The organism is Gimesia algae, from assembly GCF_007746795.1.
Classification (GTDB): domain Bacteria; phylum Planctomycetota; class Planctomycetia; order Planctomycetales; family Planctomycetaceae; genus Gimesia; species Gimesia algae.
In genome coordinates, this window is record NZ_CP036343.1 from 7,735,310 (window position 1) to 7,792,980 (window position 57,671).

A 57,671-nucleotide genomic window follows, 5' to 3' on the forward strand; every position below is an offset into this window, starting at 1 on the left:
ACCGTAAGCATCCTTCACCCCGAAACTGAAGGTCAAAAGCCTCCAGTATCAGGAACTTGCTACGATGGGTCCATTTTACGCGCCAATAACTCCCCCAAAGTGGGTCCGCTTTGCACGCCAATCTCCAATGTGATACGCTCCAGGTATTCTGCTTACAACCAAACCCTAAAAAGGAACTGATATGGCCAAAAACCACTCACCTCGTTTTCTGGAAATCGTGAATTCTGCTAAGTCACGAGTGCCTGAATGCACAGTACAGGATGTAAAATCACGCCGTGATAAAGGAGAAGAATTCATTCTGATTGATGTCCGGGAAGATAAGGAATTTAATAAGGGAAGAATCCCCGGAGCGATTCATTTGGGTAAGGGAATTATCGAACGAGATGTAGAGCAGCTGGTTCCTGATACATCCACACTCTTGATCCTCTACTGCGGCGGTGGTTTTCGCTCAGCATTAGCAGCTGATAATTTACAAACCATGGGTTACACCAATGTGATCTCAATGGATGGCGGATTCAGTGGCTGGAAATCTGCCGACTATGAAATTGAAACGGAATAACTCAGATTCATCAGGTCCCCATAAAAAGACCAAAAAAGAGCACTGTATCTGTCTCAGACACAGTGCTCTTTTTGATTTCGTAAAGGGGTAAGGTCAACCACCCAGTTCCCAGTTGTAAGTCTGAAGCTCCAGTACGAGAAAGATAATTCCTGCAAGTAATGCAGAAAGCGAGACAACTAACAGGCCTACGTAGATATTGGGACCGGCTGCTTCACCGGCACCGGCTTTTCCTTTGGATTTAGAGTTTCGAGTTGACATGGTCACCTTTCTCAATCACACCATTTTTAGCGGCGTCTATCACAGTCCCGACAGCTGTATCAGGATCGACATATACTAGTTCAATCTTACCCAGATACTTGGGCCGATTCCCGTTCGCTTCAGTTCCGAAACGATATACAAAGAGCTGATGTCCTTTGCTGAGTCCATCATCACTACCCAGCGAAACTTCGACAAACCGGGTACCATTTCGTCTATCTTTCTTAGTGTTGATGATCAGTCCTTCAACTGCCGGAGGCGGAGACTGCATCCCGGCGATGGCGGGATCTTTCGGATCTACCCCCAGGTTGGCTACTATCTTGTTTAAGTAGTTAAGTTCATCAACAACTCTTGTGTGTTTAGCAACCAGGTTTTTTTCACGAATTGATTGTGTAAAAATAGTATCCTCAAGACTTTTGATTTTTCCACGCAATTCATTCACGGTATCGTGGAGTGTTTTATTCACGACCCGCTGGCGATCTGATTCCTGACGCCGAAACTTTGCTTCTTCACCTGTTGTTTCTGCTTGAGCAACCGAAGTGTCGCGTTCTGTTGAAACAGTAACAAGCTCATTTACTTTTGTCTGAAGCTGTGCCACTAATCCTTCATTAGCAGCTTTCGCTGTCTCTGCTTCGCTCTTCGCTTTATTCAGCTCTTTAGTCTTCTCAGTCAGCTCATTGTTATGCTCTGATTCTAATTCGTTCATGCTTTTCTGCAGGCTGGCTACATTGTCTTTGAGTTTAAGACTCTCATTGCGCCAGTTGCTTTGAGCAGTAAAAACAGCACCTGCAAATCCCATGAAACAGATACTGAGTACAACTTGAACGACGACCAGTACTTTGCCGACAAACGACATCTAATCGCTCCTGATATTTATTTAAAGACGAGTTTATATTTTAAATTCTGAGACCAGAAACTGAGTATTTTACTTTTGAGAAAGTTCTTTTGTTTCTTCGACATTAATTCCAGGAGCCCGCACAACTTTCTCCAATGACTCTTTCTGTCTCTGCAGTCGCTGCACTTTTCCCTGAATGCGATCAATATAATCACGAAGAGTTTTCTGCTGTTGGTCCGCTAGAAATCTTTCATTACGAATTTCATCAATCTGATCTCGCAACCGAAATACATCCGCTCTGCGTTCAGAAGCTTCCTGATTCACTTCCAGAGTCTGCTGACCTATTTTAATACCTTCATTAGCAAGCTGGTTAATCTGCTGATCGACTTGAACAATCTTCTGTTGCAACTCTGTTGCTTTTTCTTCCATCGCGGCTACATCGACTTTATTGATCAATTCCCAGTTTTTGATCGTTTTCTCGAGGGGCTCGATTGTTTTCGTGACCTGGTCCAGCTTTTCATTCTGTTGTTGAAGCTTGTGTTTCTGTGCGGCTACTATGACTTTTGCCAAAACAGGAGAAGTCGAAAGCTGCTCCCCTCCCCTTCTGGTCTTCACAGACCAGGTCGGATTCTCACCAGTCTGGTGTTCAAATATATAATCAGTCAAGGCATCCTTTTCTTTGGACCAGTTGGGGCCTCCAACAGCACTGACTGCGGCAAATCCCATAAATGCGATACTGGCAAAAAGTACCAATACTAACAGGATTTTACTTAAAAGGGTCATTGATACTTTCCTGTGTCATACGAGAGACGCTGAACTACACTTACTTTCTCTGTATTTATTATGCGTTATCTTTTAAGCTTAAGCTATTCACTTTATTCCTATCGCAGAATAAGACTGGAAACAAGTGAGTCATTTCAGGGTATATTCAGTGCAGTATGCCTGATTTTTGCGAGTAAAAAATCAGAAAAGGGATACGCTCTGAAGAAATAGTTTTGACGAAATGGTTGATTAAATACTACAGGTAATCTGTGTGCAAACACAACCTATTTTGTGAAATCGGTTATTTCCTAATTATAAATACGCTCAAAAAGCATAGTCAAACGGAATTTAAGCTAACTGTCTGGTATTTAACTGTTTGACCTTTCTAACATGGCCTGCAGACACAATCCCTACGTTCAGAAAACTTGACATAACAGCAACTTCTCATGAACTATTCAGCTATAGTCACTGGAAGGATCTTAATTCGCGATCGCGATGCGGGTAGGAAGGCTAACAGTCCCAACAAAAATGGACGAACGATCACATTTCGGGCTGGTAACTATAAAGATGATTATTTGATTCTATTAACAAGTGATGAAGCGAACTCGTTTCTGTTATAATACTTAGTAAATCCTGCACTTTGGTCCAAATTTCGATAGGTAAATTCTGGCTGCATTGGTATTTTGCATTAGATGCAGTGATTATTGCCTCCTTCATCGAGTACGGCCAAACCAGTACTCGCTGATAAGACTTTAATCTAATGCTGGGCCCTCAGATACATCATGTATCGAGAATACTTGGAGATTGGTTTATATGGCTACCCGGGAAGTCCCCTATCATATCACAAACGTTAACGAGCACCTCAAGGTCCAGTTACTGCCTGAATTAAATGAGTCAGCCTGGAACGAGTTGGAATCACTGGGCGATTCTCTTTTGCTGGTATTGAAAGAGGAGAAAAGTCCCACAGTAATTATTGACTTATCAAAATTGAGCTACATCAGCAGTTCTCTGGTGGCTGTCGTCATTCAAGTCTGGAAGCTGGTTGATGAGCAGGGTGGCAAAACCGCCATTCTCAATCAAAATGAAATGGTGGAAGAAGTACTCAATATCTCAGGTTTGAAAAAAGTTTGGTGTATTGTCCCAACTGAAGAGGAAGCCATTAAACACTTAAGTCAAGCCATGAAACAGGAACGAATCGACCGCAGGCGGACATTTTCCATGCCCATTCTTCTAGGCATAGTGGCAGTCCTTTCTGCAGTTACCTGTTTTACATTATATGTGAGCGACTTACTCAATCTTGATCCAAAGGTGGCGTTAGCGGCTACCATTGCTTTTTCAATCGCAGGTGTCCTTCTGGGAGCCACTGCGATCAGAGATCGCAGAAAAAATTTACGGATATGGGGTGTAGTCGTTCTTATCTGCAGTCTGGTAGTAGGTGGACTTGGATTATTCAAATTAATTTGAATCCGGAATTTTCGCATTAGAGACTCATCAGACATCATATTGAATATCATGTGTCAGGACAGAAAGAGTTGAGCCATGTCAGATTCATCAGCAAAACCCGAAAATAAAAATGAAGGACGCCAGCAGGCACTTCAGGCAGAACTGAGAGAACTGGTTGATGTTGTAGGCCCGGGTCCCCTTGTTGATTTATTGATGGAAAGAGCATTCCAGTTACAGGCAACGGACATCCACCTGGATCCTCTGGACGATGGGTTGCGTCTCCGGCTGCGTGTCGATGGAATGCTTCATGACATCATTCAGCTACCTAAAGAGGCAGCAGCTTCAGTGATTTCCCGGCTAAAATTAGCCGCAAATATGGATATCACCGAGCGGCGACTGGCACAAGATGGTCATATCAATAACCAGACACTACAGAATCGTCGTGATATTCGTGTGGGATCTGGTCCTACAATTCATGGCGAACGACTTGTGCTGAGACTTATGCCTGATCATAAACGCTTTACCCATTTCAGTGAACTGGGCCTCAGCGAAAGACAGATAAACGAGATCACAAATTATTGCCAGGCTCCGTATGGGATGATTCTGAGTGTAGGCCCGGTTGGTTCGGGTAAAAGTACCACTATTTATAGTTGCCTGGACCATCTCAATCAGCCCGAGATGAGTCTGGCAACCATTGAAGATCCTGTGGAACGTCGGATTGAAGGCGTGAACCAGATTCAGATTGACCCGAAAATCGGTTTCAGTTTCGCTGAAGCATTACGAGGCGTGCTCCGCCAGGACCCTAATGTGATCATGGTCGGCGAAATTCGTGACTCTGAAACTGCGCATATCGCTGTGAGAGCAGGTCTGACCGGTATTCGTGTACTTTCCACTTTGCATTCTAATGATGCGGTCGCCGCCATAGATGTATTCCGAGAGTTTGGAATTCCTTCCATGTTTATCACTGATAGTCTGCAAGGGATTATTTCACAACGACTGGTGAGATGCATTTGTGAAAAATGTCGAACTCCCTATGAGCCTGATTCCGGTGCCTGTGAATACCTGGGAATTAATCCTGATCAAATGTCTGATTCAAAAATAGCCAAGGGTTCTGGTTGTGAACATTGTTTCCAAACAGGTTACCTTGGCCGAACTGGGATATTTGAAACACTGGGGATCCGGGGAGAGTTAAGAGACGCAATTCTCCGCGGAATGACACAATCGGAGATCCTGAAACTGGCTTCTGAACGTGGCATGACCACCATGGAAGGATCCGGGAAAGCCAAAGTGCTCGATGGAATTACCACCGTTCAGGAATTACACCGTGTTCTTGTTTGAACAAACACATTAATTCGAACTACTTTCACATCCAGAATGCAGGCCGCAGACCATCTTTGTACACTACCTCTCACAGAATTGATAAAAGTCATTCCTCATATGAGAACCTGGTGTTCTCAGGAAAAAAGCATTCAATTCTGGTAGATCTGTTATATAATTATCCGTAATTGACAGTAATGGGTTATCATCCTGTATAACCTTTTGGGCCGTCCTTATCCAATTAATATTATGAGGAAGGATTGCCACATGAATTTGAACCAAAGAGAGCCGACTGGTATCAACGGCACAGGTGATGCCACGCTCGGCTGTTCCCAATCAGCGACGATTCCCATGTCGAACCAATCGAGGTCCGCTACGCGTTTTAGTTCGGACTCATCAGCAATTCAGGCCCCTGATTTCAAGGAACGTCCGGTCTCCAGCCAGTCTGAACAACATCCTGACGATGATGATGAAACGAATCTCTCGCTGAAGCAGAAAGCTCTGATCTGGTTTGCCAGCTTTACGGCAACGGGTTACCTGATTTCCTTACTTTTTCATTCGACCGTTTTGACCCTGATGGCCATTGCCATTGTAGGGGGAATGAAGGGAGATGATGATATCTCAACACTTGCCAGCCTTGAGGATGAGCAAAACTATTCACTAAATGACCCTCTGGATACCCGAATCAAAGATGCTGGTGGCAAAACTACAGAATTTAATATCATGCAACCGGTCAAAACGATGACTGGTGAGAATGAAAATACCGTAGAAGAAATTCAGGATGATTTTTCTGCTCATATTGGTAAAGGAACAGGTGATTCTGAAGGTGATGGCTCCGGTGAGGGAGGGGGAGAATTTAAATTAAAGCCGATGGGAAATGCAGTGACTGTTGGCAGCTTTACCGCCTGGACTGTTCCCAAAGATCCGGATTTAAATGAAGACTACCTGATTATCATCCAGGTCAAACTTCCTTCCAGCTATAAATCAACGCGTTATCGTGCCTCAGACCTCTCAGGACTCGTGCTGGGAACTGATGACCACCGCCAGGCGATCCCCTGGGACTCCAGATGGGTAAACTCTACTTTTACTCCTAATACTGCAGGTGAAATTCGGCCAGTTGACAAAGGGGATTATTTACCGCTTAAAAATCGCGTCGCACAATTAATTGTGAAAGTTCCAGGATCAAAAATTCCAGCGACACGCGATACTATCAAAATCAAATCCCGAGTCCTGAAAGAAAATCAGACTCTGGAAATTGTATTCTGAACTCCGAGCGCTACTCTCAGTCAATCCGTAGTTTGCCCTTTTACGATTGAGACCCAACCTCTTTGATAGATTTCTCCAAATCTGGCCCAATGAGCGGGAGGAACCGTTAAATTTCCTGAACAACAAGGGCAGGGCAGGTGGGGTTGCTCGGGGAAAGAAGGTTTCTGTGTGAGATCTGTTGATTTCCAGACTGCATCACACTCATCACAGAGAATCAGGGCGTGATTTTCACTGCTGCAGATACGAATTCCGAGTGCGCCCTGTTCGCAGAAAGTGCAAATCCCTACGTAGTACATGAACCGGACTCCGTTTTAAATTTACAAGGGAAATGCTGTAATTAAATTGGTTCCATCCAAAACGATCCGTATCTTGTAGGCTTTTGGCTTTCCTTGTTGATTACCGACACGACCTCCCACATAACCCACCGGACGTCCCATATCGACAGTGTAAACGACTCGTGTCCCCTCGCTTTTTTTGACTATACTTTTGCCTCCTGCGAGTGCTTTGAGATATGCCTCATCGATCAAGGCCAGTACATTTTTTCTCACACCTTCACCAGCAAATACACCATGCTTCCCCGGACGATCTGGCTGATCTTCTGCATGCTTCATCACATGCAATAAACGATGTTTTTCCTGACTCCCAGGGCCATACTTGAGTCCTGCAGCAGACTCCCAGACCTTACCACCTAAATCCCGAAGCTGCCCCAGTTCTGGCAGAGATTTCGAATTCTTTTCTTTCCCAATGGGTGGCGGTCGACTGGATTTGGCGGGTGTCTGTTTTGAGCTCGGTCCAGGTCGTTCAGGCTCATTGGATTTACTTTTCGCATTCGAAGATTGAGCCTGTTGCTCCATGAGCAAACTGTCAGATGTTTTGTCTAGGGTCTGATCCTTTTCCTGTGCTGGCCCCGGCTTCAGGACGGAAGAAGCTTTTAATCCTGTTGTTTTTTCGAAATCCTGGTTGATCCGCTGTTTCTGCGCCTCTACAGACTCCGTGTTGATTCTTTCGGGAGACGTCTGCTGATTTTGCCTCACGGAATATATCACCAGAGCAAAGACGATGATCAACACGATACGTATCGCCCTTGATTTCAAACCCCGTTGTTTATTTTCTGAGAGGCTCATATTGCAACCATTTCCTGTAAATGTCAGCCTTATTCAGACAGTGATTTCTGGTATTGATTATAAATCTTCCTGAGGTGATCTACCTTTTCTGGATATCGGGTAGCAAGATTATTTTTTTCACCTATATCTTTAGAAAGATCAACCAGAAATATCTGATCGTCTTTCCCCAATGGTGTCTGGTTACTAGTGTCACGTGGGTTCCCCAGTAACTTCCAGTGACCTTCACGTATTGCCCAGCTTTTGCCAATCTGCCAGTAAAAATTATCATGTGGGCTCACTGCCTCAGCAGACTCAATCACTGCCTTCAGGTTTTTTCCATCCAGTTGATGCGCGGGCAATGGTGCACCTGTTAAAGCAGAAATGGTAGGCAACCAGTCACATCCGGTTGCCAGTTGATCTCGCACCTCTCCCTCTGCAATCGTACCCGGCCACGAGATCATGGCTGGCACGCGAATTCCTCCTTCAAACAGGCTGAATTTTGCTCCACGATAAGGGCCTGCACTGCCACCGCCTCCAAACGTTCGTTCTTCCTGGGAGTGCCCATGGTCGGACTGAAAGATAATAATTGTCTTTTCTCGAAGCTGGCATTCGTCGAGCGTTGCTAATACTTTACCAATACAGTCATCCATGGTTGAAACAAATGCCGCATATTTATCACGAGGTGAAGGCAGGTGTGCATAGGCTTTTCTCCATTTTTCCTTTCCCTGTAGTGGGTAGTGAGGAACATTGATGGCCCAATACAAAAAAAAAGGTTTGTCACTCACCTGTCGGAGATAATTCTGACACTGTTCTACCATCAGATCAGGAAAAAATGCACCATCATGCCAGACTTCCTTACCGTTTTTCCACAAGTCGTGACGGTTTGAACCGTTCCAGTAGAAGAAGTGCGAGTAGTTGTCGATGCAGCCACCCATATGCCCGAATGAAGTCTCGAACCCTTGTCCATTGGGCATCGTTTCTGGTGTATAACCCAAATGCCATTTCCCGATATGAGCTGTTTGATACCCTGCCTGTTGCATCATCTCTGCAATCGTGACTTGTTCAGCAGGCATGCCGCTCTTACCGTGATGTGATGACACATTTCCAGGAACTCCAGCTCTTGCAGGAAACCTGCCCGTGAGCATGCCCGCTCGAGAGGGAGAACAGACCGGCGCAGAGGCATAAAACTGTGTGAAACGAATTCCACGCCGAGCAATAGAATCCATGTGAGGCGTCATCAGATCTTTCGTTCCATAACAGTTCAGGTCGACCGATCCCTGGTCATCCGTAAAAATGATAATCACGTTTGGTTTCTCAGACTTGATGGCGGCTGACACGATATGGGAGAACTGTACGAACTGGTAAATGAAGAGGAATAATCCAAGGCCCATGAAACGCATTGGAACAGCAAACCAATATTTCACCATGATCTTATTCATACTATATCCTGGGTTTCTATTAATAAGCATTCTGGTAATTCATACTCTGAAATTATGATCTTCACTATTCGTCAGAGGGCGTTGCATCCCAGGCATCCTGAAACACTTTTTCTCCATGAACAGTGTAAGGGTTCTGCATGCTCTCCTGATATACGGCAAGACCGGCAGTTACACAATGAGCACCAGCAAGTGCGACATCTGCAATCTGGCAGCTGTTCCGGATGGCGGCTGCAATGATTTGCGAATCATACTCGTGACGTTCCAGCATTTCAGCTACTTCATGAATAAAAGTCGTGGGTGAATCGCCGTATGTTTCCTTCCAACCGATGAAGGGGCTGATAAAGTAAGCGCCAGCACGCGCAGCATGCCATGCTTGAGAAACAGAGAATATCAATGTCGCGTTAGTCCTGATTCCTAATTGAGTGAGTTCTCGAATCGCTTTAAACCCATTCTCACTGGCACCGACTTTGACGACAAAATTAGGAGACATTTCAGAAAGCTTCGTACCCTGTTCTACAATCTGCTCCCAATCAGTGAGATGCGGATCGACTTCGACGCTGACCGGTTTATCTGTTCCAGCAAACAGGTCTGCAATTTCTTCAACGACTCTTAAAAATGGCTTGCCTGAATTTTTAATATGTTTGGGGTTGGTAGTCAGGCCATCCAGGTTCCAATATTCAATGCTATGTTTGATCTCATCTGTAATAGCACTATCCAGAAACAACTTCATTGTGTATTCCTTTGGTCAGGATAAAATGGCTTATTTTTAATGTAAGATAACTGAAGCAGTTCGCAAGGAAGATTCCGTGAGCCCGTGTTGGTATTATTAATTGTATTCTGTATTCTATATCTCCGTGGATGAATATGGCAGTTAATGAGCCAGTCATCATTGCTGAAAGAACCAGAATTAATACTATTCCTCTTTAACAAATCACAGAAATTATTATGACGAATCACTTCCCAGATTATCTGGAGATCAGCCGACATGAATTGGCGACGGGGACTTCTGTCAAGCTCTCTGTTGTCAAAGACATGCCGAATATTGCACAACATATGGCGAAATCCATGCTGCAAGTGATTGATTCTGCGAAAGAGAAGGGAAAGCCGGCAACACTCATAGTTCCAGTGGGACCCGTCGATCAATATCCTATCCTGGCTGATATGCTGAATCAGCAACAATATTCTATTAAAGATGTGATGTTGATTAACATGGACGAATATCTGACAGATGATGATCAATGGGTCGATCTGACTCATCCGCTCAGTTTTCGAGGGTATATGAATCGAAAGTTTTATGATCTGCTGAACCCGGACCTGGCCCCCTTACCTGAAAATCGAATCTGTCCAGATCCTGACGATGTCGGTGCCATTCCATATTTAATTGACCAGCGGGGAGGAATTGATGCCTGCTTTGGCGGAATCGGAATCAATGGGCACATTGCATTCAATGAACCTCCGGAAGCCAATCTAACAATCAGTCCTGAAGAATTTGCACAGTTGCCGACTCGGAATCTTGACTTAACCCGTGAGACACGTACCATCAATTCTGTAACTGTGGGCGGCGAAATATCGATCATCCCCTGGCGGGCTGTCACAATTGGCATGAAAGAAATTTTATCCGCAGCAGAACAGCATTTTTATTGCAATCGGATCTGGCAAAGCTCTGTTGTCCGCAGAGTCTTGCACGGCCCTGTCACCAGTGCCTGCCCCGCATCCCTTCTGCGAACTCACCCTGCTGCCTCTCTCACCGTTACCGAATATGTAGCTGATCCTCCAGATATCCGTCTTCGCTGAATCGAACTGGAAACATACCTCTAAGAGTACTGTGCTGATGAAACTGAACTTCGAACAGGAACGAATTCTTGCCGTGGTGGCTCATCCAGATGATGCCGAGCTGTTGTGTGCTGGCACACTGGCACGTGCACATCAAGAAGGTGCCATAATTGGTATCTGCGTACTCTGTCAGGGAGATAAAGGACAGCCAGATCCTCCGCTGGAAAATCTGGTAGAGATGAGACAGCAGGAAATGCGGTCTGCAGCCAAACTAATTAGCGCGGAGTTGTTTTTGGGAGAGCAACCGGATGGTGGCCTGTTTGACAGTCTTGGCATGCGCAGAAGTCTAACCGAGATCATGCGACAGTTTTCACCCACACTCGTGTTGTGTCATTCTCAAGCAGACTATCATGCAGATCATCGGGCAGCCTCGGTGATCACAGAAGCTGCTACCTGGTTTAGTGCTTCAGCAGGTAACAAAACACATGCACCTGCCCTGGCAAGACCACCTGTACTCTGGTGGATGGATACGGTCAATATGACCTCATTTGATCCGCATTTTTACATCGATGTCAGTGATTTTGTGGAAATGAAAATTTCAATGCTAAAATGTCACCAGAGCCAGTTACAACGTGGGAAGGATTCCAGCTTCTCTCCACTGCAAGAATTGATGATTCAGCAATACAGTGCACGCGGTGCTCAATCTGGAGTAATCGCTGCTGAAGCATTTCAGACACATTCAGCATGGAAACGCTGCGCAGCCTGGTGAGGCTTTCAGATCAGGCCAAATTCCCGTGCTTCTTTCTCGCGCCTGGGGCCACAATAAAGGAATCCTGCAGTTATTCTCCCAGAACTGGATGCGATGCGACGTTTTCCGTTTTTTTCCAATCCCTTCTGACGAGAGACCCCAGAGGGTTTACGCGTCATCATCCAATTTTTTGATTTTGCTCTCTGCTGAATCATAGCGGGATGGCCTGTTACACTTGTGTATTTTTTCCGGCAGGCATAAAGAGAGGCTATGTATTCGCTGAGTGCGTTTCCGATTCCTATTCCCTGAAATTCGGGAAGACATACGGTGCGATGTTCACGAAAGGAAGGGGATTGCTTGTGAGGAAAATGAATGACGGCAGTAAACGCTGCCGGCTGACCATCGACTAATGCCACAAAACAATTTGCTGATTTCTGAATTGTAGAATCTAGATAGTGATGCTTGCGGAACAATTCCCACGCTTTTCGATGCACGTTAATAATTTCGAGTGTGACAGGAGGTCGCGATTGCCTTTCAGACCTCCATCGAAATTCATTGGTCGCGGGCAAATAGATCCAGTCTGGATCTAACCATTCGATAATATCAAAATGGCAACTGACGGCAACAAACTGCTGTCCCCGCTTTCGAACAGTTTTGGCAATGGCACAACTTCCAATTCTTGCAACGGTCCGATCAATGACGGAAGAAAATTCATCCACGACAACCAACCCTGGTAGTTCAGCCATTGCTCTCGCCATAGACACTCGAAACTGCTCTCCGTTTGACAGAGCATGGAAGGGTCTTAACCAGCTGGGAGGAGAAGAAAATCCAACTGAAGAAAGCAGAGTAGCGATCTCTTTTATCCCCATCTCATCTGGAAAGGAATCAATTATACTTTTCTGCTGATACCAGTTAAATTCGCCGACTATCTCATTCTTGAAGCATTCCCTGGCGATGGATGTTTTTCCACAACCTGACGGGCCGACTATCAGACCTACATTCCACTCATCTTTTTCGATCGGCATATCGACCGTCCATTGCTGCCTGCTGTTCTTTTCAGACGCCAGACCAAACATGCCTTCCAGTTGAATGACTCGCGGACTGCGAATGATCCGTGTTTTCTTTACGAAATCCAGGCGCGGCATTTAATCCCCTCTTTTTTGAATCGCTTTAATAAGGTGACCTGCTCAGATTCGTTTTCACAGTCAATTAAAATACGGTATGAATCAACCAGTAGTTGAGTCTCGTCTTCTGCTTCACACATTTCCTGTAATTCCAGATTTTTAATTTTAATGGAATCAAATAGTTCTTGTACTGCTTCAGATTCTGTCGAAATGGTTCCGATCAGGCGCTCAAGTGCAAGCTGATCTGTTCTCGCCATAGTAGTAAGGACATCAAAGGTTGCCAGAATTTTGTCAGCTTCTTTTTTAGTGACGTTCAAAATCAGGCAAGGGACGCGTTCGTCTTCTGCTATATCAGCCCGTAAATGCCCATCAATCAGTTCATAAGTTCCATTCTTACAATCACGAACCAGACATGCGGATGCAAATCCGACTTCATTTAGAATGGCGCGTAATGCCGTTTCCTGTGATTCTGTATGCTCACGCCAGTTCCTGGCATTTCTTTTTAAAAGAGATGCTTTGATGCGTCTGAAACTGCTGATTCGATCTTTCAATTATTTCTTCCCCCCTGATTGATGAACGCTACAAACAGTCCAGACATCGATTTGTTCCATTTCTTTGCCGAATCTGATCTTTGTGAAAGTCACCTTTAAACACAGGTCCGCCACATCTGGCACATGTTGATATAGGTTCATGTTTTTCCAATACAGAACTTACAAACAGATCCGGAAATTCTGCTTCCACCATTTTTGCCGCTAGAACATGCGTCTGCGCTTCTCGATCCAACCGTTTAACAGGATGTTGTCTCTTTTCCCTGGATACATATACAATGAATTGAGGCATCTTTTTCTCCTTTTAGAATTCCGGTTGTTAGAACAATTAAATCAATTCACATTTTGTATTCTAAAAGGTAATTCCAGTTTTTCTTGGGGTGCATCCAGTTAGCTGTGATCATAGTGAACCAATCATGTGCCGCTTACGGCTCCAGTGTGACTTCATACTCAGTGTTGGTATCAGTATCCACTGCTGTCGCTGGTCGATGCGCAATCGCCTCTGCAATGAGATACCCGCCGATCGGCACCCCCACGCCCGTTGTCATCAGTCCCGCAGCAATCGCCAGCTTTGCTAGTATTCCCGCGGTACTGCCCCCGGTTTGAGGCTGCAAATACTGATGGATCTGGCTGTTGTCGTCCCCAATGTGCATGTCTTCGCCCTCTGGACGATTGTTGTCAGTGATCTCTTTTCCATACAGCTTTTCGCGGGTAGAGAGTATGTGGGAATTCACGTTGTCAAACCGTTTCATTGTCTGCCTCAGCCCCTCCGCTCTCTCCCCCACTTTCACCGCCCACAGTTTCTGCGCCAGCTTCTCCTTCCAGTTCAGATCCTCCGCCATCGTCTTTGCTCCATGATTGAACAAGCTCGCCGAACGTCCCTGATTGGAACGCCCGGTCAAGCTCGTTGTTTTCCTTGATCAGCTTGTCGTGGAATTCAACACTCTGCCTGATTAGTTCTTCCAGTGGATCACTCATTAGGTTGCCTGAGAGGGTCCACCGGGTGTGGTTTTCGCGGCGACTTCACGAATACCAACGGCTTCGTCCAGAGTCACCATGCGTTTGTTTTCCAGGTAGTCGTAATCAACCACCTTCTGAACGGTCACGAAGTTATTCTGCGCGACAGTCCCAGTCTGCATCAGTTGCGTCAGCATGTGATTGGCAACATTGTCGGATAAATCCACAGCCATCTCCTTCTCACTTTCTCCCTCAATGGGGATTTCAACATCTAAAACATCATCGCCGTCCGGCATAACGCAGCCTCACTTCTTAACGGCCTTAAAACGTAGCTTGATAGGATTACCAAGCGGGTACTTCTGCTCTGTAACTACTTTCCCGTCTGCCCCAATGATCTGCACGGGTATCTGTGTTTTCGCCAACTGGTCTATCTGTGCCCTGAGTTTGGTCACTTCACCCTGCAGGGCTGTTAGATCGCCGCTGTCTGCTGGTGGTGTCTCCGGTGTTTCCTCAACAATTAACGGCTCGCAACCACACCCGGGCAATTTCCCATAGATCTGGATCAACTGCCGCCGGATCAACACACCATCCGTATAAATCGTGTTCTGGTAGTCATGCCCGCTGATGATGCCAACCACCCGACCGTTCACCAGAATCGGCCCGCCTGAATCACCCTTAGCAACAATCTTGGAGAAATACCGACCGTTGCGAGTCACACGAATCTTGGCCCGTAACGACCGCAGGTTATAAACGCCGTTTGAATAACCATAGGCGACCGCATCAACACCATGTGCAGGGTAGGCTTCTGCCACCTTAAAGCATTTCGTGGCCTTGATACTCTGGGTTTCAATGATCGCGTAATCAACATCCGACTGATACTGCTTGTGAACGACTCTGGCACCCCACCATTGCCCGTTGTAGCCCACATGGATGGTTTTAGCGTTATTGACGTTGTGAGCTGCTGTGAGGAAGACAGAACGGCTCTCAATATCCCCCACGTAGGCACAGGCTCCGGTTCCGATCAATTGCCGGCAACCATTGGAAGTACATTCGGTTTCAGTCGTCCGAACCGCCAACGCCTGCGCCTGCACAACGGAAGCCATCATCAGCACAAATAGAATTGTGAGTGTTCTCATAACTTGATATACCGATCCCAGAACAAAAGCCAATAATGCCAGGGGTTCGTCGGAACCTTCCCCTCAGCCCAATTGAACGCCGCCACACCAAACAGCCTGACGCGCCGGTAGTAAACATTTGCCATGAACTTTCCCAGATCACAGCGCCTCAAGTTCCGATACAGTTGCCCGTCTGCCAGTTCTCGATCCTTCTTACATCCACCCCGCTGGTATGCGTAATCGTGCCAGTGGCAAGCAGATCTGATATCAACGCCTCCCCATTGGTCGGGCGCATAGCTAGTGTCTGACCCGAAAGCGTTTTGGTTCGTAAATAATAGCGTGAAATTGTGAGAACGCTCCTCGAAGATGAGGCATTGATCCGTATTACTTGTTGAAAAGACAGTTAAAACGGAATCAACACGTTCAATCTTCGAGGAGCCAATGATGCGAAAATCATACTCGAATCAGCTGCGACTGGACAGCGTTCCGATCGAACAGGTGGAGTTAAATCTGGAATCGCGGGATCGCATCGTTCCCATTCTTCGCGCTCTGCAGTTCCTGTATTCGGACCGCAGGCTTGTCGATGACATTCTGCAGTGGATCGCCGCCGACGTTAACGGTGACAGTCGCACCGACACAGGTCGAACGGGGATGGAATACTGGCATATCTGTGTGCTGGCAGCCGTGCGACTGGGTTGCAACTTCACCTACGATCAATTGCAGGACCTTGCTGAAAATCACCGCAAGCTGCGCGCCGTCATGGGAGTCGGCGACTGCGATGACAGGCCCTTCAAATGGCGAACCATCCGCAACAACATTCGACTCCTGCGACCGGAAACCATCGCACGCATCAACCAGGCCATCGTCAGTGCAGGACACTCGTTTGATCCCACTGCGATCGAAAAGGTCCGCGCCGATTCGTTCGTGATGGAAACGAACATTCATTATCCCACGGAAAGCAGTTTGCTGTACGACGGGCTGCGGAAAATCATTCCTCAGTGCGTGAGGCTGGCCGAAGCACATGGCGTGAACGGATGGCGTCAGTATGCTCACCTCTTGAAAAAAATCAAACAACTCAATCGAGACATCAATCGCATCGCGACAAAGAAAGGCCCCCGCTACAAAAAGCGGCTCCAGCCGCTTTACCGCGAACTCCTGCAGAAAGCGGACATCTTGACGCAGCGTGCGCGCGACCTCTGCCTGGTCACGGGCCAGCGATTACCGGAGATCGCCGACCTGTTCGGGCCGAACACGCTGCAGGCGTTGATCCTACGCACAGAACGCGTCGCGGACACGACCCGGCGACGTATCATCCACGGCGAAGCAGTTGCCAACAGCGACAAGCTCTTCAGTATTTTCGAGCCGCACACTCAGCTTTACAAACGTGGCAAAGCCGGTCAGCCGATGCAGTTTGGTCGACAGGTTCTGGTATTCGAAGATGCGGCTGGCTTCATTGTGCGCGCCGTTTTGATGAAACGCGATGAAGGCGACAAACAAGTGGCAGTCCGTGAAACGAAGTCTTTGCAAAATGACTTTCAAAACGGTGTGAAGCGTCTGTCGTTCGACCGTGGATTTCATTCGCCCGACAACCAGAGAGAATTGTCTGAGCTTGTCGATCATCTGTGTCTTCCCAGAACCGGCGTCAAGCAGTCGGCGGTTCAACTGGTCCAGGCCGATGACGAGTTTCGATCGGCTCAGCAGAATCATTCGGGAGTGGAATCAATGATCGGAGCGTTGCAGAGCGGGAACGCGATGAAGCGATGTCGCGACCGTTCGGAGATCGGTTTTGAACGCTACATGCAACTGGGTATTCTGGGGCGAAACCTGCACACGCTCGGTCGGATGCTCATCGCCCGGGAGAACCAAAACGCGGCCGCCGCTCACAGTCGCCGCAAAGCGGCCTGAGACAGTCGCGATCCATACGAGAGAGCAAAGCCAGGGAAGAGCGTACGCGCTGTAGTGCCAGATAAAATCGAAATCCCGGCCAAAATCACCCGAACGCAGCCAGCGGAGACCCGATATCAACAATCTCCACGATCCACTACCATCGCGTTAACACATAAAATTCAGCACGAACCCACTTTCGGGACACCCACTAGCTACAACCATTGGAAATGAAGTATTCTGGAGGCTCTGGTCCTTCCATTTGTTTTACCAGAGCTTTTGGAAGATCTGCCGTTTTGAGTTCGATCATGGCCTGTCTCCAAATACACGGTCTTCAATGCGGCTGATGCGTCTCTCATGCGAGTTCACCATTTCGATTAACAGTTCTTTATTCGCATCCAGTTTTTCATCAATTTCGATCAGTTGATGGCTGTGTTCGATTAATGTTTTTGCTGTCCAGGTGATCGCGCCTACGCCACCAGCGACGATCGGCGAAAAGATGCAGGCAATAACCCAGGCGGGAATGAAAATTCCTTTTCGATTTGACTCTGCCATGTTGATCCCACAAAAGCACACACTGTCAGTATTGTCAGAAGATGTAATTTTCATGAAAGGCGCGAGTGACACAACAGGGATGACCATAAAAAAAACACCTGTCGTTGCTCAGAACGACAGGTGTTTAAAATGCATCAGGGACTCAATTCCCTATCAATTTACATTCAAATGTCAGATAGTTTGATCAGTCCAGTGGGAATTCGCTGATGGAACGTTGACTGCTTTTGACTTCCTGTAATCTTTTCCAGCCCCTGGTAACCAGAGATTCTCGAACTTTGACTTCTTCGGGATCAAGCGATCGTTTATCAAAAGGACCTTTTACTAAAACTGCCTCGAAGTCTTTGTCGACAATGAACTGAGCCAAAACGGGATTGCAGCAAATGTGGTGCTCGGGCTGGGTCTGTAATTCCTCTGCATGGACTTCACCAATAATATAGCGTAGATACAATCCGCTAACTTCGATGTGTTCTACTTCCTCACCACATATCACACAGAGATAGCCCTGATCACATTTAGCCATAATTATTCCTGGCAGCGTTTTACTGGATATAGAAATTGAATCTGCAACTTGTGAGAACCGTTCCACAACCTGTTTATATTAAACTGGCAGCGATGCTGATGTGAGACGTGATCAGGATGTTTTCAGATATTTCTTTAAGTTGGCAATTTCTTCCAGCAAGATTTTAAGAAACTCCGAAGCCGCCTCTTTATTATCAGCTTCTACAATTTCTCTGACTGACTGCCTGACTTTTTGAGTCGGCGAATAAAGATCCAGAACCGTTTCACCTTCTGTGGAATGAATCACATTCAGTGACATGTCATTCAGTTCTTGCTTTAATTCATTCTGGTCGAGGGGCTTAAACATGATTTTAGAAAAACCGAGTTCATTCGCCAGCTTGATTCTCTGGAAATTCTTATCTTGTGGGTTTTTGACAGGTCTGACAGCTGTCATCAGAATGAATTGCGGATGTGCAACCGCACCGCTGTCTGAGTATCGCTCCAACTGCTGCGCCTGCTGAAACAAATCGACGCCATCCATACCACTCATGATCAGGTCGGTCAGTACGACATGAATTTCATTATCGGTCTGCAGTAATTTGATCGCTTCATACCCAGAAGAAGCTGTAATTGCAGCGAAACCTATTTTTTCAACGAGTCGCGCATAATAATGACAGGAATATCCTATATCGTCGACAATTAAAACTTTCATAGGCAAACCCAGGGAATTGAAGAGTTGTGTACAGTTTCATCTCTCAATTGCGTAGGCATTTTGATCAAAGGTCTGCTTTCAACATCTTTATATTATTTACTGTTTATATATAAACAGTACTTACATTCGGCAGATGAAGGTTTTTAGCTGCACATGAATTGAAGTTTTATCCCTCAATAAATTAGACATCACTTTCTATTTTCAACTTGTTTTCAAGATCTTAAAGGCATCGCTTTTTCATTGAAATCGTAAAATAATCGTTAACTGCCGTGATTATAGATTGATTCTAAATCGCACACATGGGTCTGAATGATATAAGACATTCAAGTCCACTCTCTTTTATTTTTTTACTCCCATCGCAATGAAATTCAAAAGATACGCTCGACTCAATATGTACGGATGTTTCGATTTCTTTATCGATATCACAACATAGTTAAAAGATACTGCACTAAAATTAAGTGAAAGTCACCTGCCTCGGAATGGGTCCCACGCAGACTCGTTAGTGAACAAAGCCCGTTTAGACTTCTCGATGTGATTGACCTGACCAGAAGTCTTGTGCATCCACAATGATATTGCTGCCAAATTTAAAGTAGGGGATTCTGGTCTCTTTTAAGAGTTCCTTGAAATTCTTCTCCGTCATTCCAAAAAGTTGAGCCCAGATCTTACTGCTGTATTTTCCTGTTTGAGGAAAAGCTCCTGGAGACTTGGCAAGGTTAGCCACTAGTTCAAATGCAAATCTATCCGACTCAATGTATGTGCTTGATTCCGTCATGAGATCAAAACCTACCAGTGATTTATCTCGTTTTCTACCAGCTGCAATAGCGCGTACCTCTGACGCAAATCATATGTTTCAGAAGAGTGAAGGAGCGTTTCCTGAGAGTCAGGAATGACGCTTGGATTGGGTAGAATGACGCGATAAATATTTAGTGACACCTACAGCGGTCACTCCGCGGCTGCCCCCAGGCAGAAATGGAATTGTGGCTTGAAACCACTCCCAGACAACGAAAAAGATTGTATCAGACTATCCTGAACAAATCAATATACAAGCTGTTTTTTTCTTGAGTCCCCAGAAACGAAATCACTGTGAATGATGCCTGTTTTATAGCACTATCGTAAATTTCAAATTTACAATTCTACCCGTCTTATAAAATCCTGATGAAACATTGAATTCCTCTTATATAATCGCAGTCTGTACTGACAACCACGAACATTCTGACCGGCCCAGGACTCACGATGGACTTTCTAAATCATTTAAAAACGGATTCCAATTTCACACTATCACGCCGCTCTTTCATGAGATCAGCCATTGCCGCCACTCTTGGTTTGCAGACATGTAAATTGACAGCCTCTGAATCCCAGGTTACCCCAAAAGCACAAATCGCAATTACCTTTGATCTGGAAATGAGTCGTCAGTATCCGCGACGCGAAATGATGGAATGGGATTTTCAAAAAGGGAATCTGAACCAGGAAACGAAAACCTATTCATTAAAGGCGGCTGAACTTGCATCCGGTTTAAATGGGACCATTCATTATTTTTGTGTGGGACGCGTTCTGGAACAGGAAGATGTCCAATGGTTGAAAACCATCTCTGAGCTGGGACACCCGATTGGCAATCATACTTATGATCATGTCAATGTCTGGGCAACTGATCCTGAGAAAACACAATTTCGTTTTCAGCGTTCTCCCTGGTTGTTGGGTGGAAAGACAGCTGATCAGGTCATTCGTCAAAATATTCGCCTGACGACGGAAGCGATGAAACAACGTCTGAATATTTCACCTGATGGATTCCGGACACCAGGGGGATCCAGTACGGCATTGGATGATCGCGAAGATTTACAAAAAATGCTTCTGGCGGAAGGATTCTCCTGGGTCAGTTCCAAATATCCCAGACACAAATACAGTCTTCCCAAGACGGAACCAGACAACGAAATATATCAGTCTATCCTCTCAGCACAGAATGAAGCTCAACCTTATGTTTATCCTTCTGGTCTGGTTGAAATTCCGATGGGCCCCATCAGCGATGTCGGAGCATTTCGTACGAGTCACTGGAAGTTGAAATATTTTCTGAAGTCGGTCGAACTCTGCATTCAACAGGCGATCGAGCAGGGAGGCGTTTACGATTTCTTATGCCACCCATCAATCATGTATGTCGAAGATCCTCACTTTGAGACAATCAAATTAATCTGCAAACTGGTCAACCAGTCGGGAGGTCGGGCAGAGCTGGTTGGTTTAAGCGACATTGCAAAACGTGTGCCTCGGAACCAGTCTTGATATTCCTGTGACTATTCCTTCCTTATCACTAAAAGCAACCAGTCCCAGAAAGATTCGGTTAGCCTGGAGCAACACGGTCCTGACGGTTTGAATTTTACACTCGTTTATGGCATCGATCGTTTCTCGCCTTTTCTATAGTGACGTAGAAGTTGAGTGGCGAACCTATTCCATTCTGCTTAGAATAAGGATCCTTCTGACTCCAGCTCGCCGTTCTCGAAAGACGCTCCCATGACCGACCATAGCTATCCCGATCTCGAAGAAGAACTGGTACCCGATGAGGTAATCCCACATCAATCACTACCACCACTAAAATATCGAGACCTCCCACCAGCTATCTCCTGGAGAAAAATGATCGGCCCCAGCATCATGCTGGCAGGGCTTTCACTGGGTTCGGGCGAATTCGTACTTTGGCCTTATATCACATATAAAACTGGTTTCATCTTCTTCTGGGCCTGCCTGCTGGGTGTGCTCACACAGTTTTTCATGAATATGGAAATTGAGCGCTGGACCCTGGCAACAGGGGAAAGTGCAATCACCGGTTTCTGTCGGCTGAATAAACACTGGGCCTGGATCATGCTGCTGTTAAATATCATTCCCTGGGCGTGGCCCGGCTGGGCCACCGGTGCGGGTACGATGCTCAGTTGGACTTTTTTCGGTCCTGAGACGATTGCCAGTGCTCAAATCGATCCAATTCCTTCTCAGCTTTCTCTGGATGGTCTGGCACCGGAAAAAATTGATTACTCATTCGAAACTGGCGTTTTGAAATGGCGCGGGGATATGAGTGCCGAGGAACGTGACGTTCTCAGTAATGTCTTAGTTCAAAACCAGATTCAAAATCATGCACCCGATTTATTTCAAAAGATCAACCAGGGACAAGATTTGCAGTACGAAGCAAAATACAGTACTTTTCTGGGAATCGCTGGCCTGTTACTGGTTGGCATTGTCTTAACCACTGGACCTGTCGTTTATAACACGGTTGAAAAAATTCAAATCTTTTTGGTAGGTATGATCTTTGTTATTGCTGTGGTACTGGGGATTTATCTGATCGAACCCTATGCCATCTCTTCCATGATGAAAGGTGCTGTCAATTTCGGTCAGATGCCCGATGAATCGAGCGGTCTGAAAACGATGGCCTTGCTTGGAGCGCTGGCCTTTGCAGGAGCTGGCGGCACGATGAATCTTGGACAGAGTAATTTCATCAAAGACAAAGGCTATGGAATGGGCAAATATATCGGGCGCATTACCAGTCCAATAACAGGCCAGGAAGAAGCCGTCAGTGAAGTGGGCTATCATTTCAAACATACTCCTGAAAATCAGGCGCGCTGGAAGCAGTGGTGGCGCGCTGCCAATATTGAGCACTTTTTCAGTTTCTTCCTCACCTGTCTGGCATGTCTCGTTTTATTATCTCTGATTTCGTATTCGTTGTTCTATCAAGCCGACGGACAATTAAAAGAAGGCGTATCGCAGTTTGGTACTGGTCTCAATTTCATCTGGGGTCAGGCCATTTTGCTGGAAGGCCGTCTCGGGGGTACCTTCAAGCTGATGTTCCTGCTGATGGGAGCAGCCATCTTACTGACTACCGAACTGGGTGTACTTGATGCGACTGCCCGTATTTCGGCTGATATCCTGAAAGTCAATTATCTCAGAGACAATGCACGCTGGTCACTGAGTAAGTTGTATTATTGCTTTCTCTGGGGTGAGATTCTGTTGGGTTCTGCCATCCTGCTTTACGGTTCTGTCAATCCACATTTCAAACAGCCTTTGTTTCTGATAGAAACTTCAGCCGCCATGAACGGAGGCGTGATGTTTTTATATTCGATGATTCTGCTCTATATGAATTCGAAGATTCTCAGTCGCAGCATCAGTACCAGTCCACTTCGATTTGTTGCGATGGTATGGGCTGCAGCATTTTTTGGATACTTCAGTCTGCAGGCATTTCGAATGCAGATTATCCCCTACATTTCACCTTATTTTAAACTACTCTTTTCTTTTTAAATTTGCTCCAGGCTCATCGCATGCAACCATTTTCTCTGCTTTATTATTGTAAACAGCAGACAGCTTCACGACTTATTTATTGCTGTCTGTTACTTATCTGGCTTTTAATCAATCCACAGATAATTTCATCAACTGATGCTGCAACCTGGTACGTAAACAACAAGACGGGCAGCGACAACAACAATGGGATTTCAGAAAATACCGCGGTTGCTACAATTTCCAGAGCAATCACATTAGCAGGGAGAAGTGATATCCTCGAACTCGCAAACACAGGAATCCCCTACCGGGAAACCATGCTGTTTCGTAATCTGGGAGGGCGTCCTGATCGCCCCTTTGTCGTCGAAGGAAATGGAGCCGTTTTATCAGGTTTGAAAGCCATCGATGTAGCCAAATGGGAAAAAGTCAAAGAGGGTCTGTTTGTGTTCCCGCTTGATAAAACCCCCTATGGAAATCCATTTCTGGTTTCTCGTGGTAAACGTATTCCCCAAGCGAAAAGTCTGGATCTGCTTCAGACGGGTGAGCACTACTGGGACCGCAGTGGAAATAAGATCTATTTTCTGTGTGCTGCTGGAAAACAACCGGCTGACTATGAACTGGAAGCGACTTTACGCATCAGCGGTTTCACACTCACCAGCGCCAGTTATATTGTCTGTCGCAATCTGACATCTGAATTTTTCTCCAATGATGGATTTAATATTCACGGCGACTGTCGTGGTATTCGACTTGAAAATGTAATTGCCCGACATAATGGTGACGATGGAATTTCAATTCACGAGTCCGGTGGGTTGATCGTACAAAATGCTTATGTCCATGATAACTTTTTTGGCATTCAGGACGTGAACGCTTCGCGGTCAGTATATAACGGTGTACTGGCTGAGAGAAACCAGATTGGAGTCAGTCTGGTGGGAGGCTATCATTCACTTGTCGACTGTCAGATTAGAAACAGTATCCAGAAAGAAATTGATATCGCCGGAGCAAACCCGGGACACTTAATTGGTGCGGAATATAATCCGCTTTGTAAGACAATCCTGTTTGCTCATAATGTATCTCTCTTTGGAAATGGAAATCAGACCGGGCTGAGTATTCGTAACGGCGCAACTGCTATCATAGAACGTTCGGTCATTTCCGACTCCCAGACTGGCCTGATGGTTGACAGCAATAGCGTCTGTCACATGTCGCAGACAGCGATTATTGATTGCCAAATGACCTTGAAATCAACTTCTCAAAACATCTATTTTGATTACAATTATTATACAACAGGACAGATCAGTTGGCAGAATTCCCTCTATCAGGCCGGGCAGTTCTCCGATTATGTAACGGCATCAAAAGAGGACACAAACTCTCACGTAGGTCCTCTGAAAGTGGGGGTAGATGGGATCGTTGAGTTACCACCTGGTTCTGAAATCACTAAAACGAAATGGAAACTCGGGCCATCAGCTCCTTTCACATCTACTTTTACGAGTGATAATCCATAAACATCTTCACTCGCAATAAGGTTTTAAGTCTTTTCTAGAGCCCACCACATTTAACCATAGTATATCTCAATCTATTATACCTGCTCCAAATGGCCTTGGAGACGCGACAATAAAACTGGACACAGTCTAAGCACTGAAAACTGCGAAGTTCTCTTATGCGTGAGAGCTCAATACCTCTAAAATGAGACCGCATCTGCTTTTTTGTAATGAGTTGGGCTTACATTGCTGAGTCTATCGAAAAGGGATTGCCTCAATTTCAGCGATTTTACATAATACAGGTGATCTGGCGAGGACTGCCAACTATCAGTCTCGTCACTGTTTACGTTACAGGAAATTCTACTGCGGACTCTGATCCGCTTTTGTAAATCGTCTGGAAGTACCTCTGATCGAAAGAAATAGACATGTCCGTATTCAATGATAATTCTGAAACAATCGGCGGAACACCGCTGGTTAAAATCAATCACCTGACTGAAGGACTTAAGGCGACGGTACTGGCAAAAATTGAAGGACGAAATCCGGCCTACAGTGTAAAATGTCGTATTGGTGCCAACATGATCTGGGAAGCGGAGAAAAGTGGGCAGTTAAAACCGGGTATGCAGGTCGTCGAGCCAACCAGTGGCAACACGGGAATTGCACTTGCCTTTGTTTGTGCGGCACGAGGATATCAGTTAACGCTCACCATGCCGGACTCCATGTCTGTGGAGCGTCGTCTGATGCTGAAAGGCTTTGGTGCAAATCTGGTTCTCACTCCCGGCGCAGATGGAATGAAAGGGGCCATCCAGAAAGCAGAAGAACTGGCAGCCAGCCCTGAGTTTTTCATGCCTCAGCAATTTGAAAATCCAGCCAACCCGGCAATTCACTTCAAGACAACCGGTCCCGAAATCCTGAAAGATACCGAAGGTAAGATTGATTACTTTGTTGCAGGTGTCGGCACGGGTGGAACGATTACAGGCGTCTCCCGATTTCTAAAACAGGATCAGGGCCTGAAAGTGAAATCTGTTGCTGTTGAACCTACCAGCAGTCCTGTTCTCTCGGGTGGCGAACCAGGAAAACACAAAATTCAGGGGATCGGAGCGGGTTTTATTCCAGGGAACTGCGATACATCACTGATTGATGAAGTCATTCAGGTCACTGATGATGAAGCGTTTGAGATGGCCAGTAATCTTGCCCGACGCGAAGGGATCACTTGTGGAATCAGTTGTGGCGCCGCGATGCAAGCAGCTCTGGAGATTGCTAAGCGTCCGGAAGCGGAAGGCAAAACTATCGTTGTCATTTTACCTGACTCCGGCGAACGTTATCTGTCCACTTCACTGTTTGATGATGCACGCTGAACGTTTTTGCTCCTACAATTCATGTGAAGAGAATCAGTTCCGGACAGAATACCAGTACAGATTTGCTGTACAAAGATCTTTACATGCAGTTCTCCTGCCGGAATGGTAGCCACAAACGGTCAGCGGCTGTATTCTTCTTTAAAATAGAATTTACATGGAACCCCCCAGACTTGACCGGTGTCTTTCGCAACAGCACGTCAGCCAGCAATAGTTACGGGGATTCTTTCAGATATTCACACAGATTTGGATAGTTAACCATGCGTTTTGAAACCAAGTGCGTACATACCGGAGTTGATAAGGACAGCACCTTTAACAGCTGTACAACGCCAATTTATACCTCATCGACTTTCTACTGGGATAGTCTGGAAAGCCACAAGGGATTTGATTATACCCGTAGTGGCAACCCGACCCGTAGCGCCATGGAAGAGAACATCGCTGCGTTAGAAGGCGGAGTCTCCTGCCGAGCCACAGCGACCGGGATGGCTGCCATTACTCTGGTAATGCATCTGTTTAAGCCTGGAGACCATATCATTGCCGGCGATGATATCTATGGCGGCACTTATCGACTGTTTGCGGATGTCTTCACCAGGTGGGGGATTACATTTTCGTTTGTAAAAATGAGTGACGCGGAAAATGTCCGGTCAGCCATCACGCCGGAAACCAAAGCGATCTGGATTGAGACACCCAGTAATCCTCTGTTGAATCTGGTTGACATGAAAGCAGTCACTCAGGTTGCTGCCAATGCAGATTCAGATATCCTGACCATCGCTGACAACACCTTCTGTTCTCCTTATCTGCAGCGACCTATCGAATTCGGGGTCGATCTCGTTTTGCATTCGACCACAAAATATTTAAACGGTCATTCCGATGTTGTCGGAGGCTGTGTTGTCTCCCGTACTGAAGAATTGGCCGAACGCGTTGCTTATATATCAAATGCACTGGGTCTGGGTTGTGCTCCCTTTGATGCCTGGCTGGTACTGCGAGGAATTAAAACCCTGGCACCACGCATGGAAGCACATCAGCGTGGGGCAATGGCGTTAGCGCGGATGCTGGAATCCCACCCGAAAGTAGATCGCGTTTATTATCCGGGTCTGGAGTCACATCCGCACCATGAGCTGGCAAAACGTCAACAGGATGGATTCGGTGGAATGCTGAGTTTCGATGTCCATGAGGGCCGCCCCGTTGCTGAAAAAGTCATGCTCAATTCTAAGCTGTTCCTGCTGGCTGAATCGCTGGGTGGTGTGGAATCATTAATTGAATACCCTGAAAGTATGAGCCATGCTTCCATGACGCTGGAAGCACGCCGGGCAGCTGGTATCACAGAAAAAACAGTGCGGGTTTCAGTGGGGATCGAAAGCCCTGAAGACCTCATCGCAGATCTGAAACAGGCTTTAGACAGTTGATCTGAGTGTCGCTTCTAACTTCCTGATTACAGAAAACCAGTGGTATGTTCTTAGAATTCTTTCCACTGCTGCAGGGAGTCGGGGATTTCTCATAGAAGTAAGCACTGAGCGCGTGCAATATGCGTTTCCATTGTGATATGATGTTCTATTGGATTAAAAATATTCGATTCCAATGAAACTCTACTTCGATCCTGTATGATCAGACTGTTTTCCGATCAAGATACTTTTCCCACAGTTCAACCTTCAGGAAACTAAGAAGGCCGAGGTTATGAGTATAGATTCCTACGACCCCTGTCCGTGTAACAGTGGCAAAAAATATAAATTCTGCTGTCATTCTGTCGGTGATGAAATCAGCAAGATTTCTCATCTGCATGAAACTCATCAGACAGCAACGGCGTTACAACTGCTGGATCGACTCAAAAAGAATCATCCCGATCAGCCTTTAAGCTTCATCACTGAAGCTCAGATCCTGATGGCAGAACGACGGTTTGAAGACGCAATTGCCCCGTTGATTCAATGCCTTGAACACGACCCGGATCACCCGGCTGCCCATTCTTTACTGGCAACGTCTTCTTTTCTGGCCCACGGTTATAAGCATTCACAAAAAACGATTTATACGGCGTTCCAGAAATGTGCAACTGTAGATGTCAGCCTCGCAACTCCGCTGGCCATCAGTATTGCCATTGCACTGCAGATGCGAGGATACTACCTGGCGGCCCGCGAACATTTTGCCCTGGCAATGCGGGTTGCCTCTCAGGAATACCAACAGAACCTGTTTATGAATCTACTGGAATTTGACGGAGATGATCAAATTCCCTATCAGTTTCGGGGTGTCCATATTCTGGAGCGATGCACTCTGGAAGACTCAGAACAGCAAGCCACATTTGAAAAAGCCCAACGCCTGGCAAATCTGGGCTGTTATCGATCTGCAGCAGGACTTTTTAAACAACTGGCAGAAACTGCTGGACAGGTCACGCTCTGGAAAAATGCAGCCTTCTGTTATGCCTGGGCAACAGATGAAGTCAAAGCCGCTGAACTGTTTCATCAGGCAGCTAGCCTCGAAACAGATTTTGCTGAAGCCGTGGAACTGGAATCACTGGCGCAGTTACTCGACCTCAATAATACAGCGGACGTGGTCAATTCCATTGAAAAAATATTTGAAGTGGAATCCATTTCACGCTTTCTGACTCTGCTGGAACAGCATCCACAGATATTACGCGGAAACGTACCTCCTCCGCAGGAACAGAATCCGGAAGAAAACAGCCCTATTGCTTACTTCCAGATCACCAATACGCCCGTCGATGCAGAATCGAAGGGGGAAAACATTACACTCGAAAATGTCCCGACGGTCATTGGCGATATCGATGTTTTCGATGCAGATCGACAAATCGGGCAACCAGCGCTGATTCATCTGTATGCGTATGAAGGAGATCAACGGACGCTCGCCGAGAATATTTTTGACGAAGCACTAGGTGACCAAGGCAAATCAGACTGTGGTTTAAAAGTCGTAGAACGTGACAGCGAAGAAACCGGTAATCCGCTTTCTCCCGTTCCGATAGAACAATGGCCGCTTTTTTTCCGCTGGAGCTTCCCACAAAAAATGCCGATTCTGAAACGGCGGGAACTGGAAGCCCTGCAGTGGAAAAAGCTCCTCTCTGAAACCTGGCCAAACACAAAACTGGCCGGCCTGAACGGGAAAACTCCTAAAGAAGCTGCCGCCGATGAAGAATCTAAAATTGCATTGACAGCGGCTGCATATGTTCTTGATGCACAGACCCTGTCACTGGGGCATTTCCTGGACTTTTCAGAACTCGATCCAGAACTTGGCCTGACCGAGCTTCCCAACCTGGAAGTAAATGAGTCTTCACATTTCAATACGTGTTCTTCAATGACTCAGAACCGGATTCCGGTAAAAGTACTCAACGATTCACAGTTGATGTATATCTTCAATCGTGCCCTGCTCATTCGCCATCCCCGATTTCTGTATGATGTTCTGATCGAAGTACTCAATCGTGATGATTGCAAAAAAGAAGTGGATCTGGATCGAGTCTACACAACACTGACAGAGATCTGCCATAAAAAGAATCAACGAGAGGAAATGCTGACCTGGATCCAAAAAGGACAGGAAAATTCGCAGGCACAACCCAATAAAACGTTTGAAAACGAAATGCAGTGGAAAATGCGCGAACTTTCCTTCCGCCTCGAAGACACCTCTGATCCTGAGCTTTCTGATTTTATGAAAGAAATCTGGGATAAATATGGCAAAAAGACACCTCAAATCAAAGAGTACCTCATGGCCTTTGCTCAAGCCTTTGAGCTGGATGTTCCATGGATGAAAGGGGCTTCACTGTTGGATACAGGCGAGCTCAGCGGGAATGCCTCTGGTGAGGGGATCTGGGCACCCGGGGATGCCGCTCCCGACTCTGATGCTGGACAGAAACTTTGGATCCCGGGACAATCCTGACCAGTATCGAACCAAATCCGATTTGAGTTGAGCAATTCGAATACTTAAACTACCGAATCGGCCCCTGCAGGAAAGTGTATCAGACTGTGGATCCTACCAGAGTGTTTTCCAGTCCAGAAGAAGTCATGCAACGCGCGCTTGAGTTGGCTCGACATGGCACAGGTTCTGTCGAGCCCAACCCGGCTGTTGGATCAGTAATTGTGGACGATCACCTCCAGCTGATTGGTGAAGGCTACCATCAGCAATGTGGAGGCCCCCATGCAGAAATTCATGCACTTCAGATGGCCGGCGATCAGTCTCAGGGGAAAACCATATATGTCACACTCGAACCCTGTTGTCATCAGGGCAAAACCGGCCCCTGTTCTCAAGCCTTGATCCGGGCTGGAATTAAAAAAGCTGTGATCGCTATGCGCGATCCGGCTCCTCACGTTGACGGTGGTGGTATTGAAGAACTGAAACACGCGGGAATCCAAGTCGACGTTGGCCTGCTGGAATCTGAAGCACAGGCTCTAGTCCGCCCATTCGTCAAACGAGTCACAGAAGGTTTACCCTGGATCCATGCTAAATGGGCGATGACACTGGATGGGAAAATTGCCACCCGGACCGGCCATTCGCAGTGGATTTCAAATCCACGCTCACGGGAACGGGTGCATGAATTGCGAGGCCGCATGGATGGAATTATGGTCGGTCAAAAGACAGCAACCGCCGATGATCCACTGCTGACGGCCCGCCCGCCCGGGAAACGAATACCGGCCCGCATCGTCATCGATTCACAGGCCAGACTTTCTATTCAATCTCAACTGGTTCAGACCATCGCTGAGGCGCCTGTAATTGTTGTCGCACATACTTCAGCTTCTCAAGAAAAGATCATCCAACTCGAACAGGCAGGAGTTGAAGTATTGCAGATCCCCAACACTGCCGGCGAAATTGAGAGCCAACCAGACCTGCGGTTATGCATGCAGGAGCTGGCTCGACGGGAGATGACAAATATTCTGATAGAAGGAGGGGGTAGTTTACTGGGCTCCTGTTTTGATCAAAGGCTCATTGATGAAGTGCACGTCTTCATCGCACCGAAGATTATTGGTGGAGCAGAAGCGGTAACACCCATTGCCGGTAGAGGTCTGGATATGATTCCCGAACTACATAACTTGCGGGAGTATCAGGTCCAACAATTGGATTCAGACCTGTATGTGTGTGGGCGGCTTGAATATCCCGCATGAGCGGGTCCAGCTGGTTCAATGCAGTGAACGTGAGAGTGTATCAAGCAGGGTACGCAACTCAGGTCGTTGCCTGATGACTCCCACTAATGCGTATTTGCTCAGATTGCTGCCATACATCTGGCGGTTCAGAGTAGGCCTGACTTCATGTTTGAAGTAGCGATCCTGGCGTAACCGAATGGCAGCGTAACTGGCGGCCATCGCCACCAGCCCCAACCCCAGATCGATATACCAGCCACCCCAGCCCCAGTTCAATCTCTCATGGAAGATGACACAAATCCAGAACCAAGCCAGTATTGAGATCCACACGGGGCGGGCAACCAGTGCATTCAGGCGCTCATTCGCATGTACAAGATGGCCATAAAACTCGGGACTCGCCATTTCGTCAAGAGGACGCTCCTTCTGAAAATTCTCGCAGATCAGCTCACCATGATTGCGTGAAACAATCACAGACTCTCCTTCTTCAGGGAGAAAATCAGCCAGGTATTCCAGTTCCTCAAAGGGTGAACTCATCCCGTGCCCCTTACACTCTTTTCCACTAACAGTGGAATTACCAATAATATTTATCTCCACCCGATACACAGTCCACTGTGTCAGGAAAAAGAATCGAAATGCAACTTTTCAGTATTATAATAGTCACCTCAAAACGAGCGAATGACTTCTATTATTTTATCTAAATCATTCTCAACGACAATAGGTCCGTTGGAAAAAGGAGCTGTATTCACTCCGTGGCTCGACAGTTTTTCATCCATATGTTCATCAGTTGCTGAATGATAGGCAACAGTGGCATTTGGGTCTTTCAGCTGATGTCCTGTTAAAATACAGACGACGCGATCACCGGCAGCAATGACCCCTTCACTCTTCAGTAGTTTCGCTCCGGCAACGCTGGCTGCACTTGCCGGTTCACAGCCGAGTCCACCTGCACCGACTTGCGCTTTCGCATCCAGAATCTGCTGATCATCCACTTCACGAACAACCCCATCACAGACATCCAGCGCTCGTAATGCCTTCGAAAAATTCACAGGCCGGTTAATTTCAATCGCACTGGCCAATGTTGAAGCACGGCGGTTCTCTTTATCCATTTGTGTAAAAAAGTCCGTTGATTGATCAAGATCATAATTTCCTCCGTTCCAGCGCATGCCATGTTGTTCATAGAGTTGATACAGGGTGTTGGCTCCCTGGGCATTAATGATCGCCAGTCGAGGGATGCGATCGATCAACCCGAGTTGTTTCAGTTCCATAAATGCTTTACCGAAGGCACTGGAATTGCCGAGATTTCCACCAGGTACCACTATCCAGTCTGGTACTTCCCAGTTCAGACTTTCTAGTACACGAAACATGATCGACTTCTGACCTTCCAGTCTAAATGGATTCACGCTGTTACAAAGGTAAATCCCTTCCTGGGTACAGACCTCACGCACTCGGGCCAGCGCATCATCGAAGTCTCCCTGAATTTGTAAAGTCTTGGCACCATAGTCGAGCGCCTGTGATAATTTCCCAAACGCGATTTTGCCACTGCCGACAAATACGACGACTTTGAACTTCTGAGCGACACTGGAATAGATCGCCAGTGAAGCACTGGTATTCCCAGTCGAAGCACAAGCGGCCACTTTTGCCCCTACCATTACCGCGTGTGTTGAAGCGGCGGTCATCCCGTTATCTTTAAAGCTGCCTGAGGGATTTAGACCTTCGTACTGCAGGAATAAGCCATCTTCATTCAGCCCCGCGTATCGCGCGACTGAAGCCGATGCTTTCAGCATGGTCTGACCTTCGCCAATCGTGATAATCTGATCGTCATGTGCAAATGGCAATAATTCCCGAAATCTCCAGACGCCACTGAAATCAATGGGATTGTTTCGCGTGCTCCAGCGTTTCTCAAACTCGCGCAGTGACTGAGGCACCGGAACCTGATCCCAGTGATAAGTCACATCCAGCAATTCGCCACACTTGGGGCAGCTGGTCAAGACTTCGTCCAGGGAATAAGTCGCCTCGCAGGCAGGCGAAATACATTTCTGGTAAGCAAGCTCAGTCGATACAGTGGAAATCGTCTTCTCTCCTCAGTTTCAAGACAGGTTCGATAATTGATATTGAAAAACAGACTTTGGTCTGCTGGCGATATTGTCCTGACCGCAACTGCGATTGGCAACAGAAAGCGTCTCGAATCAAGCCGTTTTTCCGGGAAGTCCGCCTGATTATAAAGAATGTCCCGTATCTCCCATCTTGAAATAAAACATCTAACGTCTTACATTGATTTGATTAACAACCTTTTCTATTGATCCGTTCATTAAAACCTCAAAAAGCAGGCAGTACTATCATGTTCGAACTTTCTAAGGTACAAGCCGCGTTGGAACAATTTTCTCTGGATGGCTGGCTGCTATATGATTTTCGCGGAAATAATATTCTGGCCCGCAGAATTCTTGATATCCCCAATGAAGCAATGGGTTCACGCCGCTTTTTTTACTTTATTCCCCGTTCTGGCGAGCCAGTCAAACTGGTTCATCGTATCGAATCAGAAGCTCTCGATCATTTACCGGGTAAGAAAATCATCTATCTGAAATGGCAGGAGCTGGAAGCGGGCATCCAATCAATCCTGCATAAGGCCAGACGGGTCGCTATGGAATACTCACCACGCAATGCGAATCCGTATATTTCCCGTGTCGACGCAGGCACGGTTGAACTTGTAAGAGAATCGGTTGAGTCCATTGTTCCCTCAGGCGATCTGGTACAACTGTTCGAAGCAGTCTGGGATCAGGAACAGTGGGAGTTGCATCAACAGGCGGGAGTCCACACCGACAAAGCTTTTGAAGTTGCCTGGCAATTTTTAGCGACCCAAATCCGAGAGCAGGGGAGTGTAGAAGAACAGGCGGTGTGTGATGTGATCATGCAGCATTTTCAAGAGACCGGATTGACTACCTATCACCCTCCCATCGTCGCGCGCGAAGCACACAGTGGCGACCCGCATTACGAAACCGGGACAGGTAAGGAAACATTAATTCGGAAAAATGAATTTGTTCTGATCGATCTATGGGCCAAACTGGATGTGCCACGTGGCGTTTACAGTGATATGACCCGTGTCGGATTCACCGGCAAAGAAGTTCCGGAAAAGTACTCGCGAATATTTCAGATTGTAGCAGCAGCACGCGATGCGGGAATCACACTGGTGGAATACTCGTTTCAATCAGACAAACCGCTGCAAGGCTGGGAGGTTGATCAGGCATGCCGTGATGTGATTGAAGCTGCCGGCTATGGCGAATATTTTGTGCATCGAACCGGTCACAGCATCGGGCAGGAAACGCACGGCAATGGGGCGAACATGGACAACCTGGAAACTCATGAAGAACGACTGGTATTACCCCAAACTTGTTTCTCGATTGAACCGGGAATCTATCTCCCGGAATTTGGCGTGCGCAGCGAAATCAATGTTTTCATCGACGTACAGCATCAGGTGCATGTAACAGCAGGGGAACGCCAGAGAGAGATCCTGCCGATTCTGGCAGAGTTTTAGACTGTGTCCAGTTTTACTGTAGCGTCTCCAGGACCATTTGGACCGAGTATAATAGACTGAGAGACGCTATGGTTAAATGTGATGCGCTCTAGAGTCAGGCTTTGACAGTTCCGGACTTTCGTAGCGCCTCCAATTCTATCTGAATCTGGTCTGACAAAGTTGGAGACGCTATTGTTCCCATGAATGAGTTTTTGACTGGAGTTCCGAGCAACCGGGATTACTCCTGATCGATGCGTAGCATCTCATCCAGAATGACGGGGTGCCATAGATCATCGCGCTGCGATACATCAATGTAGTTCTTTCTTGCCCAGGTGCGCAGCCTCATCTCCTCTATAGCATCGACTGATAGTCTGTCTGCTTCTTCTGCTGAAAAAGGAATTGTAGCTGAAATACCCAACGGTCTTCTCCTCACGCTAAAAGTTTTGAGAATGAAACTCGGCGAACCAGCTTCCTGCAGCCGCGCGACCCAATTTGTTAAAGAACTCCCTGAACTCTCTCTGGTTAATTCCCTGGCCAGGAATTTCAAGCAGGTGAGAGAGCCGTTTCAGGTATCCGGTGAAAAAACCACTCCTGATATTAATCACCAGAATTGACAAATATTGTATCTTTTATGGTGTAAATTCAAGTCGAAAATAGGCCTGTAAAACGATAAATGACGGAAGAGCAGGGCCTGCCTAGAGTTAGAATTTCGCTCATTTCGCAGGCTGGGACTGGATTCCTGTCAATGTCAGCTTTATTTCACTAACGTGACATCGACGGTGGTTCCCATAGGGAATTCAGGCCAGAGAGGTCCGGCAGGCTCAATATATACCAGAATAATACTTTCTGTCGAACCAGGCTGTTGAATTGCCTGCTCTGAAATTCTCTGAATGGTACCTTTGCCTTTCAAATTTCCGGAAAACATGATTTTGACTTCTTTCCCTTCGTCAAACAGGCTGATTTTCCGGGAGGGCACTTCCACGACAAGAAAAGGATGCTCTTTGTCAAAGAGTTCCACAATCGGAGCACCTTTCTTGACAGGATCCCCTTTTTCATTAGCAAAGATACCGACGGTTCCATATTTACCGGCTTTCAGTTGCAAAGCATCTCGCTGTGATTCCAGTTGTTTCAATTCCTCCTTCACTCGATCCAGACGATTTTTAATGACTTCCACTCCCATGGCAACACGAATTTGAGCTGGTAGTTTCCGCTGGATTGACTTCAATTCGTCCATCTGATCTTCACAAAGCTTGACGCGTGCCGCAAATACTTCAGCTGAATTTCGGGCAGATTCCTGCCGCAGCATGGCTGTGATTCTATTTTCGTCCGGCAATCGGCTTTCATAGACCAGCGAACGAAAGACATCCTCATTGGATCCGTTACTCGAAATGGAGTCATAGTCCTGCAGGAAGTCCTGCCAGGCCAGATTGGTTATCTGATGGATATATTTTTCTTTTAGATATTGAGACGACTTCAATTTGGCATTAAAGACTTCCGATTCAATTTCTTTATTGCGTAAAGCCAGTTCGACTTCACTCTTCGCTTTAGACTGCTCCAGCTCAGATTCCAGCATCACCAGTTCCTGCTGTTTCGACTTCCAGCTCTTCTCAAGGCTTCGATCATACAGCGTTAATATTGTTTCTCCGCTGGAAACCGTTTGACCTTCCTGGACATGAATTTCCTGAATGATGGCATCGTTTTTCGCTGTGATAATTTTCTTAGGAGCCTGCAAAGAGCCCACATAGCTCTCCACTCGAACGCCACGTACCCACTGGGCACAAAATATTCCACCCGCCAGTGCTATGATTAAAATGACAATTGCCCGAACTCCAAACGTTGACTGGTGCTCGTGCAGATGGTCTTGTACCTGATAGTCATCTAATAATTCAGAAGGCATTTCTGGCTGTCCTACATTCATCCAGTCTCATTCAATTATCCCGCATGCGTGACACAACACGCCTCTTATCGAATCGGATGCCGAACGACCAGAATTTACCTCAAAACCAGCAAAATCCACATGACTGCGCAGTTAGCTGTTAAACTTTAACGCTTACGGAGACTGACTCTATCTCCGCACCTGAAGAACATATCCTTCTGTACACTTTTTAATTTTCTCCTCAGACTCACTTCGGGCGATCGCATTTCACAAATTCTTCCGATAGGATGGGAATTAAGTCGAGCTTATCTGCCCGGAGATTCGCTTCATGCGAGAAGCATCTGATGAGTGAACATATTACTGTCTACCGATTTCTACAGTGAAAGAAAGTGATCCTATTTTCATGAAGCCGATCGTACAAATTTCATTAGATCTGACTAACATTGAAGAGGCTCTGGAGACAGCGGCAATGGCGATGAGAGCCGGTGTTGACTGGCTGGAAGCAGGCACACCACTGATCCTGGCTGAAGGCTTAAATTGTGTAAGAGAACTGCGCAAAAACTTTCCAGAAACGCCAATCGTCGCGGACCTCAAAACCATGGATGGTGGTTATCTGGAAGCGGAAATGATGGCCAAAGCGGGTGCAACCCACGTTGTAGTTATGTCACGAGCACACGAAGAAACCATTCACTGTGTCGTCCAGGCTGGAAAAGACCATGGTGTAAAAGTCATGGGCGATAATCTGGCAGATGACATGGTTCCCGCTGCAAGAAGGTTAGAAGACCTGGGCTGTGATTACGTGATCCATCACGTCGGCTATGATGAACGTCGCGGGATTGCCGCTCGCGGCGAACGAATGCCAAGTCCTCTGGATCAACTGAAAGAAGTCGTGGCAGCCGTCAGCATACCTGTGCAGGCGGTCGGAGGACTCTCCCTGGAACAGGCAATCCAGACGCCCGAGTATGGCGCCCCACTCGTCGTACTGGGAGCCCCACTGACCATTGACGCGGATTCTTTCAAAACCGCGGGTGGGAACCTGGAAGACTCGTTAAGGCTGATTTGTGAAAAAGTTCACGCATACGGTGATGTCGCCATCGGAGGTCAAAAATGAGCCAGGCTGTATTAACTCAAACTGCTGTCGTCAACTATGCCCCTGAAGCAAACTCCGTGGAACTGCAGGAAATTCCGGTACCGCAAATCGGCCCGGACGAAGTGCTGCTGGAAGTGGCAGCGGTCGGCGTCTGCGGCAGTGATCTGCATCAATGGACGGCAGATCATAGCTGGCCTGTGAATTATCCCGTAGTTCTCGGACATGAATTTGCCGGCAAGATCTTCAAAACTGGAGACCTCGTTAAGAACTGGACCGAGGGAGACCGCGTTGTCAGCGAAACGGCAGCCATCATCGATCCAGACAACCCGATGTCACGTGAAGGCCGCTACAATCTGGATCCAACCCGTAAGGGATTCGGTTATGGTGTGAATGGCGCCATGACAAGTTTTGTGCGTGTTCCCGCGCGTTGCCTGCATCGTGTTCCGGACAGTTTACCACTGGAAAAAGCTGCTCTCACCGAACCCTGCTGCGTTGCATTTAATGCCGTCGTCATGAATGGAGAAATCCAACCCGGCGATCGCATCGTGGTCTTCGGACCGGGACCGATTGGCTTACTCTGTGCAGCTATGGCGCGACTGCAGGGAGCAGAAGTTGCCGTGGTGGGACTGGAGCGAGATAAGGGACGCCTGGAAATTGCTGAGCGATATTATGGATGCCAGCCGGTCATCGAGGGAGTTGACGACTGGGCTTACGAAGTGGACGGACTGGGAGTAAATGGCGTCGTCGATGCCGCCGGTGTCTCTATGACATTGAAAAAGTCGCTGGAAATTGTCCGTCCAGGTGGCTGGATCAGCAAGGTCGGCTGGGGGCCACAACCATTGGGATTCTCTCTCGACCCTCTCGTACAGAAGAGTATTCGACTGCAAGGCAGCTTCAGCCATAACTGGCCGATCTGGGAGCGAGTGATTCGCCTTTTGACGACAGGACAGTTGAACATCGAACCCATAATCGGTGGAACCTGGTCCCTGGGTGAATGGAATACCGCATTTGAAACTATGCACTCAGGTGAGATCGTGAAAGCGATATTAACGCCATAAAGTTGATCTCTATAGCTGCTGAAGATCATTCTCGATTTAAATAATACTGTAACTTGATGGAACCTTTGATGCCAAAACTCGCCGCATTTCCTAAAGCATTTATGGATGAACTATGCCTGACCGGCGAGATGACTCTACATCAGTGGATCGATCTGGCTGCCACCCTGGATATTGACGGCCTGGAGTTTTATGCCGGCTTTCTGGAAATGAAAGATAAGAATTTCTGGCCGACAGCCAAAAAGATGGCCAGCGATCAGGGGCTGGAAATCCCGATGATGTGTTGTTCCCCCGACTTCACACACCCTGATGAGGCGTTTCGGAATGAACAGATCGAACGCGAAAAGTTCTGGATGGAAATGACGGCTGCCCTCGGAGGAAAATATTGTCGAGTCCTCTCAGGTCAACGCAGGCCTGAAGTTTCCCGAGAAGATGGAATTCAATATGCCGTCTCGTCGATCGAAGCCTGTCTTCCACTGGCGGAAGAACTGGGACTGACACTGATTATCGAAAACCACTACAAGGACAACTATTGGGATTATCCGGAATTCGCACAGATGGCAGATGTGTTCTGCGACCTTGTGTCCCGCATTGATTCACCGAACTTCGGAGTTAATTTTGATCCGAGTAATACAATCCTGGCTGGCGAAGATCCTCTGGAACTTCTGGAACGAATTAAGCACCGCGTGGTCAGCATGCATGCCAGTGACCGTTATCTGACTGCGGGCACGATTGAAGACCTGCGTAAGGAAGAAAACAGCCTGGGTTATGCCAATCGACTCAGTCATGGAGTGATTGGAAAAGGTCTCAATGATTATGACACCATCTTCTCACAACTGAAACAGGTCGGCTTCGACAGCTGGATCAGCATTGAAGATGGAGTGAATGGAATGAAAGATTTAGAGGAAAGTGTTTCTTTCCTCAGGGCAAAAATATCACAGTACTGGGCGTAACCCGGTTAAAACAGCATAAAATAAATATCTTTAAAATAGATAAGCTGACAACTCTTGCAGAGGTAGGAACGCGCAGATAGCATATATACATATGAACGCCCCCTGAACCCTGCCAGATTTTCCATGTCTATTTGACCAGATATCAAATTTTGTTTGATCCTGTTTGCTTCAGATAACGTAAAATCTATATCAATCAAACGCACTGCCTGTTTGCCTTTATCATTTCAACAGAATCGTAGTTCCATGCTGGCCAACATTAGAAACATCATTCCGTCCTTCCTTCTGATTTCTTCGATATTTATTGCGCCAGGTTGCGGCGGATCTGACACCAGTCAGCAACGCACCAATTCCAACCCATTCGCGCCTTCAAATAATCAGGCTGCCCCTGCGCCCCGACTAGCGCCTGCCAGCCCCCGGTTATCTCAATCCCAACCAGCGACGGATCCAGAGACGACAGTGGTAAAGGAGCCCCCAGCTCCTGCAATGCAGTCGAAAACAGAAACACCAGTAACATTGGCACCTGAGACAGACCTGCTAAGCGAAATCCGCAAAAGGACTCTGGACACAGAGCAGCCTGGTGTGGCCGTCATTGTGCGTGGATTTAACGGCAACGAAACAGAAGCCGTTTCGCTGCTACAGAAAAATATGCAGTCTGCTTATCTGAATTCAACTGAGCAGAATGATCAGACGTCACCCGTTCCAACAGAAAACGGAAAGGTTGATTTTTTCAGCAGGGATCAGCAACTGATCCTGATATTACATCAGGTCCCGAAAGATCTGTTTGCATTTGCCCAGAAAATCAATTGCGGAAAAATGAAAGAGATTGATGTCCAAAACCGGATCATCACGATCGAAGTCCAGCCTGAGGCTTTGAATGCACTCGCACTCCAACAGAAATCGAATTCTCTGACGCCTGATCCTTCAGTAAAAGTTTCTGCAAATTCCAGTTCTCTAAAGAACATACCTAATTCCACTACTCCTAAGCCGGAGATGAAACCGAAAGACACTGCTGGCCCGAAAAGAAATGATCGGGATTTAAAACCGCAACCAGATGAAGATACGATCGACTGGGCACTGCGTGTGATATCTGGAACCAGTTCTTTTGCCCATGACACGGCTTGCAAAAAACTGGTCACAATGAAACCGGACACGGAAAATCTTGCCAGAGTATCTACCGTGTTAGCAGAGACACTTCCGGCGGCCAAAGAAGGTTTTCGAATGAAAGAGCATATCAACGCCATGTCGGTCTGGTATACGGACGAAGCGACGTTTGCCTTTGCAAATTTACTGGAAGAAGAGAACTCTGCCCTGGTTCGCGAAGATATCATCCAACTGATGCCAACCATTCACTCAGAAACGATGGCTGAAATCCTGGTCGGCCGTCTGCCCAACCGCGCAGACATGAAAGATGCACGCACCGCTCTCAAAATCATGGGATCCATCGCAGAAAAACCAGTACTACGATTACTGGATGATCCTGACAGCTCTATGCGAATCCAGGCCTGCAATATCTTGCAGGCAATCGGAACCCGGGAATCTATTAATGCGTTGAAAAAACGTGCCGAGGTAGAAGAGTCGAAAGTCGTCAAACAACAGCTGACAGAAACACAGGCAGAGATCGAAAAGAAACTGACCGCAGCAGATAAATAGACTAGTTTGAACAGCAGTTTCGTTCGCCCATTAATATCCAGCTGCAACGCCATGTTTTCGCGTATCGCTATGTCCCCGCAATCCATCCGGTCGACGTGAAACAGCTTGGGTCGCAGCCAGACTGGAACTCTTCTTGATCGTATGGCCGAACTGTTTTAGCTGGCCTCCTGCCTGCTCATACAGTTCCTCTTCCAGCAGCAGGTCTTCTGGTACCCATTGATGGTGAATCCGAGGAGACTCAACTGCCTGTTCAGGCTGCATCCCGAATACAATCATATTCAACAGCACCTGCAGCGTGCTGGAAATAATGCGCGGGCCTCCTGAGGCACCTGCAGAAAAGACTGCTTTGCCCTCTTTGACTGCAATCGTAGGCGACATACTGGAGAGTGGTTTCTTTCCCGGTTCGATCTCGTTGGCTTTACTCTGAAGCAGGCCGAAAGCATTGGGTTTGCCGGGGATGGCTGCAAAATCATCCATTTCGTTATTCATGACAATCCCGTATTTTGGAATCACAATGTAACTCCCAAATGTCAGATTTATTGTCTCGGTACACGCCACAGCATTGCCCGCTGCATCCATCACCGAAAAGTGGCTGGTCCCACTGTCTTTGGGGGAAAGATACCGTCCATAGTCAGTCAGCTTTTTCGTCTGCTTTGCATCAATGCGGGCCGCCAGGCGGGATGCGTATTTCGGGTCTGTTAACCTCTCCAGGGGAACTGGAACAAAGTCAGCGTCCCCCAGGTACTCGGCCCGGTCTGCAAACGCATGCTTCATGACCTCCGTCAGGAAGTGAATTTCCTGAGGTGAATGATATTTTAATTCGGCAAAAGGGTGTTTCAGAACCTGCTTTTCCAGAGCATCGATCATATTGAAGGACTCAATAATCGCAATACCCCCACTGGAAGGGGGGGGCATTGTCAGAATCTGATATCCATCGAAAGTAGTTGCGAGAGGTTTCCGGATGATCGGCTCGGTATCCTTTAAATCCTGATGGGTCAGAATTCCACCACCCTGCTTCCCGCAGGTCGCAACAATTGCATCAGCCACAGGGCCTTCATAAAAACCGGCACGACCGTTTTCGGCAATCAGTTCCAGCGCCTTCAACTGTGGACTGAAAAAACGAGCTTTCTCTTTCCACGGTTTGCCATGATTCAGATATTCATCAATCAGTGGCTGAAACTCTTTTTGATCCAAAACTCCTTTTTTCATTCGAGCTAACATCGAATTCTGTACGGATCGCATGTGGTCATTAATAGGAACGCCTCGACGAGCCATCAGAATCGCAGGCTGCATCACCGTCTTCAAATCCAGCTTACCATACTCTTTGACAGCGTAGCATAAACCGGCAACATTACAGGGAACTGCCACTGCCAGAGGCCCTTGTCGACTGGCCAATTGACGTTGCTTCTCAGAACCGGGCAGCCGCGAATACATATCAGGTGTAGCAGCAGCCGGTGCGCGTTCACGATAATCAATGACCGTTGATTTCTGCTGCTCAGCATCCCAGATCACCATGAAACCACCGCCTCCCAGCCCACAACTCGCGGGCCTGAGAACAGAGAGCGCAAATGACGTCGCCACAGCCGCATCAACCACATTGCCACCAGCCTTCAGGATGGCGATTCCTGCAGCGCTGGCCAGCGGATGATCTGCGGCGACCACTGCGTTGGGGTACACTTGAGAGTCTAACTCCTCTGCACGTACTGCAGCAGACCGTGGTAGTGTCGTCACAAACACGGCAATCACCGGAATTATTCTTAACATTTGATTCATAAACGATTTATAGTGGAGTGATCGAAACGACATAACTTTGCTTTCAGTCGGAGAGATACAGTGAAACGCTTATTCCTGTAAACGGATCAGACAATTGGTTTCTGCCGCTCGAAGTCTGGTTTGACTCTGATTATACTATGCGACCTGACTTGATGAATTTCCAGATGGAATACGATAAATTCCGATAAGTCATGGTTTCCGAGCTATTTTCCCGTTCGGCTCGATTGAAATGTACAAGCCCAACATCGTGAGGCAGAGCCGCTCACAGTACAAAACATCTGTTTAAATACAGCTGCATTATTATGACACTCACTCAACTTCATACTCCCGGAAAAGATAAAACCTGCCAACTGGTGACACTGGGCTGCAAGGTGAATCAGTACGAAACGCAACTGGTCAAAGAAGCACTCGAGAAGAACGGCTATCGCGAGGCTGGCGAAGCGGAAACAGCTGACCTGTGTGTCGTCAATACCTGCACAGTCACTGCCACCGGTGATTCCAAGGGTCGTAAGCTGATTCGGAATCTGGCGAAGAAGAATCCCGGGACGAAAATTCTGGTGATGGGCTGTTACGCCACTCGTGATCCGAAAACAGTTTCTGAGCTACCAGGAGTATTCGAAGTCGTAACCGATAAACGAGAACTGCCTGACATTCTGGAACGGCATGGCATCGTCGATATGCCTACCGGTATTTCTGAATTTGAAGGACGCAAAAGAGCGTACGTGAAGGTACAGGATGGTTGTATCCTGCGTTGTACTTACTGCATTATCCCTTCCGTCCGACCAGGCCTGCAGAGTCGATCCCCGGAGGATATTGAAGCTGAAGTGCGGCGACTGGTCGATAACGGTTTCAAGGAAATCGTGCTGACAGGAATCCACGTCGGTCATTATGGAGTCGACACAACACGAGGAAAATCGGGGAAGCCTCCGTTTCGGCTGTGGCATCTGTTTCGTAAACTGGATCAGATTCCAGGCGACTGGAGGATGCGACTCTCCAGTGTGGAAACGGCAGAAATTAACGACGATTTTATCTCAGCCGCAGCAGATTGCGAACATCTATGTCCACAGTTCCATCCTTCACTCCAGAGTGGTTCTGATACAGTCCTGAGACGGATGAAACGTCGCTACCATGTCAGCCGCTTTCTGGAAAAACTGCAATGCATGCGTGAACGACTGGATCACCCATCCTTTACAACAGATGTGATTGTCGGATTCCCCGGCGAAACAGACGAAGAATTTGCAGAAACCATGCGAGCCTGTGAAGAAGCAGCCTTTATGAAAATTCATATTTTCCCCTTCAGTGCCCGAAAGAGTACTCCGGCTGCAACATATGAAGATCAGGTTTCACCTCAGATTCGTCAGGAACGTTGTGCGAAACTGGCAGACCTGGAACAATCGCTGGCACAAAAGTTCTATCACACTTTAATTGATCGCGATCTTGAAGTAATGATTGAACGCGAATGTGACGAGCGGCCCGGCTGGGTACGTGGTACCGATCGCTGGTATGCCCCCGTAATATGTCAGGGAACGAAAGCAGACCTGGGAAAATTCGTATATGCGCGAGGCATCAGGGACCACCTCGAATTTCTCGAAGCAGATCGTACTTCCCCCTGATCGCTGTTGCGTGACCTGACATTGAACTGGGCTGCCATCTATAAACAATTCCAATTGACAATAGAAATCCGTTTTATAAAGAGAAAGAGATATTGAGTGGCAGTCATCATTGCGATTGAAGGGATTGATGGTTCTGGAAAAGGGACCCAGGCAGGCAGGTTACATGCCCGCTGTCAGGCGGAAGGAATCAAATCCAGCCTGATCGGTTTTCCCCGTTACGACCAGACACTGTTTGGGAAATCGATTGGGGACTTCCTGAATGGTCGATTTGGCGAGCTGGATGAAGTCAATCCTTTTCTTGCTTCATTGTTGTATGCCGGTGATCGTTTTGAATCCCGATCTCACATCCTGAACACCATCGAAACCAGCGATGTTGTGATATTTGACCGCTACATCCCTTCGAATGTAGCTCACCAGGGAGCCAAATTATCCGGAGCAGAGCGGAATGAGTTCATCGAATGGATTGAACAGATTGAGTTCGCGATTTATAAAATGCCCCGTCTGGACCTCGCGATCCTTCTGGATCTCCCTGCAGACTACGCGCAAAAACTGGTCGCCGAAAAACAGGCACGCTCTTATACAGAGAAAGTCACTGACCTGCAGGAAGCAGATCAGTCTTATCTGGCGAATGTTCGAGAAGTCTATCTGCAACTGGCTGAAGAGAATCAGCACTGGCAGAAAATTGAATGCCTGCAGAATGAGACGCTCCGATCAATCGAGGAGATTGGTGACGAAATCTGGTCGCATGTTGGTAAGTTAATCTGAAGACTGACGTATCTACAGATCTTTGTTCAGATCCCATTTGAACAGAAGCACTGCCTGAATCAATCTTAATCAAAGCTGAATCAAAAATACTCTTGACCCTCTACAGCGATCACCTGTCTAATATCAATATCCTTTGATCTTTGGAAGGGAGACAGGAATCGTGAAACGTGCGCTCAGTCAACTGACATTACGGGAAATGTTCTCGGATTCCGAGCGGCTCATTTCTGAACTGGTAGAGCATCTGGAGCTGGGTTTTATTCCCGTGAGTGAGCAGATGATTCGCCTGGTTCGAGAGCTACCTGACGGCGTCGAAAAACGACGCGTCGAGGATATCAGCGTGCGGAATCAGGCTGCGGAGCTATTAAAGACCGACGAGTTCTCACAGGAACTGTTCGAGAAGTTGGATCAGTATCTCGCCGCAATTGACCAGTCAATTAATCGAATCATTGATGGTGAATAAGTTTTTCAGCAGCGGATCCTGGTGGGGCAAATTCCTCTACCAGTTTCTTGGCACTCAGCAACCCATCAACGGCTGCAGAAACAATTCCGCCCGCGTAGCCGGCACCTTCTCCGACAGGATATAACCCTCGAAAGCCGGGGGCCTGATAGGTATCTCGTTCCCGATCGATGCGGACGGGGGAACTGCCCCGCATTTCCGGACCAACCAGTACCGCATTTGCCAGGAATCCACCCCGCCATTTCTGATCCATCACAGGCAATCCGTTTTCAATTTGTGAGAGAACCACAGGCGGAAGGACCTGATGTAGCTCTGTGGGAACCACACCGCGCTGGTACGTGCCCGCATACGAAAAGCTCGAATCGGTCTTCTTCTGATTCAGGAAATCTCCCGCGCGCTGGATCGGACAGAGATAATTTTTCTTTCCCAATGCATACGCAACAGATTCATATTTCCTCTGCAGTTCGACCCCCGCCAGAGGATGCTCGCTGCCAAATTCTTCCGGATAAATCGTCGTCATGACACCACTGTTGGCATACCCGGTATCATGTCGTGAATTGCTCATGCCATTAGTACAGAACATCTCCGGCTCCGAAACACTGGGCATCACAATTCCTCCTGCACACATACAAAATGTATACAGATCGCGTTTTCCTTTAGTGATCATGGTATAGTCGGCAGCACCCAGGAGTGAAAGATACTCTTCGCGACCATATTTATGCTGGTTGACCTGTTCCTGAGGTTGTTCGATTCTGAGTCCCAGCTGAAACGCTTTACGAAACATGGGTACGCCCAGTTCGTACAACATCTGATAGGTGTCACGCGCGCTGTGTCCAATACCAAGAATCACATGTGAGGTCTTAAGATAACCAGATGACGTCATGATTCCCTGAACCTGGCCATTAACAACGTCCAACCCTTCCAGGCGACATTCGAAGCGAAATTCACCACCCAATGCATCAATTTTACGGCGAAAGTTGCGACAGATCATGGGAAGTTTATTACTTCCCAGGTGGGGACGATGCTCGTAAACGATACTGGAGCGCGCACCACAGTCGACAAAACGGTCCAGAACCCATTGCACATCCGGACCACTCAAACGGCAGGTCAGTTTCCCATCACTGAAACAGCCTGCGCCCCCTTCGCCGAACAGGTAGTTGTTTTCTCTATGGAAATTTTCTCCCCGGTCAAAACGTCTGATTTCCGGAACCCGCTCCTTGACCGGAAAGCCACGCTCGAGAATGAGTGGGCGATACCCTTTGAGGGCCAGAAAATATCCCGCCAGAAGGCCAGCAGGTCCCGAGCCGACAACCACAGGTCGCTCTTCCAGCGGCTGTGTACCACTGGCCGGATCATGGAAAGGCGCCTCGGAATGCTCTTGAATTGAGGAATCATCCCGCAGCTTTTTCAAGACTCCCGCCTCATCGGGGAGAGTCACTTCTGCAGAGTAAACGAATCGTAAATCATGTCTGGAACGTGCATCCAGACTTTTCCGGAGAATTCGATAGTTTTGAATCTCGTCCGCATTGATGCCCAGTTGTTGTGCAATTTTTTCTGCAAGTTCTTGTTCGGGAAATTCGACTGGCAGGCGGATATTTGTGACTTTAAGTGACATAGAGCTTAAACCGAAATCAAACGAGCGCAGTGGCAGGATACCTGATCATGCCGAGCAATGCGTCATGTTATACCGCCCGGGTAAGCGAATGCAATTTTGTCACTTCGAAACAATCAGAAAAGCAAAAAATACTTGGCCGCTGATGTTCAGGCGGCTTTTCGATACGGCACCGTTGGCTGTTCCGGTACAGAACCTGCGAGATGCCGCTCCAGTTCCCGTTCCAGTTCTTCCATTTTTTCCTGCACCAGATCAGTGTACTCTCTCATTTCTTCCCGGGAAATATCTTCCGGGACGTGAATGGGATTCCCGACGAGATAATAAACTGTCGCAAACGGCTTGGGAATCCAGATACTGGTCCAACTTCCCTGAAATTTCCAGCAACGCGATGCGGCGAACGCATTGGGAATAATACTTCGTCCCGAATGTGATGCCAGAAACACAATCCCCGACTTCATTGTGTGATGCGGTCCCCGTGGTCCATCAGGGGTAATCACCACATGCTTACCCTCTGCTGATTTCATTAATTTTTTCATGGCACTTGCACCGCCACGCGTAGTTGAACCGCGAATAGCACCCATGCCAGCTGCCTTTAGCATCGCTTCAATGGTATCTGCATCCCGGTGCTGACTGATCAGAGCCACACTGTTATGTTCCACATTACAGAAGAGCGGGGGTATCACTGAATCATGCCATACACTATACAGAAAACGATCCGAACCCGTATCTGCAAATGGACACCGATCAAGACTGTCACCAATAAACTCCAGCCGCGTTGTCTTAAAAATCATGCGGATCACAAAGACAATCAGGGAATTCAGAATACCCAGTAAAGCTCGACTCTTAATTTTCAACCGACCACTCCTGCAGGAAACTATATCTGATAACTCAAGTGAGGATGCAGAATTGTACTCATGTTGGCATCTGCGCAAATCCCAATTTTCAAATTCCTGATTCGGAACTAATCTCTGCTGAAAACAAAACACTAGACGACGCAATATACCCATTTTCACAACTTTTGGCGTCTATTAAGTCTCATCTAAGCTGATATGAAGCGCTTCCATCCTCCGGTATAACTTGGCACGGGTCAGCCCCAGCATGCGTGCAGCTTCGGTCCGGTTATTTCTGGACAGTTCTAATGCGAGCAGAATCTGTTCTTTTTCAACCAGACCGAGAGATTCCTCCAGAGTGCGTAACGGAGCCAACACTGCAGGCCCTAGTGAACGAGCATCGACCCCGGTTTTGAACCGTAGCGGGAGAGCATCACGCGTGATGACTGGCTCAGCAGTCGCCTCAAACGCACCTTGGATAACCCGGGTCAGCTCATCCAGATTAGCTGGCCAGTAGTAATCCTGAAATAATGACAAGACCCCGGGTGCAAAACCACTGACCTGTTTCTGCTGATAACGGTTTTCATTTTCCAGAAAGTGCTGCGCTAACAGCTCCAGATCTTCCCTTCTTTCCCGTAGCGCCGGCACTTGGATTTCCATCGTTGTAATGAAATAGAAAAATTCAGACAGAATCGCTTCCTGGTCCAATAGATTCTGAAGAGGTATCGGGCTGGAGGTCATTAATCTGACATGCACATTGGCCGCTTTCGCCTGCAGATTTTCCAGTATCATTTCCTGAACGTCACGCGGCAGACTTTGAATTTCAGCCAGAAATAAGACTCCCGGTTCCAGAGGAATCGACTCATCGTAATCCCGCTCGAAGATTTTTTTCACTGTCTGCTTAAGCTCCCGGGGAGGAAGCTTTTCACAATTGAGTGGAATAAATATTTTTCTTCTCTGCTCGCTTTCAAAATGAATCGCACGCGCCAGATGCTCTTTTCCCGTTCCCGCTTCACCCTGAAAGTGGACCGGCTGTGTGGTTCGAATCGCCAGCTCCAGCTGTCGCAGTACACGCTGCATGCCGGGACTACGTGCTATGAGCGTCGAAAAACGAAACCGATTCCGCAGTGATAACCGCATAGCAGCCAGTTCTGCATGCAGCTGCTGAGAAGCGGAAGCAGATGGAAGTGCCTGGGGGTTCTGAATCCGCTCGATGAACCCCAGAACCAGTTTTGTTTTTCGTTGCTCATCTGTCAAAGGAGTGTATCGAATGAGGCAGGGAATCGTCTTCCCACTGCGCGAGAGCAGGAAACGGGGGACTTCCAGTCGAGTTCCCTGAAAGACTTCTGCGGGGGGGCACAGTAAATTACAAACCGATTCGCATTCTTCCATGTCGGTATCGATCGCAAAGTCACACGTCTGACCCAGAATTTCCTCAGCCGACCATTCCAGCAGTTGCTCACACCCCTGGTTGAAGAACAATATTGTCCGTGAAGCATCGAGAGCAAACACGGGTGTACTGAGGGCATTTAAACGGGTCTCGAGCCGGGTACGGCGTCCTGATCCTCGCTGCATGCTTCCTCAACCCTTTCCTGGATTTCAGTCACTCATCCCATATTCAATCGGGCTTGAACCGCGTGATAGAATGTAAAACTGACTACCTTGGTGCAGTCCGGTTATCGAGAACGTCCATTCATATAATATACACAAAATTCTATTCAATGATCTGATCTGTAAACGGAAATTTCATCAACGCTGCACGCGTCCTGATCCCGCGCCGTTCATCAACGCTTCGATCTCTTTACGGGATGAATAATTGAAATCACCCTGGATACTGTGCTTCAGGCAACTGGCTGCGACAGCGTAACGGATGGCCGTCTCGGGAGCAGCCAGTTCCGGTGTATTCAAGGCAAAGATCAACGCGCCAGCAAAGGAATCCCCCGCACCCACCCGATCGACAATATTATGAATCTGATAACTGGAATAGTTGCCCTCAGCATCGCAGGGCGCAAACACGGCCTGCTGTTTTTTCTGAGTATACAGCATAGCCCCCCAGTTGTTGTGACTGGCGGAAATACTTTCCCGTAATGTAATTGCCACCTGTTTAACATTGGGAAACTGCTGGGTTATCTGCTCAGCTACAGCAATGTAACCTTGAACATTCAACTCACCCGCGTCTACATTGGATTCAGGAGCGCGGATACCTAATGATAGATCGGCGTCTTCTTCATTGGCAATCACCACATCCACATAGGGAACCAGCGATCGCATCGTTTCTTTCGACAGTTCAACCGGTTTCGTTTCGCTTTTCCAGTTCCACAGTTTTTTACGAAAATTCAAATCGCAGGAAACCTGTACGTTTCTCTCCTGAGCCTCCTGTACTGCCTTCAGTGCAAGCGCTGCCCCTGATTCACTGATCGCTGGAGTAATACCTGTAATATGAAACCAGGTTGCACCTTCAAAAACCTCATTCCAGTCAAACTCCTCCGGAGTCGCCAGAGCAATGGAACTGAACCCACGATCGTAAGTCACTGTCCCTCCACGCTGGTTTGCTCCTGTCTCTACAAAATAAATACCAAAACGTCCACGTGAACTGCGCTGGATCAGGCTGGAATCAACGCCTGTTTTATTTACTTCTTGTATAAGTGAGTCCGTTATGGCATTATCTGGTGAAGCTGTTACAAATGCTGAGGCCCCTCCCTGCAGGGCAATGGAAACAGCAACGTTAAGTTCTCCTCCGCCAAACGTCGATTCAAGTATGCCTGGCACCGACTGGCTGATTCTCAAATGGTTCTGAGGGGCCAGCCTTAACATAACTTCACCAAATGTGACTACTCTCACGAGGCACCTGCAATATAATGAATGAGAAAATGGCGTTGATTGAACAGTTCCTCAGCTTACACTGACGTGATGGATCATTCCAGCTACCGGGAATCTCCAGAGCGGTCAGGAGGCGAGGGAACCTGGATCTGTAGCCGACATTATGACGATATTTCCTGCAAATCTACACACGCTGACACTTCCGGATTCTTCAATTATTTTCGACTAATCCTTCAGGGTATGCCAGACAGTTGTCATACCCCTCTTCTAAAATTCGGTTCAGTTGTCTGGAGCCATAGAATTTTGTTTAATTGAGATACAGGTGGCGGCAGTTTCGTCTAGCCCGTTCAGGGACAGAGATGGAGATGGACGGGGTTGCCTGCATGGAACTGCCGCCCCGCTGTTTTTCAGAGAACAATTTTGGGTACCTGTTCACTTAATGTGTACCATTGTGTCAAAATAAAGCTTAGTTTAAAGAGGATTTTGCCCGTAAAATATTTTCTTTCGCTACAGGTACACCAATCCATTTTGACTCCAAAACAAAACTCAAATAGAGTGCGGCATTTCCATTGGTCTCTGGATTAGGAAAACGTCACTATGCAGCAAAATGAAATCGAAGTGCCTTGCCCGTTCTGTGATCAAAAAATCACACCTCAATTCGGAATCCATAAACCAGGTCAAAAAACCACACTGGAATTTCAGTCCCGCCGACTGGGGTGTTCTATTGAATGCCCACATTGTGGTAATGTCTTCATTCACAGAATCTATTCGGATGACAAAAAAATTTATTAAATTCTTGCTCTGGGTAGATGAGATTCAAAATCCCACCATGCTCTGCAGACTGAATAGTAAAGCGCCAATCACACATCCATAACAGATCAGCACCAGCCCCCGGTGAGGCCTTTGCCGATATCGTGTGAGTGGCTTTGCGAAACAGATCTGTAGAATCAGCTTTGCACAGGTGAAAGCAACCAAAGTCGAAGAGAAGATCAGTACAATATTGAGCCCCAGGTATCCCGTGTGCACTATCGCCATCGCCCCCTTTGAAGCCTCTTGATGAATTTCGAAGAGACTAAGGACTGCCTGCCAGTTCATGATAAAGACCGCTGACCCGGGAATACCCATCAGCAATGCGAGTAATACAACAGCAGCACTGCCCAGCAGGCGCTGATCAATGAGAAATCCCTGGAGTTGCTCCGGGTATACCAGGGCAGACCGACGTCGTCCGACGCCATCCAGAAAACAGGCCAGGCCGAAAACCGCCAGCCAGATAAGTAACAGCTCCGGCGTAAATGCCCGCATTGCCTGCTGAATGGATACTGGCTCATCAGAAAATGATTCGTGTCGCCATTTCCAGCAGACAGCAGAAAACAGCGCCAGAAAAACACCCGCACTTTGAATGATGATCAAATGCAGGATTCCTTTCCATTCTTTCTCAACCAGCAGGAGACCCGCTGAGCTTGCAAGAATGATCAGGGACAGAAAATACAAGAGCTGCTCTACTGATGACAGATTGACGACCATCACCTGGCTGACAACCAGAACCAGAAAGAATAAGCCAGCGGCGACCGGAAACAGAGTCGCCAGCATTGCCTGAAAATGGGAAGTTTCCTTCAACAGCAGCCGGTTCTGAAAATGAATTGGCAGAAGTCCCACACGGAAGACTGCACCCGAGATAATTAAAATCAGTCCCAGCATCACAGAATAATCATTTAATGACGATGCCTGTTTCAGCCCTGAAGTTTCCAGATTTTTTTGAATAACCCCCAGGTCCGATGAGTCGGCGGCAGTCGACAGCAACACCACACCAGTCAACAAAATTATTGTTAACGGCAGAGTTGACTTGAGCAGTTGCAGGAAGGCAGCCTGCCTTACTATTCCGCGCACCCCCCTGATCAAAAGCATGGAATTCAGATAGAGCACCAGTTCAAAACAGATCACCAGGAAATAAAGATCGTTCACCATGCGATATTTCGTTTCAGGAATCATGATTCGGACACAACAAAACTCTCTTCAGAATCATAGTCTTCTTCAGGAAAGCTGAATCAGAACTTTTCCGGATTTTCCAGTTCGCTCCGCTTCGGTCACCGCCTCTGCGACCTCTTCCAGGGGAAATACTTTACCAATCTCAGTTGCCAGGACTCCATTGCGAATAAAACCGGTTAACTTTGAAACCAGTCTCAACTTGGCAGGCAGTGATAGCGATTCCATATGACGGGCCAGCCAGAATCCTTCGAGAGTGGCACCAGTGCGAATGAGATCGCGCGACATGAAATCAAGTGGGGTTTGATCTAAAGATCCATACACAATCATCCGGGCTCGCTCTGCCAGAATTCTGACAATTGTCGAAGCAGTCTTGCCTCCCACTGCATCAATGGCATACTTCACCGTTTCGCTGCCCAGATGCTTTCTGATCTGCTCGACCAAAACCCGTTCATTGTCATGCTCTGCATTAAATACCACTACATGACTGGCACCGGCGTTTTTCAATTGCTCCGCCTGATCATGGCGTCTGACAATATTCAGCGTTTGAAATCCATAATTAATTCCCAGACGCACTACCATTTTCCCCACAGCAGAAGCAGCTGCCGTCTGCAGTAGCCATTCCCCGCGGGGAACATCTAACAGCGATTTAACCAGCACGTATGCGGTTGCGGGATTGACAAAAAATGTCGCCGCTTCCTCCAGCGTGAGACGGGAGGAAACCGGTATCACATACTCACTGGGCACGACTACCTTTTCTGACCAGTTACCAGTCCGTCGATTCAATACCACTACGCGCTTCCCTTTAAACAGAGCGCCTCGTAAACCTCCGCCATTGGCTTCGACGATACCCACACCTTCAAAACCCGGCGTAGCAGGCAGTGAGGGACGCGATGAATACCCGCCTCGAATATTCAGGAGATCGGACGGATTGACAGGACTGGCAAGCATGCGGACCAGAACCTCTCCCGTTTTGGCAACTGGCTCTTCAGCCTCATGGACCTTAAGAACCTCTGTCGGCTCTCCGAATTGCTCAAAACGAATCATGCGCATAGACTGAATCTTTCACTGTTCTGGGACTCTACTGAGATAAGAGTTTAGCAGGTTGAACTCAGTTCCAGCAAGCAGACATCAGCTACTACATCGCGAAATGCACGAACCCGAACGTGAAGCAGCCCTTGCCACCATACAGGTAACAAGGACTGTTTCCATCTTCAAAATGGATTCTGTTTTCTCTTCAATTGTCCCTCAGAATTTAACCGTACCTCGTCTGTATTTCTCAGTTCGAAGCACCTGTGACTGGTTGCTTGATCCGCGAAACTGAAAACAGCTACAGTAATCCTGATTGCAGGTTAGTTCTTCGTTCGAGAACTGAAATTCGAAGCTCCGGAAGCAGTTTGAGTCGGACGGGCCGGTGACTGCTGAGCAGTATCTTGAGGTTCTGGAGTGGATGAACGTTTCCAGTTATCAGTCGACCAGTGAGGGTAGTACTGCACGACGCTGCTGCCCAGATCACTCAGGATTTCATGAAACTTTTTCGTAGTAATCCGCTGGTTGGGAATCACACGCTGCAATACAAACCGACGGTTGCTGGAAATGTAAGCGAAAAACTTACCATTGCCCATCCGATCGTTGTCCGACAGCAGGCGTAACATTGCAGTTCGTGGAACATCGGCGGCACTGCGGGGCAGGGGATCCAGCCACGCCATAACCCACACCCATTCGCCATTCTCACTCAGAACAGCAGACATGGAAAGCTCCCACTCTTCCTTGTTCTGATTGGCCTTGAATTGAAAGTCGTACCGCTTTTTAGTTTTGGTCGCAGTTAAACCCATTGCTTTCAAGAGGTTGCCCAACTGCTCTTCTGAAAGTTGACCTGGCAGTTCCGGATTGGTGGTGACTGCCGGCTTCGTGGTTACAGGCTGCTGTGCATGAACGCCAGCACCCAATACAGCCATCGCCGATAAAACGGCCAACAGACAACCTACAACAATCCATCCGCGAAATGTGATTTTCATTTTGAAGACACTCCTTTGTCACTTCATTGCTCATGTGTTGACATTTGTCGATTTTTTATCTGCTCTCATTCCCTGATAGAACAGACCGGCTGGAATGCAGTCCTGCAACCAGCGCGTTCATGAATCTGTATGTCGATTTCTCTGACTCATCGTTTCCACCGGCAGTTTCTGCCGACTTGAGTTAAGATAGTTCAAATAACCCTTTCAGGCAAATCTGAGACCAGGTTTCGAACTGATCTAACTCTTGTAACAGTTTTTTTGGTGAGTCAAACCCTGTCTCTATAATCGACTCTTCACAGGGTAGAACTTTGGGCAACTCCAGGTCAAATATGTGAACTATTCCCAAGTGGACCTTCCCCACCTCAGTTTCGTCGTCATTTATCAAGCCAACGCAGGCTTCTGTATAGTTCGTATTCATCTCAACTTCTTCCTGGATTTCGCGCTGCATTCCCTCGCGATACGTCGAACCTTCCTTCGCGTCATCCTCCAGGGAAATGTGTCCGCCAATCCCGATCGAACGTTTACTGTGCAATCGCTGCTCTCCCCCTTTGGAGCCCCGTGTATAGTAGAAGATCTTGCCTTCATGGCGGAAAATGCAATAGGGAATCAGTTGCTTGAAACTGGGATCTTCCTCGACCGTATCACGAGGCCGGAAACTGATGTAGTTCGGATCAAACAGTGTTTTCAGGTAAGGTGCCACCTGATCGTTAAATCCCTGAAAGTAGCCCACTTCGTGAAAAAGAAGCGTGGGCACAACCATAACGTGTTCCACTTGCTGCTCCGTATCTGACATCGCTGATCCTTCTCTGCTCTGTTGACAGGTTGATAGTTTAAATGATTACTGAATCGGCTGAGACGAGTGCCCCAGCAGTTCACGTGCTTTTTCTCCAATATCCGCTGAACGCATCAAGGTCTCGCCAACCAGGATGCCACGGATACCTGATTCCTGCAGCTTGACTACATCGCTCCGGTCCCGGATGCCACTCTCACTGATCAGCAGGCAGTCCGCGGGGACTCGTGTACCCAGCTGTATGGAATGCTCCAGGCTGGTGACAAATGTCTTCAGGTTGCGATTATTAATTCCCAGCAGCGGAGGGGAGAGCTTCAGCACCCGCTCCAGATTGTCCGGCTCATAGATTTCGACCAGTGCCGACATCCCCAGCTCCAGCGCATATCCATAGAGATCTTCCAGTTGCCCGTCATCCAGACATTCAGCAATCAGCAGAACGCAGTCTGCACCAGCGACTCTCGCTTCTAAAACCTGGTAGCGATCAATAATGAAATCTTTTCGCAATACCGGGATCGCCACGTTCTGACGTACCGCTTTCAGAAAATCCAAATGCCCCTGGAAATATTTTTCATCTGTCAGCACACTCAGGCAGGCAGCTCCTGCAGCTTCATAGATCCTGGCAATCTCCACGGGATGAAAATCTTCCCGGATCACACCAGCGGAAGGAGACGCTTTCTTAACTTCTGCAATCATGGCCACCGGTCCATGGGACTGCATCGCAGCAACAAAATCCCGGACAGGCAAAGCATCCGCTAAACCATTTGCCAGTTGTTCGACGGGAACCCTCGATTTTGCCGCACTGACTTCGATCAGTTTGCTGGCCACAATCTCTTCAAGAATATTACTCACGACTTCTCGCATACACCTGAATCTGGAATAAAAACGTAAAACTGATTCATCGTAGCATAACTTCCCACGACACGAAGTACCACAGAGTCAGCAAATCCTGCCACAATTCGCTTGTATTTCCGGTTTCGGATGACGACGATGACACATTCATGCTGTTTTTCGATACTCCCTTCTTCAGGAGGCCATTGAATTGGTCCCTTCGGCACTGCATCTGATACTATTACTACTGACTCTACTGAGCATTCGCTACTGGTTACAGCTAATGACAACCAGACAGCCATCGTCCGTGTTCCCGCTCAATCCCGATCGATACCAGCTGGAATTTTCCTTCCCCGTTCTCCTGGCGATGCTCTGGATTGCAATCCAGTTTGCAAGTTCACTTGAGCGCGAATGGACAGAATGGCATCAGACATTAACCCCCTCACAACCAGTCACCGTTGTGCAAATCATGCAGTCGTCACTGATTACCCTCTGTTTCGGAGCGATCCTGGTCCTGATACTGGCTCTGGCTCACTTCGATGTGATTCAGAAACTGGGATTTCGTCTGAATGAGATTCGCAGACAACTGCGCGATGGAGCTGTCGGCTTTCTGCTCGCGCTGCTGCCCGTGATCGCTCTCTTGCTGCTGACTTACCCATTCCGATCAGAAGAGAGCCTGCATCCTTTTTTCCGCCTCTTAAAAGCCGAGCCGTACTTTTCCACGATCAGCTGGATTTTTATTTCCGCAGTCCTCGTTGCACCACTCTTTGAAGAACTGATTTACCGAGTCCTCTTTCAAGGCTGGCTGGAGCGGTTCCTGCATCCCTTAGCTGCGATTCTGACCAGCTCGCTGGTTTTCAGCATCGCCCATGGATTTCCTGACTGTATTCCCCTGTTTCCACTGGCGGTTATACTGGGAACCCTGTTCTATTATCGGCGCAGCTATGTCGCCATCGTCGTGACACATGCACTGTTTAATGCCATCAATCTTGCACAGGCCCTTGCAAATCAGCAGAACTCCAATT

54 protein-coding genes (1 of these 54 cut by a window edge) are annotated in these 57,671 nt (G+C 47.5%); 23 read left to right on the plus strand and 31 right to left on the minus strand.

Going from position 1 to position 57,671, the window contains the following annotated elements:
* Window positions 1-181 precede the first annotated feature (181 nt).
* On the plus strand, window positions 182-559 hold the full coding sequence (locus Pan161_RS29500) for a rhodanese-like domain-containing protein (protein WP_145232295.1): 378 nt from the start codon (window positions 182-184) through the stop codon (window positions 557-559).
* Between the two features lie 93 nt (window positions 560-652).
* Here Pan161_RS29500 and Pan161_RS30825 read toward each other — a convergent pair whose 3' ends face one another.
* From Pan161_RS30825 to Pan161_RS29510, 3 genes are all read right to left on the minus strand, one after another.
* Window positions 653-817 (minus strand): hypothetical protein, encoded by a 165-nt coding sequence (locus tag Pan161_RS30825; protein ID WP_197995589.1) that lies wholly within the window; start codon window positions 815-817, stop codon window positions 653-655.
* Window positions 798-1,670, minus strand: coding sequence for a coiled-coil domain-containing protein (locus Pan161_RS29505; RefSeq protein WP_145232296.1), 873 nt, complete (start codon window positions 1,668-1,670; stop codon window positions 798-800). Before Pan161_RS29505 ends, Pan161_RS30825 begins: the two co-directional genes overlap by 20 nt.
* Window positions 1,671-1,739: 69 nt before the next feature.
* Complete coding sequence (locus tag Pan161_RS29510) at window positions 1,740-2,432, minus strand: hypothetical protein (protein WP_145232297.1); 693 nt, start codon at window positions 2,430-2,432, stop codon at window positions 1,740-1,742.
* Window positions 2,433-3,224: 792 nt separating this feature from the next.
* On the opposite strand from Pan161_RS29510, the gene Pan161_RS29515 reads away from it, so the two are divergent.
* The 3 genes from Pan161_RS29515 (at window position 3,225) to Pan161_RS29525 (ending at window position 6,437) form a co-directional block, all read left to right on the plus strand.
* Entirely contained in the window at window positions 3,225-3,875 is a 651-nt protein-coding gene (locus tag Pan161_RS29515) for an STAS domain-containing protein (protein WP_145232298.1), read from the plus strand.
* A 75-nt stretch (window positions 3,876-3,950) separates the two neighbouring features.
* Window positions 3,951-5,192, plus strand: a complete 1,242-nt coding sequence (locus Pan161_RS29520) for a GspE/PulE family protein (RefSeq protein WP_145232299.1) — start codon at window positions 3,951-3,953, stop codon at window positions 5,190-5,192.
* 246 nt (window positions 5,193-5,438) lie between these two features.
* Entirely contained in the window at window positions 5,439-6,437 is a 999-nt protein-coding gene (locus Pan161_RS29525; protein WP_145232300.1) for a hypothetical protein, read from the plus strand.
* A 317-nt stretch (window positions 6,438-6,754) separates the two neighbouring features.
* Here Pan161_RS29525 and Pan161_RS29530 read toward each other — a convergent pair whose 3' ends face one another.
* From Pan161_RS29530 to Pan161_RS29540, 3 genes are all read right to left on the minus strand, one after another.
* Window positions 6,755-7,561, minus strand: a complete 807-nt coding sequence (locus tag Pan161_RS29530) for a hypothetical protein (protein ID WP_145232301.1) — start codon at window positions 7,559-7,561, stop codon at window positions 6,755-6,757.
* A 29-nt stretch (window positions 7,562-7,590) separates the two neighbouring features.
* On the minus strand, window positions 7,591-8,979 hold the full coding sequence (locus Pan161_RS29535) for a sulfatase-like hydrolase/transferase (protein ID WP_232103553.1): 1,389 nt from the start codon (window positions 8,977-8,979) through the stop codon (window positions 7,591-7,593).
* 64 nt (window positions 8,980-9,043) lie between these two features.
* Window positions 9,044-9,709, minus strand: coding sequence for a transaldolase family protein (locus tag Pan161_RS29540; protein WP_145232302.1), 666 nt, complete (start codon window positions 9,707-9,709; stop codon window positions 9,044-9,046).
* A gap of 215 nt (window positions 9,710-9,924) precedes the next feature.
* Here Pan161_RS29540 and Pan161_RS29545 point away from each other — a divergent pair, with 215 nt between their 5' ends.
* Window positions 9,925-10,773 (plus strand): 6-phosphogluconolactonase, encoded by an 849-nt coding sequence (locus tag Pan161_RS29545; RefSeq protein ID WP_145232303.1) that lies wholly within the window; start codon window positions 9,925-9,927, stop codon window positions 10,771-10,773.
* Window positions 10,774-10,810: 37 nt separating this feature from the next.
* Window positions 10,811-11,521 (plus strand): PIG-L deacetylase family protein, encoded by a 711-nt coding sequence (locus Pan161_RS29550; RefSeq protein ID WP_232103554.1) that lies wholly within the window; start codon window positions 10,811-10,813, stop codon window positions 11,519-11,521.
* Window positions 11,522-11,526: 5 nt separating this feature from the next.
* Here Pan161_RS29550 and Pan161_RS29555 read toward each other — a convergent pair whose 3' ends face one another.
* The 6 genes from Pan161_RS29555 to Pan161_RS29580 form a co-directional block, all read right to left on the minus strand.
* Window positions 11,527-12,525 (minus strand): ABC transporter ATP-binding protein, encoded by a 999-nt coding sequence (locus Pan161_RS29555; protein ID WP_232103555.1) that lies wholly within the window; start codon window positions 12,523-12,525, stop codon window positions 11,527-11,529.
* Between the two features lie 98 nt (window positions 12,526-12,623).
* Window positions 12,624-13,175, minus strand: coding sequence for a ParB N-terminal domain-containing protein (locus Pan161_RS29560; RefSeq protein ID WP_145232306.1), 552 nt, complete (start codon window positions 13,173-13,175; stop codon window positions 12,624-12,626).
* A gap of 422 nt (window positions 13,176-13,597) precedes the next feature.
* Entirely contained in the window at window positions 13,598-13,924 is a 327-nt protein-coding gene (locus tag Pan161_RS29565; protein WP_145232307.1) for a hypothetical protein, read from the minus strand.
* The gene (locus Pan161_RS29570) at window positions 13,911-14,150 is read right to left on the minus strand and encodes a hypothetical protein (RefSeq protein ID WP_145232308.1); all 240 of its coding nucleotides are present in this window, start codon (window positions 14,148-14,150) and stop codon (window positions 13,911-13,913) included. Before Pan161_RS29570 ends, Pan161_RS29565 begins: the two co-directional genes overlap by 14 nt.
* Complete coding sequence (locus Pan161_RS29575; RefSeq protein WP_145232309.1) at window positions 14,150-14,425, minus strand: hypothetical protein; 276 nt, start codon at window positions 14,423-14,425, stop codon at window positions 14,150-14,152. Before Pan161_RS29575 ends, Pan161_RS29570 begins: the two co-directional genes overlap by 1 nt.
* Window positions 14,426-14,434: 9 nt before the next feature.
* The gene (locus tag Pan161_RS29580; protein WP_145232310.1) at window positions 14,435-15,265 is read right to left on the minus strand and encodes a trypsin-like serine peptidase; all 831 of its coding nucleotides are present in this window, start codon (window positions 15,263-15,265) and stop codon (window positions 14,435-14,437) included.
* A 423-nt stretch (window positions 15,266-15,688) separates the two neighbouring features.
* Between Pan161_RS29580 and Pan161_RS29585 the strand changes: the two genes are divergently transcribed.
* Window positions 15,689-17,149, plus strand: a complete 1,461-nt coding sequence (locus Pan161_RS29585) for an ISNCY family transposase (RefSeq protein WP_145232574.1) — start codon at window positions 15,689-15,691, stop codon at window positions 17,147-17,149.
* Between the two features lie 285 nt (window positions 17,150-17,434).
* Here the strand turns inward: Pan161_RS29585 and Pan161_RS29590 are convergent, their stop codons facing one another.
* The 4 genes from Pan161_RS29590 to Pan161_RS29605 all read right to left on the minus strand — a co-directional run bounded on the left by Pan161_RS29590 (window position 17,435) and on the right by Pan161_RS29605 (window position 19,665).
* Window positions 17,435-17,683, minus strand: coding sequence for a hypothetical protein (locus Pan161_RS29590; RefSeq protein ID WP_145232311.1), 249 nt, complete (start codon window positions 17,681-17,683; stop codon window positions 17,435-17,437).
* A 184-nt stretch (window positions 17,684-17,867) separates the two neighbouring features.
* On the minus strand, window positions 17,868-18,203 hold the full coding sequence (locus Pan161_RS29595; RefSeq protein ID WP_145232312.1) for a hypothetical protein: 336 nt from the start codon (window positions 18,201-18,203) through the stop codon (window positions 17,868-17,870).
* A 111-nt stretch (window positions 18,204-18,314) separates the two neighbouring features.
* Complete coding sequence (locus tag Pan161_RS29600) at window positions 18,315-18,893, minus strand: response regulator (protein ID WP_145232313.1); 579 nt, start codon at window positions 18,891-18,893, stop codon at window positions 18,315-18,317.
* A 517-nt stretch (window positions 18,894-19,410) separates the two neighbouring features.
* Window positions 19,411-19,665, minus strand: coding sequence for a hypothetical protein (locus tag Pan161_RS29605; RefSeq protein WP_145232314.1), 255 nt, complete (start codon window positions 19,663-19,665; stop codon window positions 19,411-19,413).
* Window positions 19,666-20,126: 461 nt separating this feature from the next.
* On the opposite strand from Pan161_RS29605, the gene Pan161_RS29610 reads away from it, so the two are divergent.
* From Pan161_RS29610 to ribD, 7 genes are all read left to right on the plus strand, one after another.
* Window positions 20,127-21,164, plus strand: a complete 1,038-nt coding sequence (locus tag Pan161_RS29610; protein ID WP_145232315.1) for a polysaccharide deacetylase family protein — start codon at window positions 20,127-20,129, stop codon at window positions 21,162-21,164.
* Between the two features lie 228 nt (window positions 21,165-21,392).
* A complete protein-coding gene (locus Pan161_RS29615; protein ID WP_145232316.1) occupies window positions 21,393-23,159 on the plus strand; it encodes an Nramp family divalent metal transporter in 1,767 nt (588 codons plus the stop codon).
* Window positions 23,160-23,179: 20 nt separating this feature from the next.
* Window positions 23,180-24,634 (plus strand): right-handed parallel beta-helix repeat-containing protein, encoded by a 1,455-nt coding sequence (locus Pan161_RS29620; RefSeq protein ID WP_145232317.1) that lies wholly within the window; start codon window positions 23,180-23,182, stop codon window positions 24,632-24,634.
* A 401-nt stretch (window positions 24,635-25,035) separates the two neighbouring features.
* Complete coding sequence (cysK, locus tag Pan161_RS29625; protein ID WP_145232318.1) at window positions 25,036-25,965, plus strand: cysteine synthase A; 930 nt, start codon at window positions 25,036-25,038, stop codon at window positions 25,963-25,965.
* Between the two features lie 257 nt (window positions 25,966-26,222).
* Window positions 26,223-27,368: a trans-sulfuration enzyme family protein gene (locus Pan161_RS29630; RefSeq protein ID WP_145232319.1), complete on the plus strand. Its 1,146-nt coding sequence runs from the start codon at window positions 26,223-26,225 to the stop codon at window positions 27,366-27,368.
* Window positions 27,369-27,636: 268 nt separating this feature from the next.
* Window positions 27,637-29,832: a tetratricopeptide repeat protein gene (locus tag Pan161_RS29635; protein ID WP_145232992.1), complete on the plus strand. Its 2,196-nt coding sequence runs from the start codon at window positions 27,637-27,639 to the stop codon at window positions 29,830-29,832.
* A gap of 125 nt (window positions 29,833-29,957) precedes the next feature.
* Complete coding sequence (ribD, locus tag Pan161_RS29640) at window positions 29,958-31,052, plus strand: bifunctional diaminohydroxyphosphoribosylaminopyrimidine deaminase/5-amino-6-(5-phosphoribosylamino)uracil reductase RibD (protein ID WP_232103556.1); 1,095 nt, start codon at window positions 29,958-29,960, stop codon at window positions 31,050-31,052.
* A gap of 15 nt (window positions 31,053-31,067) precedes the next feature.
* On the opposite strand, the gene Pan161_RS29645 is transcribed toward ribD, so the two are convergent.
* Both Pan161_RS29645 and thrC read right to left on the minus strand, forming a co-directional pair.
* On the minus strand, window positions 31,068-31,562 hold the full coding sequence (locus Pan161_RS29645; RefSeq protein ID WP_145232321.1) for a hypothetical protein: 495 nt from the start codon (window positions 31,560-31,562) through the stop codon (window positions 31,068-31,070).
* A 128-nt stretch (window positions 31,563-31,690) separates the two neighbouring features.
* Window positions 31,691-33,013 (minus strand): threonine synthase, encoded by a 1,323-nt coding sequence (gene thrC, locus Pan161_RS29650; RefSeq protein WP_232103557.1) that lies wholly within the window; start codon window positions 33,011-33,013, stop codon window positions 31,691-31,693.
* A gap of 350 nt (window positions 33,014-33,363) precedes the next feature.
* On the opposite strand from thrC, the gene Pan161_RS29655 reads away from it, so the two are divergent.
* Complete coding sequence (locus tag Pan161_RS29655) at window positions 33,364-34,554, plus strand: M24 family metallopeptidase (RefSeq protein WP_145232323.1); 1,191 nt, start codon at window positions 33,364-33,366, stop codon at window positions 34,552-34,554.
* Between the two features lie 217 nt (window positions 34,555-34,771).
* Here the strand turns inward: Pan161_RS29655 and Pan161_RS29660 are convergent, their stop codons facing one another.
* Both Pan161_RS29660 and Pan161_RS29665 read right to left on the minus strand, forming a co-directional pair.
* Window positions 34,772-34,951 (minus strand): hypothetical protein, encoded by a 180-nt coding sequence (locus tag Pan161_RS29660; protein WP_145232324.1) that lies wholly within the window; start codon window positions 34,949-34,951, stop codon window positions 34,772-34,774.
* Between the two features lie 336 nt (window positions 34,952-35,287).
* Window positions 35,288-36,430 carry an HlyD family secretion protein gene (locus Pan161_RS29665; protein ID WP_232103558.1) on the minus strand — a complete coding sequence of 381 codons (1,143 nt, stop codon included), beginning with the start codon at window positions 36,428-36,430 and terminating at the stop codon, window positions 35,288-35,290.
* Between the two features lie 382 nt (window positions 36,431-36,812).
* On the opposite strand from Pan161_RS29665, the gene Pan161_RS29670 reads away from it, so the two are divergent.
* The 3 genes from Pan161_RS29670 (at window position 36,813) to Pan161_RS29680 (ending at window position 39,507) form a co-directional block, all read left to right on the plus strand.
* Window positions 36,813-37,520 (plus strand): orotidine 5'-phosphate decarboxylase / HUMPS family protein, encoded by a 708-nt coding sequence (locus Pan161_RS29670; RefSeq protein WP_145232326.1) that lies wholly within the window; start codon window positions 36,813-36,815, stop codon window positions 37,518-37,520.
* Window positions 37,517-38,557, plus strand: a complete 1,041-nt coding sequence (locus tag Pan161_RS29675; RefSeq protein ID WP_145232327.1) for a zinc-binding dehydrogenase — start codon at window positions 37,517-37,519, stop codon at window positions 38,555-38,557. Before Pan161_RS29670 ends, Pan161_RS29675 begins: the two co-directional genes overlap by 4 nt.
* Window positions 38,558-38,625: 68 nt before the next feature.
* A complete protein-coding gene (locus tag Pan161_RS29680; RefSeq protein ID WP_145232328.1) occupies window positions 38,626-39,507 on the plus strand; it encodes a sugar phosphate isomerase/epimerase family protein in 882 nt (293 codons plus the stop codon).
* 298 nt (window positions 39,508-39,805) lie between these two features.
* Here Pan161_RS29680 and Pan161_RS30830 read toward each other — a convergent pair whose 3' ends face one another.
* A complete protein-coding gene (locus Pan161_RS30830; RefSeq protein WP_197995590.1) occupies window positions 39,806-40,027 on the minus strand; it encodes a hypothetical protein in 222 nt (73 codons plus the stop codon).
* On the opposite strand from Pan161_RS30830, the gene Pan161_RS29685 reads away from it, so the two are divergent.
* The gene (locus Pan161_RS29685) at window positions 40,021-41,157 is read left to right on the plus strand and encodes a HEAT repeat domain-containing protein (RefSeq protein WP_197995591.1); all 1,137 of its coding nucleotides are present in this window, start codon (window positions 40,021-40,023) and stop codon (window positions 41,155-41,157) included. The genes Pan161_RS30830 and Pan161_RS29685 overlap by 7 nt on opposite strands.
* Window positions 41,158-41,187: 30 nt before the next feature.
* On the opposite strand, the gene ggt is transcribed toward Pan161_RS29685, so the two are convergent.
* The gene (gene ggt, locus Pan161_RS29690) at window positions 41,188-42,921 is read right to left on the minus strand and encodes a gamma-glutamyltransferase (RefSeq protein WP_232103559.1); all 1,734 of its coding nucleotides are present in this window, start codon (window positions 42,919-42,921) and stop codon (window positions 41,188-41,190) included.
* Window positions 42,922-43,232: 311 nt separating this feature from the next.
* On the opposite strand from ggt, the gene mtaB reads away from it, so the two are divergent.
* The 3 genes from mtaB to Pan161_RS29705 all read left to right on the plus strand — a co-directional run bounded on the left by mtaB (window position 43,233) and on the right by Pan161_RS29705 (window position 45,768).
* Window positions 43,233-44,543, plus strand: coding sequence for a tRNA (N(6)-L-threonylcarbamoyladenosine(37)-C(2))-methylthiotransferase MtaB (gene mtaB, locus Pan161_RS29695; RefSeq protein ID WP_145232331.1), 1,311 nt, complete (start codon window positions 43,233-43,235; stop codon window positions 44,541-44,543).
* A 96-nt stretch (window positions 44,544-44,639) separates the two neighbouring features.
* Window positions 44,640-45,308: a nucleoside/nucleotide kinase family protein gene (locus Pan161_RS29700; protein ID WP_145232332.1), complete on the plus strand. Its 669-nt coding sequence runs from the start codon at window positions 44,640-44,642 to the stop codon at window positions 45,306-45,308.
* A 160-nt stretch (window positions 45,309-45,468) separates the two neighbouring features.
* On the plus strand, window positions 45,469-45,768 hold the full coding sequence (locus Pan161_RS29705) for a hypothetical protein (RefSeq protein WP_145232333.1): 300 nt from the start codon (window positions 45,469-45,471) through the stop codon (window positions 45,766-45,768).
* On the opposite strand, the gene Pan161_RS29710 is transcribed toward Pan161_RS29705, so the two are convergent.
* The 9 genes from Pan161_RS29710 to trpC all read right to left on the minus strand — a co-directional run bounded on the left by Pan161_RS29710 (window position 45,752) and on the right by trpC (window position 56,679).
* Window positions 45,752-47,380, minus strand: a complete 1,629-nt coding sequence (locus Pan161_RS29710) for an NAD(P)/FAD-dependent oxidoreductase (protein WP_145232334.1) — start codon at window positions 47,378-47,380, stop codon at window positions 45,752-45,754. The genes Pan161_RS29705 and Pan161_RS29710 overlap by 17 nt on opposite strands.
* Before the next feature lie 146 nt (window positions 47,381-47,526).
* Entirely contained in the window at window positions 47,527-48,231 is a 705-nt protein-coding gene (locus Pan161_RS29715; RefSeq protein ID WP_197995592.1) for a lysophospholipid acyltransferase family protein, read from the minus strand.
* A 174-nt stretch (window positions 48,232-48,405) separates the two neighbouring features.
* A complete protein-coding gene (locus Pan161_RS29720) occupies window positions 48,406-49,782 on the minus strand; it encodes a sigma 54-interacting transcriptional regulator (protein ID WP_145232336.1) in 1,377 nt (458 codons plus the stop codon).
* A gap of 174 nt (window positions 49,783-49,956) precedes the next feature.
* The gene (locus tag Pan161_RS29725; protein WP_197995593.1) at window positions 49,957-51,048 is read right to left on the minus strand and encodes a sugar kinase; all 1,092 of its coding nucleotides are present in this window, start codon (window positions 51,046-51,048) and stop codon (window positions 49,957-49,959) included.
* 795 nt (window positions 51,049-51,843) lie between these two features.
* Window positions 51,844-52,992 carry a hypothetical protein gene (locus Pan161_RS29730; RefSeq protein ID WP_145232337.1) on the minus strand — a complete coding sequence of 383 codons (1,149 nt, stop codon included), beginning with the start codon at window positions 52,990-52,992 and terminating at the stop codon, window positions 51,844-51,846.
* A gap of 66 nt (window positions 52,993-53,058) precedes the next feature.
* Window positions 53,059-54,063, minus strand: coding sequence for a zinc-dependent alcohol dehydrogenase family protein (locus Pan161_RS29735; RefSeq protein ID WP_145232338.1), 1,005 nt, complete (start codon window positions 54,061-54,063; stop codon window positions 53,059-53,061).
* Between the two features lie 299 nt (window positions 54,064-54,362).
* Window positions 54,363-55,028 (minus strand): type III secretion system chaperone, encoded by a 666-nt coding sequence (locus Pan161_RS29740; protein ID WP_145232339.1) that lies wholly within the window; start codon window positions 55,026-55,028, stop codon window positions 54,363-54,365.
* A 181-nt stretch (window positions 55,029-55,209) separates the two neighbouring features.
* Window positions 55,210-55,821, minus strand: a complete 612-nt coding sequence (locus tag Pan161_RS29745; protein WP_145232340.1) for a phosphoesterase — start codon at window positions 55,819-55,821, stop codon at window positions 55,210-55,212.
* Between the two features lie 45 nt (window positions 55,822-55,866).
* Window positions 55,867-56,679: an indole-3-glycerol phosphate synthase TrpC gene (gene trpC, locus Pan161_RS29750; RefSeq protein WP_145232341.1), complete on the minus strand. Its 813-nt coding sequence runs from the start codon at window positions 56,677-56,679 to the stop codon at window positions 55,867-55,869.
* 250 nt (window positions 56,680-56,929) lie between these two features.
* Here trpC and Pan161_RS29755 point away from each other — a divergent pair, with 250 nt between their 5' ends.
* Window positions 56,930-57,671, plus strand: the 5' portion of a protein-coding gene (locus tag Pan161_RS29755; protein WP_232103560.1) for a CPBP family intramembrane glutamic endopeptidase. 2 nt of this gene lie beyond the right edge of the window; the window shows 742 of its 744 coding nt (coding positions 1-742); the start codon lies at window positions 56,930-56,932; only part of the stop codon is in view: it crosses the right edge, with 1 base visible at window position 57,671.

Coding starts and splice junctions, on each gene's coding strand:
- Pan161_RS29500 (WP_145232295.1), top strand. CDS start 182: ATGGCCAAAAACCACTCACCTCGTTTTCTGGAAATCGTGAATTCTGCT.
- Pan161_RS30825 (WP_197995589.1), bottom strand. CDS start 817: ATGTCAACTCGAAACTCTAAATCCAAAGGAAAAGCCGGTGCCGGTGAA.
- Pan161_RS29505 (WP_145232296.1), bottom strand. CDS start 1,670: ATGTCGTTTGTCGGCAAAGTACTGGTCGTCGTTCAAGTTGTACTCAGT.
- Pan161_RS29510 (WP_145232297.1), bottom strand. CDS start 2,432: ATGACCCTTTTAAGTAAAATCCTGTTAGTATTGGTACTTTTTGCCAGT.
- Pan161_RS29515 (WP_145232298.1), top strand. CDS start 3,225: ATGGCTACCCGGGAAGTCCCCTATCATATCACAAACGTTAACGAGCAC.
- Pan161_RS29520 (WP_145232299.1), top strand. CDS start 3,951: ATGTCAGATTCATCAGCAAAACCCGAAAATAAAAATGAAGGACGCCAG.
- Pan161_RS29525 (WP_145232300.1), top strand. CDS start 5,439: ATGAATTTGAACCAAAGAGAGCCGACTGGTATCAACGGCACAGGTGAT.
- Pan161_RS29530 (WP_145232301.1), bottom strand. CDS start 7,561: ATGAGCCTCTCAGAAAATAAACAACGGGGTTTGAAATCAAGGGCGATA.
- Pan161_RS29535 (WP_232103553.1), bottom strand. CDS start 8,979: ATGAATAAGATCATGGTGAAATATTGGTTTGCTGTTCCAATGCGTTTC.
- Pan161_RS29540 (WP_145232302.1), bottom strand. CDS start 9,709: ATGAAGTTGTTTCTGGATAGTGCTATTACAGATGAGATCAAACATAGC.
- Pan161_RS29545 (WP_145232303.1), top strand. CDS start 9,925: ATGACGAATCACTTCCCAGATTATCTGGAGATCAGCCGACATGAATTG.
- Pan161_RS29550 (WP_232103554.1), top strand. CDS start 10,811: ATGAAACTGAACTTCGAACAGGAACGAATTCTTGCCGTGGTGGCTCAT.
- Pan161_RS29555 (WP_232103555.1), bottom strand. CDS start 12,525: ATGCCGATCGAAAAAGATGAGTGGAATGTAGGTCTGATAGTCGGCCCG.
- Pan161_RS29565 (WP_145232307.1), bottom strand. CDS start 13,924: ATGAAACGGTTTGACAACGTGAATTCCCACATACTCTCTACCCGCGAA.
- Pan161_RS29570 (WP_145232308.1), bottom strand. CDS start 14,150: ATGAGTGATCCACTGGAAGAACTAATCAGGCAGAGTGTTGAATTCCAC.
- Pan161_RS29575 (WP_145232309.1), bottom strand. CDS start 14,425: ATGCCGGACGGCGATGATGTTTTAGATGTTGAAATCCCCATTGAGGGA.
- Pan161_RS29580 (WP_145232310.1), bottom strand. CDS start 15,265: ATGAGAACACTCACAATTCTATTTGTGCTGATGATGGCTTCCGTTGTG.
- Pan161_RS29585 (WP_145232574.1), top strand. CDS start 15,689: ATGCGAAAATCATACTCGAATCAGCTGCGACTGGACAGCGTTCCGATC.
- Pan161_RS29590 (WP_145232311.1), bottom strand. CDS start 17,683: ATGGCAGAGTCAAATCGAAAAGGAATTTTCATTCCCGCCTGGGTTATT.
- Pan161_RS29595 (WP_145232312.1), bottom strand. CDS start 18,203: ATGGCTAAATGTGATCAGGGCTATCTCTGTGTGATATGTGGTGAGGAA.
- Pan161_RS29600 (WP_145232313.1), bottom strand. CDS start 18,893: ATGAAAGTTTTAATTGTCGACGATATAGGATATTCCTGTCATTATTAT.
- Pan161_RS29605 (WP_145232314.1), bottom strand. CDS start 19,665: ATGACGGAATCAAGCACATACATTGAGTCGGATAGATTTGCATTTGAA.
- Pan161_RS29610 (WP_145232315.1), top strand. CDS start 20,127: ATGGACTTTCTAAATCATTTAAAAACGGATTCCAATTTCACACTATCA.
- Pan161_RS29615 (WP_145232316.1), top strand. CDS start 21,393: ATGACCGACCATAGCTATCCCGATCTCGAAGAAGAACTGGTACCCGAT.
- Pan161_RS29620 (WP_145232317.1), top strand. CDS start 23,180: ATGCAACCATTTTCTCTGCTTTATTATTGTAAACAGCAGACAGCTTCA.
- cysK (WP_145232318.1), top strand. CDS start 25,036: ATGTCCGTATTCAATGATAATTCTGAAACAATCGGCGGAACACCGCTG.
- Pan161_RS29630 (WP_145232319.1), top strand. CDS start 26,223: ATGCGTTTTGAAACCAAGTGCGTACATACCGGAGTTGATAAGGACAGC.
- Pan161_RS29635 (WP_145232992.1), top strand. CDS start 27,637: ATGAGTATAGATTCCTACGACCCCTGTCCGTGTAACAGTGGCAAAAAA.
- ribD (WP_232103556.1), top strand. CDS start 29,958: ATGCAACGCGCGCTTGAGTTGGCTCGACATGGCACAGGTTCTGTCGAG.
- Pan161_RS29645 (WP_145232321.1), bottom strand. CDS start 31,562: ATGAGTTCACCCTTTGAGGAACTGGAATACCTGGCTGATTTTCTCCCT.
- Pan161_RS29655 (WP_145232323.1), top strand. CDS start 33,364: ATGTTCGAACTTTCTAAGGTACAAGCCGCGTTGGAACAATTTTCTCTG.
- Pan161_RS29665 (WP_232103558.1), bottom strand. CDS start 36,430: ATGCCTTCTGAATTATTAGATGACTATCAGGTACAAGACCATCTGCAC.
- Pan161_RS29670 (WP_145232326.1), top strand. CDS start 36,813: ATGAAGCCGATCGTACAAATTTCATTAGATCTGACTAACATTGAAGAG.
- Pan161_RS29675 (WP_145232327.1), top strand. CDS start 37,517: ATGAGCCAGGCTGTATTAACTCAAACTGCTGTCGTCAACTATGCCCCT.
- Pan161_RS29680 (WP_145232328.1), top strand. CDS start 38,626: ATGCCAAAACTCGCCGCATTTCCTAAAGCATTTATGGATGAACTATGC.
- ggt (WP_232103559.1), bottom strand. CDS start 42,921: ATGTTAAGAATAATTCCGGTGATTGCCGTGTTTGTGACGACACTACCA.
- mtaB (WP_145232331.1), top strand. CDS start 43,233: ATGACACTCACTCAACTTCATACTCCCGGAAAAGATAAAACCTGCCAA.
- Pan161_RS29710 (WP_145232334.1), bottom strand. CDS start 47,380: ATGTCACTTAAAGTCACAAATATCCGCCTGCCAGTCGAATTTCCCGAA.
- Pan161_RS29720 (WP_145232336.1), bottom strand. CDS start 49,782: ATGCAGCGAGGATCAGGACGCCGTACCCGGCTCGAGACCCGTTTAAAT.
- Pan161_RS29730 (WP_145232337.1), bottom strand. CDS start 52,992: ATGGTGAACGATCTTTATTTCCTGGTGATCTGTTTTGAACTGGTGCTC.
- Pan161_RS29735 (WP_145232338.1), bottom strand. CDS start 54,063: ATGCGCATGATTCGTTTTGAGCAATTCGGAGAGCCGACAGAGGTTCTT.
- Pan161_RS29740 (WP_145232339.1), bottom strand. CDS start 55,028: ATGAAAATCACATTTCGCGGATGGATTGTTGTAGGTTGTCTGTTGGCC.
- Pan161_RS29745 (WP_145232340.1), bottom strand. CDS start 55,821: ATGTCAGATACGGAGCAGCAAGTGGAACACGTTATGGTTGTGCCCACG.
- trpC (WP_145232341.1), bottom strand. CDS start 56,679: ATGCGAGAAGTCGTGAGTAATATTCTTGAAGAGATTGTGGCCAGCAAA.